Source organism: uncultured Bifidobacterium sp. (assembly GCF_949292005.1).
Taxonomy (GTDB): domain Bacteria; phylum Actinomycetota; class Actinomycetes; order Actinomycetales; family Bifidobacteriaceae; genus Bifidobacterium.
This window is the reverse complement of sequence record NZ_CASEXV010000051.1, coordinates 1-42,392: the sequence shown is the minus strand read 5'-3', so window position 1 is coordinate 42,392 and position 42,392 is coordinate 1. Positions and strand designations below refer to the sequence as shown.

Here is a 42,392-nt window from a genome sequence, read left to right as displayed (position 1 = left end):
TTCTTCGAGAAGAAGAACACGCTTCCCACGGCCATGATCCTCACTCGTCAGGGTGTGCCCACTCTCGCCGAGACCGCACAGAAGGCGCGTGAGGGTGTTCGCAAGGGTGCCTATGTGCTTGTCGACACCGAGGGAACCCCGGATGTCATCCTCATGGCCACCGGCTCCGAGGTTCAGTGGGCTGTCGAGGCCGCGAAGACCCTGTCCGCTGACGGAGTGAAGGCCCGTGTGGTCTCCATGCCGTCGATGGAGTGGTTTGAGGAGCAGGACGCCGAGTACAAGGACGAGATTCTTCCACGTTCGGTCAAGGCGCGTGTCTCGGTCGAGGCCGGTCTGGCGATGCCGTGGTACAAGTACCTTGGAGATTACGGCAAGGCCGTGTCCATCGAGCAGTACGGACTTCAGGGGGATGGCGCGCAGAACATGATTGATCTGGGCATCACAGCCGAGCATGTCGTCGAGGCGGCCAAGGCCTCCATCGAGGACGTCAAGGCGAACTGAGTCTTTCATCGCCGGGCGCGGCCGGAACCATGGCGCGCGCCCGGCATCATGAAGTGTTCCATATCCATGGATCTATAAGGAGAAACAGCAACAATGACAGCAGCAACGCAGCGCACGAGCGATTCCGGAGTCTCCATCTGGCTTGACGATCTGTCCCGCACGCGCATCGAGTCCGGCTCGCTTCAGGATCTCATCGCCAACAAGAACGTCGTTGGTGTCACCACCAACCCCTCGATCTTCCAGAAGGCGCTCAGCCAGGTTGGACCCTACGACGCGCAGCTCAAGGAGCTCGGCAAGGTCGATGTCGAGACCGCCGTCCGCGAGCTCACCACAACCGATGTTCGCAACGCCACCGACATCTTCCGCGAGGTCGCCGAGAAAAGCGACTTCGTGGACGGTCGCGTGTCTATCGAGGTCGATCCCCGTCTCGCCCACGATACCGAGGGCACCAAGAAGCAGGCTGTGGAGCTGTGGGAAAAGGTCGATCGTCCCAACGCCATGATTAAGATTCCGGCGACTCTTGAGGGTCTGCCCGCGATTACCGCTACCCTGTCTAAGGGCATTTCGGTGAACGTCACCCTGATTTTCTCCCTTGAGCGCTATGAGCAGGTCATGGATGCCTTCATCGAGGGAATCGCCCAGGCCGACGTCAATGGCCACGATCTCAAGCACATTGGATCCGTCGCGTCCTTCTTCGTGTCCCGTGTGGACACCGCCGTCGACAAGCTTCTCGAGGCGAACGGCTCCGACGAGGCCAAGGCCCTCGAAGGCAAGGCCGCCGTCGCTAATGCGCGTCTGGCGTATGAGCTCTTCGAGAAGAAGTTCGCATCCGATCCGCGCTGGGCCGCGCTCGAGGCCAAGGGCGCCAAGAAGCAGCGTCCGCTGTGGGCCTCCACCGGCACCAAGAACGCCGCCTACTCCGACTGCAAGTATGTGGACGAACTCGTCGCGCCCTTCGTCGTGAACACGATGCCCGAGAAGACGCTGAACGCTCTGGCCGATCACGGTGACGGTGCTCCGTCCATCAAGGGAACCTACGAGGAGAGCAAAGCCGTCATGGACAAGCTCACCGAGCTGGGAATCAGCATCAAGGATGTCACCGACAAGCTTGAAGCCGATGGCGTCGCAGCGTTCATCAAGTCCTGGGATTCGGTGCTTTCCGATACTCAGGCCGGAATCGACCGTGTGAACGGCTGATTTGCTGAGGGAACGGTTTATGGCAACTGATGCGATGTGCCATAAACCGTTCCCTTGTCGAATTTTCGTAAGGGTTGCCGAGAGTCTATAGAAGCGATACCGAAGCGATACAAGAGTTTCGTGAATATCCTTACGGATTGTGGGGGTGGCCACACCGCGTAAAGCGGTCAGCGGCCATCCCCACATCGTTTATGCGCATCGCCTATGTCGTGCGCGGGTCTTTCCGCCAAGTCCACGCTCTCAGATCCACATTTACTGGGTCCGCGGAGGCGGCTATGGAATGAAGGTGTTCATCCACCATGCGACACCATCGTCGTTGTTGGATGGACACACCTCATCGGCCACGGTCAGCACCTGCGGTGCGGCATTGGCCACGGCCACGCCCCATCCCGAAGCACGAAGCATGGCGATATCTATCAGATCGTCGCCGAATGTGGCGGTTCTGTCGATGCCGACAGAAAAATGCCGGCACAACGTGTGAAGGGAGTCGGCCTTGTTCGCGCGCGGCTCCATCAGCATCCACATGGTTCCTTCGGAGATGCCTATTGAGAAGTCGTCTGGTATCAGCCTGCGAAGTCTGGAGGCATGCTCAGGCAGTGGGAAGATGATGATTTTGTCGGCCATGCCTTCAGGAACATCGGTGAAATCCGTGTAACGAAAGACCTGTGTCTTCCAATACACCGAGACGTCAAAGTTCGTGTAGCGCACATCATTCATCACCAGACCAATGCGAAGTCCGGGAATCTCATGGAGAAGCATGCGACATACTTCGCATCCACGCGAGGAGGGGAAACCAACGGTGATGATGTGCCCATCCTGAGGTGATAGACCCGAGATCAGCATGGCGCTGTCCGACAAGGACGGATTGAGGTCGATCAGGGCGCCATTGAGATACACGCAGGCATCAGGACGAAGTGCCTCCATCAAGGAATACCCCGTGCTGACGGGACGGGCGGTGGACACTGCGAACAACACTCCCCGATCCCTCATGCGGCGCACGGCGTCGATGGACTCCTGCGTGATGAAACGTTCCTCAAAAGTGGGAGCATCATGAAGAAGCGTGCCGTCAAGATCGGCGACCACCATAAGTGGCGGATCCTGACGGCACGCCATGGACGTTCCGGGAGCGTACACGCCTCCGGAGGCTGACACGTGTGGCACGTCTACAGAGTGATCAGATCAGATTGAATTTGGTCATAAGGCCCAGCGCGATGATAATCGACACCCAGATGAGGGCGATGATCACCGTCCAACGGTTCAGATTCTTCTCCGCGACGCCTGACGTTCCCGCGTTCTGGGTCAAACCGCCACCGAACATATCGGACAGGCCGCCGCCCTTCCCCCGGTGCATAAGAATCAAAAGCGTGAGCAGGATGCTGGCCAGAACAAGGATAATCTGCAGAACAAGCTTGACGACTTCGATAGGGGACACGGATAACCTCCAACTAGATGTATGTGATAAGAATAGCGCACGATACGGTACAAATCTCAGTGGCGACCCAAACGACGAACGAATTTCTCCGTTATACGCGCGATTGATGCGAACTCGTCGACGTCCAGAGACGCTCCCCCGACAAGAAAGCCGTCGATGTCGGGCTGTTCGATGAGCTGGGCGGCGTTTCTCGACGTGACGGAACCACCATACAGAATTCGAACCGCGGCGGACACAGAATCATCAAAGGCCGACCGGATGTTCTCGCGCATGGCTCCTGCCGCCTCCTGCGCGGATTCCGGAGTTGCGACCATGCCGGTGCCGATGGCCCAGACGGGTTCATAGGCGATGAGGATATTGGAGGTCTGTTCGTCGGACAGGTCGCGCGTCACGTCGGTGACCTGTCCGACGGCGAAGTCGAGTGCTATCCCCTGCCGACGCTCCTCGAAGCTTTCGCCCACGCACAGTATGGGGTGCATGCCCGCGGCCAGAACGGCCCGGACCTGATCGACGATATTCGCGTCGTCCTCGGGATGGTATTTCCTGCGTTCGGAGTGTCCGACGATCACATACTCGCAGCCGAGGCGGGCCAGCATGTCGGCGGACACGTCGCCCGTGAATGCGCCCTGTGTCGTTACCGACACGGATTGCGCCCCGTAGCTCAGCGGAAGATGGTCGGCCTCGACGAGAACCTGCACGCTGCGCAGGGATGTGAACGAAGGCATGATTGAGATCTCGCAGCGATGACTGTCAAAATGCGAGTCGCGCAGTGTCCAGGCGAGCTTCTGGATGAAATAGGTGGCCTCCAGATGGTCGAAGTTCATCTTCCAGTTGCCGGCTACCAAAGGCAGACGTTCCGGCGGCATCGTTCCCCCCATCGTCATCCTTCATCCGTCGATCCGCAATCCCCGCCACGGTGCTGATGGGCGGTTCCGGCGATAGCGTCGGTGTCCACAGCGGTGATGGAATGGGAGGACACGCAATCCACGGCAAATAGCCGGAATCCCGTGTCCTCGCGTGTTTGGCTCTTTGTGGGAATCAGTTCAGGACCTCAAGCCCGGGAAGGGCCTTGCCCTCAAGGAACTCCAAGGACGCTCCGCCACCTGTGGAGATGTGCGAGAAGCCATCCTCTGGGAATCCGAGATTGCGGACGGCCGAGGCGGAGTCACCACCGCCGACGATGGTGAAGGCACCCTTGGCGGTGGCGTCAACGAGCGCCTGGGCCACGGCACGCGTACCATCGGCGAACTGCGGCACTTCGAACACGCCCATGGGACCGTTCCAGACAACCGTCTTCGAGTCCACTATCGCATCGTGGAAGGCGGCGGCAGATTTGGGCCCGATGTCAAGACCCATCCTGTCGGCGGGAATGGCGTCCGCGGGGACAACCTGGGGGTCGATGGGGGTGTCGCCCGCCGGGAAGCCGGCGTTGACAACGATGTCCGTCGGCAGGATGAGCTCGACGCCCTTCTCCTTGGCCGTCTCGATGTAGCCCTTGACCTTCTCCAGCTGATCCTCCTCCAGCAGGGACGTGCCAACCCCGTATCCCTTGGCTTTCAGGAAGGTGAAGACCATGCCGCCGCCTATCACCAGACGGTTCGCTTTGCCCAGCAGGTTCTCGATCACTCCGAGCTTGTCCGACACCTTCGATCCTCCGAGGACGACGGTGAGTGGGCGATCGGGATCCACGGTCGCGTGAGAGAGCGCCTTGACCTCCTTCTCCACGAGAAGACCGGCGGCTGAAGGAAGGTCCGCAGCGACATCGTAGTTGGAGCCCTGCGCGCGGTGAACCACGCCGAAGCCGTCCGACACGAAGACATCACCCAAAGCCGCAATCTTCTTCGCGTACGCGGCGCGCTCCTGCGGATCCTTGCTTGTCTCCTCCGGGTTGAAGCGCACATTCTGCAGAAGAACGACGTCTCCATCGGCCATGTTCGCGACCTTCGCCTGCGCGTCTTCGCCGTAGGTGTCGGCTGCGAGGGGAACCGTCACTCCCAGAAGCTCGCCGAGCCGCGTGGCCACGGGCGCGAGGGAGAGCTCGGGAACGACCTTGCCCTTGGGGCGGCCCAGATGGGCCATAAGAATCACCTTGGCGCCATCGGCGCGCAGGGCCTTGATGGTGGGCAGAGCGGCCTTTATGCGGCCATCGTCCGTGATGGTCTCGCCATCAAGCGGAACGTTGAAATCAGCGCGGACAAGGACGCGCTTCCCCTTGAGATCTCCAAGATCCTTGAGTGTCTTCATGACTATCCTTTCCTAACCACGGTCCGTCGTGGTGATCCGGCCGCGGGAAGAGTATGGCGTAAAACACACCACTAGTAACGATACAGGAATCAGTGAACATCTGGGGTCCGGGAAACCGGTTCCGACGTTCAGTCCCTGCCTTGGCTTTTCGCCATTTTGTCTGCGAGTTGAAGCAGCCTTCTAATCCGACCGGCGATCGCGTCCTTTGTGATCGGTGGGTTGGCGCGCCGCCCCAGCTCCTCGAGACTCGCCTCCGGATGATCGAGACGCAGCTGCCCCGCTGCCCGGAGATTGTCGGGAACATCGTCTCCAAGCACTTCGAAGGCGCGGTGGACCTTCGCAATGGCCTCGGCTGCCGCCTTGGCGCTCCGGCGCATATTCGCATCGTCGAAGTTCGCAAGACGGTTGGTCTTGACGCGTGGCTCGCTGTCGGAGCGTTTTCCTGTCCATTCCCGGGCCGACTTGTGCGCTCCCATCAAATTGAGCATGCGTTCGATGGCATCGGCGTCCCGCATGGTGACGCGTTCAGAGCTACGCACCTTGCGCGCCTTCGCGGTTGTGATGCCTAGACGCCTTGCCGCTTCCTCCAAGGCCAGAGCGGCCTCGTGAGAAGGGCAGACAACCTCGAGGAAGCCCGTCTCCCCTGGTTCTGAGATGAATCCGCGTGCGAGGAAGGCGCCTCTCCACGCGGCCTTGACCTGAGCGATGTTTCCCGTCACGATCTCGGGAGGCAGACCTTTGACCACATGCATTCGCCTGTCAAGAAGACCCGCCTGAAGCGCAAGGGCCGTCGCTCCGCGTTCGACGAGAACATCGTAGCGACGAACATGTCCCATGGGTGTCGGTCGCAGGGTCTGGGTGATGACGGCCTGACGATGGAAGTGGGTCGAGATGGTCCGCTGAAGCCATCGCGACGCGTCCATGGAATCAAGCTGGGCCCGAATCACCGCCTGATTGTTGACGGGCCTGAGCCCTCCGCCGAACCGCATCATCGTGGCCGCCTGGGCCATGATGGCCACGGGAAGGTCGTTGTCTATCGCGGCGAGTTCGCTTTTGACATCATCCAGTAGTGCCAAGAGCACCCTCCTGTTTCCCATACTTCCTTGAATTGGATGACCGGGTGTTCCCGTTCATGCCACGGCATTCTGTGATACCGAACGTTGTGGACAACTCCATCGTCGATGCCCGCCAGCGTGACGCTCCGATAGTCTAATCGTGTCCGCGCCGACGCAACTCCCGTGCGGACACCGTGACCGAGAGGCCATGCGACCGCAGTCGCCGCGCGAGATCCTCGCTCATCGCGACGGAACGGTGCTGACCACCCGTGCAGCCCACCGCTATCGTCACGAAATGCTTGTCCTCCCGGGCGTAGCCTTCGATCGCGACCATGATACTGCGCTCGAAGGAGTCCAGGAAGTCCCCCGCACCCTCGCTTGCAAGCACGTAGTCGCGAACAGGAGCGTCCCTCCCCGTTAGATCTCGCAGTTCGGGAATCCAGAAGGGGTTGGGAAGGAAGCGGACATCCGCGACGAAATCGGCGTCAAGGGGAATGCCGTATTTGAATCCGAAGCTGAAGATGTGGACAGTCACGGTCGACGGCCCTGATCCCAGAAGCGCCTCGTAGAGTTTGGTCGACAATTGGTGGATGCTCAGCGAGGATGTGTCGATCACAGTGTTGGCGTGCTCCTTCAGGCTGGTGAGTAGCTCGCGTTCCTCGCGTATGCCGTCGATGAGTCTGTTTCCATGTTGGAGGGGATGCGGTCGACGGACGGATTCATACCGCTTGATAAGAACCGAATCGGAGGCGTCCAGGAACAGTATGCGCGTTTTGACGTCCAAATCATCGAGATGACTCAACACGGCGGACAGATCGTTGAAGTAGCTTCGAGACCTCACGTCGATGACAGCCGCGAGACGATGAACCTTGGAACCCGAGGACGTCATCATATCGACCAGTGGGATGAGAAGCTTGGGGGGAAGATTGTCGACGACGTACCAGCCCATATCCTCGATGCAGTCCGCCGCGCGCGACCTCCCAGCGCCGCTCATTCCCGTGATGAGAAGAACCTCGAAACCCTCATGATCCGTCTCCTTCGGGGTCGGCGCCGCGGTTGGGCCTCCGACGTGCGGGGATTCGAGACCTTCATGACCGGTGCCGGCACCGGTGACGGAATCATTGTCCATGCTCATGTCCTCATCCTCTTCTGATTCAGATCATCGCCGTCTTCGTGATCGTCTTTGGTGTGGCTGTTCTTCGCGGACAGCGCCGTGGTCAGAGCATCGTCCATCACGTGGCTCAAAGCTTCGATGTCGCACCCATCGACGACGTTTTTGCCCGCATCCGTCGATCCGACCATGAGGAGGACCTGCGCGACCGCCTGGCGCAACAGCATCCGATCACCGGATATCGGATTTCCCCCGCATTCGGACCACGCGCGTAACAGATCGCTGGGCATCGGATCGTAGACGACATCGAGCAGGGATCCGGTGACCCGTGGATTCGCGTCGCGCAGCCGTCCCGCGAGTGTGTCGGCGGCATGCGCGGGAAGGGTGCTGACGACGATATCCGAATCCGACAGTCGGTCGACAAGAGCATTGGTGGCACCCAATGGCATCTCGCGCAGGGAGCGAATCGCCGGAAGTGATGACGCGAGATCCGACATGGCGGTGTTGCGTCCCGGATGCCGTGCAGCCACGATGACATCGCCCTCGTCGGTCAGCTCGGATGCGGCCGCCAACGCCGACATCGCGGTGTTCCCGTTGCCGATGATCGTGACGGTGGACGGTTGTGGGAATGACGTGGCTCCGGAGTCCGTATGGCGGATGGGAAGCGATTGCCGAATCCCCTCCACATCCGTGTTGTACAGGGAGATCGAGCCATCATGTGCATCAAGGACCGCGGTGTTCGCGACCCTTAGACGAGCGGACCATTCGTCACGGCACAGGCCCTTCGCCAGTGCGGCTTTCTTCAAGGGCATCGTGAGACTGAGCCCGACCCAAGAGGAATCCAATGACCGCAGGAAATTGGGGAACCCATCCTCTTCGACGTCGATTCGGGTGTATTCCCAATCGTCAAGCCCCAAGGCTGCATAGGCGGCATTGTGGAGCACGGGCGAGAGCGAATGGGATATGGGATGCCCCAGCACGGCGCACCTATGCTTGATTGCCGTCATAGGTCCTCCTTCGTCTGCACCATCGTAGAACGCGGCATGGTCGATTCCGAGGGGTCGCGCGGGATTCCTCGCGAGATGTTCTGACGGGCGTCGGCAGCATGGCTCAATGCGTCGTGGATGCTCTGGGCGCGCGACCGGCCGATGCCTTTGACCGCTGTCAGCTCGTCGACGGAGGCCGCACGGATGGCTTTCACCGAGCCAAAGGCCCTCAGGAGACGGCGTTGCATGGCGGGGCCGATTCCGTCGATGCCGTCCAGGGCTGACCGCAGGGAGCCCTTTCTGCGGATGGACCGGTGGTAGGTGATGGCGAAGCGGTGTGATTCGTCACGAAGTCGTTGAAGCAGATACAGTCCCTGCGACTGGCGTGGAAGAATCACCGGGTAGTCGTCGTCGGGAAGCCAGACCTCTTCAAGTCTTTTGGACAGTCCGCAGACGGCCACATCATCCACGCCACGGTCCCGTATGGCCCTGAGCGCAGCGCGCGCCTGCCCCCGGGCTCCATCCACCACGACCAGATTGGGTTTGTACGCGAAACGGTGGCGCTCCGATCCCGCCACGCCGTCCTCGCTCTCTCCGGTGTCTCCGGCTATGTTTCCATGACGGAAGCGACGTGACAGCGTCTCGTAGAGCGCGTCGAGATCGTCAAGCCGTCCCTGGCCGTCCGGGCCATGTATCTCGAAACGTCGATAGAGGGAGGGTTTGGCCATTCCGTCCTCGAAAACGACCATGGACGCCACCTGATACGATCCGTCGATGGTGTTCGAGATGTCGTAGCATTCGATGCGCAAAGGCGCCCTGTCGAGTCCGAGCGCGGCGGCGACCTCGTTCATCGCCTCGGTCCTGGCCTCCAGATCCCCGATTCTGTTGAGCTTGCTTCTCTGAAGAGCTTGCCGGGCATTGTCGGTGGCGCGGTCCATAAGGCTTTTCTTGTCGCCTCTGCTGGCGACTCGCACCGTGACCGCCCCATGGCGCAGGTCGGAAAGCCAGGATTCGACTTCCGCCGACCGTGCGGGCTCGATGGGCACGATGACCTCGCGCGGAATCGGCGCAATCGGAGCCATCAGGTCCGCGCGTCCCGTCAGCCCCTGGAAAAGGTTGCGCTCCCGGGTGGCGCGCGCCCGGTCCATTCCATCGATGGCGGTGAGCCGTTGTGTGGGACCCACGGCATCGCGTTCCTCGGTGACGGCTATCGAGGGGGCGGCATTCGTTTCCGCCGCTTCACCTGTTTCCGCGGTTTCCACCGGATCGGAGCTGATGTCGCTGTAGATCTGCCACAGCATGTCGTGCATGAGCTCCTCGTCGGTGACATCCTCCACGCGCTCGACGCTCCAGTTGCGCTCCCCGCGGATTGTCCCGGCCCTGACAAAGAACGTGTGGACGGAGGCCTCCAACTCGTCGGAGGCGAAGCCAAAGACATCGGCGTCGACGGTGCTGTCGAAGGCTACGGCGTTCTTCTCGATCACGGTTTTGAGCATGCCTATCTCGTCACGCAGCCTCGCCGCGCGCTCAAAATCGAGTTCGTCGCTCGCCTGCCGCATATCGTCGGAAAGCCGGCTGAGATATCGACGGCTGAGATTGCCGTTGAGCACTCCAACCAGCGTGGAAACCATCTCGCGATGCTCGTCCAGGCTGATGGCGGAGACGCAGGGTGCCGAGCATTTTCCGATGGATGCCAGCAGACAGGGGCGCCCCGAGGCCTTGGCGCGGCGGAAAACCGAGTCGGAGCACGTACGGACCGGATACGTTTTCAGTAGGGCGTCAAGGCTGTGACGAAGCTCCCACACTTTGGCGTAGGGGCCGAAAAATCGCGTGTCACGCCTTTTGCGGCTCCGCGTGATCCACACGCGTGGAACCGGATCTCCCACAGAGACAGCGAGATACGGATACGTTTTGTCGTCGCGGAAGACCACGTTGAACCGTGGATCGAACTCCTTGATCCACGTGTATTCGAGCGTCAGGGCCTCGAGTTCCGTCCCGACGACGGTCCATTCGAGAGAGCGGGCCGTGAGGACCATCGTCTGCGTCCGGGGATGCATCTGCGCCAACGGCTGGAAATAGTTCGTCAGACGCTGCCGCAGGCTTTTCGCCTTGCCGACGTATATGACCCGCCCCTCGCCGTCACGCCACTTGTACACTCCTGGCGACGTCGGGATGTCGCTGGTTTTGGGACGGAAAAGATCCCGGGAGTCGCCGAGAAGAGGCGCCCCGTTGATGTTTGTCCCCGTCCGCCGCCAAACGTCGTCGGAGCGGGTCGCACCGTCTGCCGTCATGCCCGCGTCTTCCGCTTTCGTCTCCCGTTCCCTCCGGTGGAGGACTTGAGCAGCGGGCGGAGGAATCTTCCCGTCCAGCTCTGTTCGCATGTGGCGACATCCTCGGGAGCTCCCTCAGTGACCACGGTTCCGCCGCCGTCCCCGCCCTCGGGTCCCAGATCGATCAGCCAGTCGGCCGATTTGACCACGTCGAGGTTGTGCTCGATGACGATGACAGTATTCCCCTTGTCGACAAGGCCCTCAAGAACCAGAAGCAGTTTGCGGACATCCTCGAAATGCAGTCCTGTGGTGGGCTCGTCCAGGATGTACACGGTTTTCCCGGTGGATCGTCGCTGGAGCTCGGTGGCGAGTTTGACGCGCTGCGACTCCCCTCCCGACAATGTGGGTGCGGGCTGCCCCAGTCGGATATAGCCCAGCCCCACTTTGACCAGGGTGTCAAGGTAGCGCGATATCGATGGATATGACGCGAAGAATCGGGCGGCCTCCTCAATGGGCATGTCGAGGATGTCGGAGACCGTCTTCCCGTTGTAGGTCACCTCGAGGGTCTCGCGGTTGTAGCGCTTTCCATGACATGCCTCGCATTCCACATACACATCCGGAAGGAAGTTCATCTCGATTTTTATGGTGCCATCGCCATGGCAGCTTTCGCAGCGGCCTCCCTTGACGTTGAAGGAGAACCGTCCGGGACCGTAGCCGCGCACCTGGGCCTCGGGGGTTTTGGCGAAAAGCGTCCGGATCTTGTCCCAGACGCCGGTGTATGTGGCTGGGTTGGAGCGTGGAGTGCGCCCGATGGGGTTCTGGTCGACGTGGATGACCTTGTCGCACTGATCGACGCCCTCGACCCTTGTGTGTTTGCCGGGAACGATGCGGGCCCCGTTGAGTCTGTCGGCGAGAACGGGATAGAGGATCGAATTGACGAGAGTGGACTTTCCCGATCCTGAGACCCCGGTCACACAGGTGAGGACTCCGAGGGGGAAGTCCACGGTGATGTCCTGCAGATTGTTTTCTCGCGCACCCACGACCCGCAGGCGGGGATGCGTCTTGGCCACGCGGCGTCTGCGCGGCACCTCGATGGACCGTCTTCCGGCGAGATAGTCGCCGGTCACCGACCGCGAGGCCTGCGCTATCCATCTCGGGGGTCCCGAATAGACGACCTCTCCCCCATGCTCCCCCGCACCGGGACCGATATCGACCAGCCAATCCGCCTTTTCGATCGTCTCCTGGTCATGCTCCACGACGATCAGCGTGTTCCCTAGGTCACGGAGCCGGTGAAGCGTGGCGATCAGCCTCTCGTTGTCACGTTGATGGAGTCCTATGGACGGCTCGTCGAGAACGTACATGACCCCGACCAAACCCGATCCGATCTGCGTGGCGAGACGAATCCGCTGCGCCTCCCCTCCGGACAAGGTCTTCGCGGCACGGGACAGCGTCAGATAGCTCAGTCCCACATCGTTCAGGAAGCCCAGGCGGGCGCGTATCTCCTTCAGCACCTCGCCGGCTATCGTCGCGGCGGAGCCTTCGAGATGGAGCCCCCGCACCCATGCCAGGCTACTCTGCACCGGCATGTCGCAGACGTCGGCGATGGACGCGTCGCCCACGGTGACGGCGAGCACTTCGGGGCGGAGGCGTTTGCCTCCGCATGCCTGGCACGGGACCTCACGCATGTAGGATTCGTAGTACTGCTTCATCTGGTCGGAGTCCGTCTCGTCGTGCCGGCGCATCAGAGTGCGGACGACGCCTTCGAATCCCGTGGAATACTCGCGCAGCCGGCCCCAGCGGTTGCGGTAGGAGACTTTGATGGTGAAGTCGTGTCCGTACATGATCGCTCCACGCACGTCCTCGGGAAGGTCCTGCCACGGTGTGTCCAGATCGAAGTCCATATCGGCGGCGAGTCCTTCGAGGACGTGCCGGTAGTACTCGCCTGTGCCCTTGCCGATTCCCCACGGTTCGATCGCTCCCTCGTTCAGGGTCTTCGACAAATCGGGAATGACCAGTTCGGGGTCGATCTCGAGTTTGTAGCCGATTCCCGTGCATTCGGGGCAGGAGCCATAGGGCGCGTTGAAGGAGAAGGTGCGGGGTTCGATCTCGTCCAGTTCAAGAGGGTGTCCCTGCGGGCAGGAGCGGTGTTCGGAGAAAGGCCGTCGGCGCGCCGTGTCATGGATGTCGAGGTCGACGAGATCTGCGACCATCAGCCCATTCGACAGTCGCAGGGCCGTCTCGACCGAGTCAGTGAGACGTTGGCGTATTCCCGGGCGTATGACGAGTCTGTCGACGACGACGTCGATGGTGTGTTTGCGTTGCTTGACCAGAGTGATGTCGTCCGACAGTTCCCGCATCGTTCCGTCAATGACGGCGCGCGCGTAGCCGTCGCCGCGGAGCTGTTCGAGAAGATCAGAGAACTCACCCTTGCGACCACGGACAACGGGGGCGAGTATCTGGAAGCGTGTGCCCTCCGCCATGGACAGAAGCTCGTCGACCATCTGTTCAGGGCTCTGCGCCGCGATCGGCGATCCACACACCGGGCAATGGGGCGTTCCAACGCGCGCGAAAAGGAGGCGGAGATAATCGTAGACCTCGGTGATTGTGCCCACCGTAGACCGCGGATTCCTGTTCGTCGTCTTCTGATCGATGGAGACGGCAGGGCTCAAGCCCTCGATGAGGTCGACGGCCGGTTTGTCCATCTGCCCAAGGAACTGTCGCGCGTATGCGCTCAGGGATTCCACGTAGCGACGTTGGCCCTCGGCGAAAAGCGTGTCGAAGGCCAGGGAGGATTTCCCGGATCCCGACAGCCCGGTGAACACCACCATCCGATTTCGCGGGATCGTGAGGTCCACGTTTTTGAGATTATGCTCGCGTGCTCCCTGAACAATGATTTTCCGGTCATGGTCCATGTCCGATAGGTCGGCGATCAAAGTGCCGTCGCCCTTATGGAACACCACGTCCCCATCCGCCATGGTGGTCGCGCTGTCGTTGGCGTCGGTCCGGTTCCGCGGTCCGGATCCGGATGCCTCGTGGTTCCTTGCCCCATTGTTCTGTGACCCATTATGTGGGGCCGTTGCTGTGGTCATAAAGATGCCTGTCGTTCCTTCCGGATTCCCTGAGCGTTCCGTGTGCTCCCAGAGTATCGCACCATGCGCATCTTTCGAACACCTGTTCGATGTCGGTAAATCGATGTCGATTGAGGGGGGCCGCTATGATGGTCCGTTGGCCCGCCGATCGCGGGCATGGAGAGTGGACGAGGAATGAGGTTGCGCGCATGGCTATCGAGGGTAAGGGACTGGAGATCCGCATCGGAGCGCGGACGCTTCTGCATCCCACGGACTTCCATGTGTCGGCCGGAGACAAGATAGGCCTTGTGGGACGCAACGGAGCGGGCAAGACCACGCTCACCCGCGTCATCACCGGGGATCTCCTTCCCTCCGGTGGATCTGTCCGTGTATCCGGGAAGCTGGGATACCTGCCCCAGGACACGCATGCCTCCGATCCCACGCAGACCGCTCTTGACCGCATGATGAGCGCCCGCGACATCTCGTCCATCATCACGCGCATCCGCAAGGCGGAGACGGGTATGTCCGACCCCGACCCGGACGTCATGACGAAGGCCATGAACCGATACGACAAGGCCATGCAGGATTTCGAGAAGGCCGGAGGATACGCCGCTCAGTCGGAAGCCATAGCGATGTCCACAAGTCTGGGATTGCCGCAGGACGTCATGCAACGCTCTCTGGGAACGCTGTCGGGTGGGCAGCGCAGGCGCGTGGAGCTTGCCAGGATTCTGTTCTCCGATGCCGACACCTTGATTCTGGATGAGCCCACCAACCATTTGGACGCCGACTCGATCGAATGGCTCAGAGGCTATCTCAAACGGTTTTCGGGAGGGTTTCTCGTGATCTCCCATTCGACGGAGCTTCTCGACGAGGTGGTCAACAAGGTCTGGCATCTTGACGCCCAGCTGGGACGGATCGACATATATTCGCTGGGGTGGAAGGCGTATCTTCACCAGCGCGTCGTGGACGAGGAACGTCGTCGACGGGAGCGCGAGGTCGCGGAGAAGAAGGCCGACAGGCTCATGAAGCAGGGCATACGGCTCCATGCGAAGGCGACGAAGGCCGTGGCGGCCCAGAACATGATGCGCCGTGCGCAGCGTCTTCTTGAGGGGACGAGCGAGGCCGAGCGCGGCGAGAAGGTAGCCGACATTCGTTTCCCCGAACCGGCCCCATGCGGAAGGACACCCATCATGGCCACCGACCTGTCGAAGGCGTATGGGTCGACCATTGTGTTCGCGGGAATCAACCTCGCGATCGACAAGGGATCGCGCGTGGTGATTCTGGGAGAGAACGGCGCGGGCAAGACGACCACCCTGCGGATCCTCGCGGGTGAGGAGCATGCGGACACCGGCGATGTCGTGTATGGGCACGGCTGCAAAATCGGTTATTTCGCGCAGGAGCATGACACCTTGGACCTTGACGCGACCGTGTTGGAGAATCTCGTCCATGTGGCTCCCGACCTTGACGACACGCACGCGAGGTCGATACTCGGCAGCTTCCTGTTCTCCGGGGATGACGCGCTCAAGCCGGCCGGCGTGCTGTCCGGTGGGGAGAAGACGCGTCTCGCGCTCGCCACACTGGTGACGTCCCGGGCCAATGTGCTTCTTCTTGACGAGCCGACGAACAATCTCGACCCGGCGTCACGTGACGAGATCCTCAAGGCCATCTCCCGCTACGAGGGCGCCATAGTTCTGGTCACCCATGACGAGGGCGCCGTCCAGGCGCTCGATCCCGAGCGTGTCCTCCTGATGCCGGATGGTGATGAGGATCTGTGGAACGACGGGTACCTCGATCTGGTCGCCGAAGAATAGTCGCGTGATTGCGCGTGGCTCCCTCCTCCCCCGCGCGAGGGCCATACGATGGCCCGGGGTTTGCCTCACGGCCGATCATCGATGACAATCGATGTGATGCGCGTCCGTGCGATGCGCGTGGTCAACGGCTGAATCCGGGAGGGCATGCTATGGCGGACTGTTTGGATGACGACGATCTTCTCGGTTTCTCGAAAATCGAAAAGCCTTCTCCCGACGATGCCAGAACAAGGACTTTGCGCACCACGGCCTTCACATCGGCCGAGATACTCGACTCCCGTCGGCCGCTTCTGTATGGATCTCTGAATCTGGTGCGGAAGTCGGCGGCCGCCCTCGCGCGTGTCTGCGCCGGGGAGCTCGATTGCCGTGGGGTGTCCGTGGCCGGCGCCTCCATCATCGTTCTTGTGGGGGCGGGGGACAATGCCGACGTGGCTCTTCACGCGGGATCCATACTCGCCCGTGCCGGAGCCCATATTACGGCCATGATGATGTCGCCGTCCGCCCACGATGGTGCCATTCGGACGCTTCTTCGTTCCGGAGGACAGACATTGGAGGTGGACCCTCGGTGCAATCTTTCCATGATTGGGAACAAGGTGCGCATCGATGGCGCGAGACGACGGCTTGAGATCGCGGGGGATATTGTGGGCCACTCCGATATGGTCGTCGATGCGACGGCCGATATCGCCGCCTCGTCGCCCTCCGTGGAGGATCTGTCTCGAGTGGTGATCCAACTTGTGGAGAAGGCCCGGAATGGTGACGGACACGGGGCCGGGGCTGTTCCCGTGGTCATCTCCGTGGATGTTCCGGCTGGCGTCGATGCGGACACAGGCACAGTCTCCGGCGATTCCATCGCTTCCGACGTAACGGTCCCCATCGCCGGCATCACGCCATGTCTTCTGTTGCCTCCCGCATGCCATAGACGTGGAAGGCTTGTGCTTCTGGATATTGGGATGGATCCTTCCCGATGCCATCCTGTCGTGCAGCGAATGGATGGATGGAGCGCCTCGCGGATTCTCGCGGTTCCCGGTCCAAACGACATGAAGTATTCACGAGGCGTGGTGGGGCTGATAACGGGATCGCAGCGCTATCCGGGTGCGGCCGCGTTGTCGGTGTCCGCCGCCGCGCGTTCGGGATCGGGAATGGTGCGTTACCGAGGTCCGCGGCGGGCCGAGGATCTTGTCCTTCGCTCCACGCCCGAGGTCGTTCTTGGCTCGGGCCATGTGCAGGCGTGGGCGGTTGGATGCGGTGTCGATCCCGAGGATCATGACGACGAGTCCACCACGGCCGTACGCGTGCTTCTGGAGGGGTATGACGGCGTTACGGAGCGTACCTCGTCAACACCGCCGCTCTGCGCCGATGCCGGAGCCATAGCGCTTCTCCCCGCTCATGTGGTTCCACAGACGATCATCACCCCTCATGCGGGTGAGCTGTCAGCTCTTCTGACGCGTCTGGGACATGTGAGAAGCGTGGATGACATCGCGTCGGACCCGTGGTCGAACGCCCGCCTTGCGCATTCGATCACGGGAGCGACTGTTCTGCTCAAAGGCTCCATGACGATTGTGGTCGGAGGCGACCGTGACCATCCGCGCACAATCGTCTCCGGCAACGGTCCGGCATGGCTGTCGACGGCGGGATCCGGTGATGTTTTGGCGGGGATTATCGGATCGTTGCTTGCCCAGACATATGCGCGACTCGATGGTGAGCGGGCCCGCGGGATGACCGGATCCATGGATGCCGGGGAACGGACAGGTGCGGAGGGGCGGGCGAAGGATTGGGGGTGGCTTGTCGATGTGGTGGCCGCCGCCGCCTGGATCCATGGTTTTGCCGGACGGCTCGCCAGCGGATGTGGCATCAGCGCGGACGCCGATCCTCAGGTCATAGCGGCGTCCAAGCCCGAGACCGCCTCGGACGACGTCTACCAGCGCATAGCAGCCGATGCTGTTCGTCCTCGTCCGGCCGGACACCCTCTTGTCGCATCCGACATCGTGGGGCGGATTGAGCGTGTGATGGCGTTTCTGCTTGAGACACGGGATGCCGGCCCGAAGCGCCGCGTGCGGCGATAGACTCGGGGATGGCGTCGCGTCAGGCACGCGCCAACCGCGGTCACCCATCCATGGAGGTTTTCCACATGCCAGAACGCACGAGTTCGATCCCCCTCTCCGTCGAATCACGGTCACCTGCGGAGCCTTCGACGCCGACCGACGTGATATTCGATTTCTGTGGGGTCCTTCTTGACTGGCGCTGCGACGCGTGTCTGAGGGGGCATTGGCCCGATTCTTTGGTTGAGCGCATCTGCGCAGACGACGACCCCTACGGATTTTTCGAATATGAGGCACGGATGGACCAAGGCCAGCCGTACACGCGTGCTCTCGCCGATTACGCCATCGAGTACGGAGGCGACATGGCAAAGGTGTTCGACTACTACATCGCCCATTACGCCGATTCCCTGACTCGCATCGTACCGGGCATGGAGACGCTTCTGCGGGATTTGATCCACGCGGGCGTCGGAGTATGGGGCCTGACGAACTGGGCCAGTGAGACCTTCCCCGTCGCCTTCGAGAAGTTCCCCGTTCTGGAGACGCTTCTTCAGGGCACGGTGGTGTCCGGTCGGGAGCATGTGTTCAAACCCCATCGGAGCATCTACGACCTGACCGTGAATCGTTTCGGCCTGGCCCGGGAGAGGTGTCTGTTCTTCGACGACACCGTGAGGAACGTCGAAGGCGCCCGCGCGGCGGGATTGATGGCGCGTGTGTTCACCGACTCCGACTCCGCCCGGCTGGACCTTCGCGGTCTGGGTGTGGACGTGTGATCCCCCGTGGACGATGGGCCGCAGGTATCGTGCGCATGGCCTAGTCTTCTTCTTATGACACTGCTGCAGCTCAAGTACATCGTGAAGATCGTGGAATGCGGTTCCATGAACGAGGCCTCGCACGAGTTGTATATCTCCCAGCCGGCGCTGAGCTCATCCGTCAAGGAATTGGAGAACGAGCTGGGAATCGAGATATTCACGCGGTCCTCGCAGGGAATCACGCTTACCGTCGACGGAGCCGAGTTCATGACCTACGCCCGCCAGGTCCTCGACCAGGCGTCGCTTCTCGAGGACCGCTACAAGAGCTCACGGCCACGCAAGCAGCTCTGTGGAGTGTCCACGCAGCACTACATGTTCGCAGTGGAGGCGTTCGTCGAGATGATCAACTCCACCCATTCGGACGAGTACGAGTTCACCATCCGCGAGACCCGGACGCGGGACATCATCACCGATGTGGCGTCGATGCAGTCGGAGATCGGCATCATCTACCTGTCGGATTTCAACCGGGATGTCATCGGCAAGCTTCTGCGCGAGAAGCATCTTGAGTTCCACCCGTTGTTCAGAGCCGGGCTGCACGTCTTCATCTCCCGGGACAACCCCCTTGCGGGACGTCGCAAGGTGACGATGGAGGATCTTCGGCCGTATCCGTTCATCAAGTACGAGCAGGGCGAGCGTGGGAGCTTCTACTTCGCGGAGGAGGCCGTCTGGCCTGAGTACTCCCCCAAACAGATCAACGTCACCGACCGGGCCACGATCCTCAACTTCATCATCGGATTGAACGGCTACACGGTGTGCACGGGGATCGACAACGGCGATCTCAACAACGAGAAGATCGTCACCGTTCCCCTCGAATCCGATGAGACGATGCTCGTCGGGTGGATCAGCCACCAGCGCTCGCGTTTGTCGTCATCGGCACAGATGTATCTGGAGAAGCTTCGTGAGGTTCTGGTGGCGCACGGCTACGAGGTCATCGAGTAGGCGGGCTCTTCGAATACGTGGTCGAGTAGGTGCCCGCATCATGCTGTGACGCGGGCAGGACCAGTGACCTTCCCGATCAGATCACCCTTGTGATGCGCCGTAACGGGCGAGATAGTCGTGAGCTTCTCCGGCAAGACGCTCGTCAAGGACGGGATTGCCCTCCCCATCGAGCAGGCTTGACGCGGCATCGAACACCTCACGTATGGTCACAATGGGAAGAACGGGGAACCCGAATTCCCTTTCGACCGAGCGCACCGCGGATACGCCGGAATCGTCGACGCGCTCCATGCGATCGACGGAAAGAACAAGGCCGACTATCTCCACGTCGGCCGCGCCGCGCAGTTTGGGAACGACCTCGCGCATGGCGGTTCCTGCGGTCATGACGTCGTCGACGAGAAGAATCCTCATGCCATCGTGCAATGGCATTCCCACGAAGATCCCGCCGTCGCCGTGGTCCTTGCGCTCCTTGCGGTCAAAGGTGTACCCCACACCCGGAAGATTGGCGGTCAGCGCCATCGCCGTCGAGATGGCCAGAGGGATTCCCTTGTACGCCGGGCCGAAAATCGTGTCGATGCCTCCCGGCAGCTCCCCCGAGCCGATGGCGGACAGCACACGCTCGGCGTAGAACCCGCCAAGCCGCGAGACGAGATTCCCGGTGTCGAATGCTCCGGCGTTGATGAAATAGGGTGAGCGCCGACCGGATTTCAACCTGAAGTCACCAAATTTCAGTGCTCCGGCGTTGATGAGGAAGCGGGTGAACCGCGTGTGGATCGATTCGGATTTCGTGCCCATGCCGCTTATGTCCTTCATGCTCATCTCCATGTTCCTCCATTAGCCAGTCGACGGGCCAGCTCGGGTCTGGTGTCGAGAAGATCGTCAAGCTCCCGTGCCACGCGCAACGGTGCCGTGGGATCGTACAATGCCGCTGCGCCGACCTCCACCGCGTTCGCTCCGGCATACATGTATTCCAGTGCCCGCTCGCCTGAATCGATGCCGCCGATGCCGATGATCGGGATGTGTGGAAGAGCCTGACGCACCCGCCATACGAAACCCAGTGCGATCGGGAAGATGCATGGTCCCGATACACCGCCCGTACGGTTGGCGAGAATGGGTTCGCCCGTGCGTATATCGATGCGCATTCCGACGAGCGTGTTGATCAGGCTCAGGGCGTCGGCGCCGGATTCCACCGCCGCCTTGGCTATGGGGACGATGTCCGTCACGTTCGGGGAGAGCTTGACAGTCATGGGCTTGTCGGTGAGTCCGCGCAGACGGTCGATCAGACGGCCCAGGGCCACAGGGTCGCTTCCCACGCTCATGCCGCCATGGTTGACGTTCGGACAGCTGACGTTGATCTCCAGCATATCCGCGGGAGAATCGGCCAGTTTCGCGACGACCTCCGCGTAATCGTCGTCACTGTGCCCTGCGACGTTGGTGACGACCGTGGCCCCCAGATCCTTGAGCTTGGGAAGCTCGTCGACCAGATAGTGGTCGACCCCCGGATTCTGCAGTCCGACCGCGTTAACTGTTCCAGCGGGGGTTTCGGCCGTGCGTGGCGAGGGGTTGCCCTCCCAGGGAACCGGCGAGACTCCCTTGGTGCTGATGGCGCCCATCTGGCTCACGTCGTAGAACCATCGGCAGGCAGCCAGTTGGAATGTTCCCGAGGCAGTGCCCACCGGATTCTTCCATCGGACTCCGGCCACGACCGTGGAATGACGCCATTCATGCGCTTCGAGTACATCCATCATCAGGCCTGCTCCCCCCATCCCAGCTTCTCGGCGGTGAAGACGGGGCCATCCGAACAGACCTTGAGTCTTCCTTCGACCGTGTCCACGGCGCACACCACGCAGGTGCCATATCCGCATCCCATTCTGGATTCCAGACTGAACTGGGTGGCGATGCCGCGTGGGCGCGCCCAGTTAGCGACGGCGCGCATCATCGGTGTGGGGCCGCACGACAGGATGACAGTGGGCAGCCCAACGTCATCGAGCGAATCCTCCAACCGGTCCAGAAGGGTGATCACGTTGCCCTCCGCGTTGGTGATGCTTTCCGTCCTGGTGACGAACGGCGCCACAAGATCATCGGCGAACCGCTCGTCGCGGTATCCGAAAACCGAGGTGACCGCCACATCGTCCCGCTGGCTCAGATGCTGGGCCGCGTAGACCAGAGGAGGCACGCCAAGACCTCCCCCGACGAGAACATAGTGGGCGCTGGCGCGTAGATCATACGGCCTGCCCAACGGTCCCATCACGTCGACGCCATCGCCGGCGCTCAGATGGGAGAACTCCTCGGTCCCCTCCCCAACGACGGCGTAGACGACGGATACCTCGTCCCCCGACGTTGAACACACCCCGAGAGGGCGCGGCATCAATCGTGTCGAGTTCGCTGAATACAGCGTCACGAACTGCGCGGGACGGGCGTGTCCGGCGATGTAGGCGTCCCGGAAGGTTAACCGATACACCCCTGAGGTGAGCCTGTCCGATGCAATGACATCCGCGTTGCGTCGTCCAGGGAACCGGCCCGCCTTGGTGGCGTGGGTGATGACGGTTTGTGATCCGTCGACGGTGCGTGTCATGTGGTTGCGGTCCTCCCTGGTTGATTGTGTTCGTGCGTGTCCGATGATATGCGGGTCGTGTGTCCGTTCGTGCGAAGCCCGATCCGCGTCATGCCGCGAGCGCCGACGTGATGTCATCCCTCATGGCAATGGCGGCCTTGCGGGCCGACCGGGACACGACATCAAGGATCTCCTCCACTCCCATGGTCGGGTCGATGGCATCGTCGCGACGCCAGGCTCCGATGATTCCGCGGGAGGAGTTGACGATGGCCCCCGATCCGTGCGAGTCGAACATCGGAACGATGTCGGCGGAGGTTCCTCCCTGGGCGCCGTAGCCGGGAACGAGGAAGAAGGTGTGCGGCATACGTCCTCGCAGGCCTGCCGCCTCCTTGGCTTGGGTGGCTCCGACCACCGCGCCCAGCCGTGAGTATCCGTGGGCTCCGATTGTACCCTCCCCCCATTGCTCGGTCAGGTCGGCCACATGCTCGTAGACGTGCAGACCATCATCAAGAAGGCATTCCTGGACCTCATCGCTGGAGGGGTTCGAGGTGCGGACGAGGACGAAGGCGTCCTTGTCGTGGTCACGTGCGGCCGACACGAAGGGGAGGATTCCGTCGGATCCCAGATATGGGTTGACGGTCACCGCGTCCTCATGCCAGAGGTCCCTGTTCCCGTTGCGATCCCCCGAGTCCAGTCCCGACAGATGCGCGGCGTAGGAGACCGCGGTCGACCCGATGTCTCCGCGCTTGATGTCGCCGATGACGTACAGCCCCCGTGACGCGGCGTACTCGCATGTCACGGTGTAGGCGTCCATACCCGCCGGTCCCAGAGCCTCGTACATCGCGATCTGCGGCTTGACCGCGGCTACGATTCCCACCACCGCGTCGATGATCGATCTGTTGAATTCCATGTAGGCCACGGCCAGGCGCTCGGCCGGAAGATCGGCGGCGTCGATCTCCTGAGCGACTTCCGGTTCGAGCGCGTCGACGAGGGAGGGTGGGACAACCTGAGGAGTGGGGTCCAGTCCCACCACGCTGGGGTTGCCCACGGCTTCAATCGCATCGATAAGACGATCCATATCCTTCGCTTGTCCTCTCCTTGTGGGGGGTATGTGTCGTTCGTGGGTTTGTGCGTCGCAGGATTCGGGGTGGCCGTCCGATGAGCCTCCGTCAGCCGCCCAGGAGGCCGGTGGTGAGGCTCACCAGACGCGATCCGATGACCGTCCCCACGGCCCTGCCGGTGACGATCCATCCGTCGAAGGGGGTGTTCCTTGCCTGGGATTGGAAGTCGGCTGCGCATATGGTCCAGGACCGTGATGTATCGAGTATGACGAGGTCCGCATCCTCGGGATGCTCAACCAGGGAAAGGTCGAGCGTGCGACGCTCCGAGCAGGCGCTTGATGTGTTGAGGAGCGCCGCCACGTCCGTGGAGACATGTCCCATCAGACGGTTGGGGGCCAAGGACATCAGTTCGATCAGTCGCCGGTCGTCGATGTATCCTGAGTCGACGAGGATCCGGTGGCAGACGCCATAGGCCGTCTCCAATCCGATCACCCCGTTGGGAGCGTCGACCATGCCAAGATCCTTCTGGGCGGTGGTGTGGGGAGCGTGGTCGGTGGCTATCATGTCGACGGTCCCGTCCGCAACCGCGGTGACGGCGGCCTGCCTGTCCGCGGCTGACCGCAACGGAGGATTCATCTTCGCCAGCGGTCCATAGGACTCCACGTCCTCGTCGCACAGTGCGAGATAGTGCGGGGCGGTCTCGCAGGTGATGGGAACGCCATCGGCCTTGGCTTTGCGTATCAGGTCGAAGGATCGTGCCGTGCTGACGTGCTGAAGATGAATGTGGGCGCCGGTTCGGCGGGCGGCCGCGATGTCGCGTTCGATTATCGTCGTCTCGGTCTCCGGCGGTATTCCGGGAAGACCCAGCCGATGTGAGACCGCGCCGTCGGTCATAACGCCCGACTTGTGGCGTTCGCAGTGATCAGAGATGGGGATTCCGGCCGCCACGGCGTTGTTCATGGTGGCGTCAAGAACCGCATCCGACACGGCTGTCCCGTCGTCGCTGATGGCTCGTATGGGATGGCGTGGGGCGTCCGCCACTGGGGATGGGTCACGGGGCGGGGGCGTGAGGAAACGCGACCAGTCGGCCAGACGAGTGGGCTTCAGACCCTCGCGGCGCATGGACGCGCACACGCACAGGTCATAGCGCACGGGAAGGGGATGATGGGTGGTCTCGTATGTTTCGAGGTAGTCGAGAACCGTGCCGTCGCCGTAGGGAAGGACCCCGTCGGCCGCGGGAATCGTGTTGGGCATGATCAGAACCCTTGTGTATCCGCCGGCGGCGGCGGCGCGGGCTCCTGTATCCATGGTCTCCTTATCGGTCTGTCCCGGATCGCGGAAGTGCACGTGGGGATCGGCCAGACCGGGGGCCACCGTCAGCGCGGAGGCGTCGATGACATGTCCCGCATCCTTGGACGAACCGGATAACGCCGCGAAATCCAGCATTCCCCGGTCGGTGTCGACTCCAGGAACCATAAGGTCGATGCGCTCGGAGGTGTCCCACACGCGGATGTTCTCGAAGGTGATGGCCATCGTCAGAGTTTTGCCTCCTCATCGCAGTAGTCGCAGCGGTATTCCTGCCGCTCCGAGTGGACCAGATGGAACCTTTGGTGGATTCCCGGCTCGGCGGTTGTCACGCAGCGCGGATTGACGCAGGTGATGACGTCGACGACATGCTCGGGCGGCTTCGGCTTCGATTTGCGGACGATTCTTCCACCTCGGACGATGTCGACGGTGGCCTGCCGCGCCACGAATCCGAGCACCTCCAGATTGACGTCGGCGTCGTCCTCGATTTTGATGATGTCCTTGCTGCCGAAACGATGGCTGGACGCGTTCATGATGAGGGCCAGCCGCGTCGTGGCCGGATTGATCTGAAGGTACCGCAGAACCGTGAGTGCGGTTCCGGCGGGGACGTGGTCGATGATCACGCCATCCTGGATGCTGGTGACCTCCATCAGATCGCCGCCTTTCCTGATTGTGCACACGCTGGACCGGAAGGAGGGCCGGATCGTGTGGGTTCATAGCCCTCAAGCTCATCCCCCACAACCATGCTTTCGAGCGCCATGCGCACCAGCATGCCGTTGCGCACCTGCTCGAAGTAGGCGGCGCGTGGATCGTCGTCGACCTCCACCGCGATCTCGTTGACTCGTGGGAGAGGGTGGAGCACGGCCATATCGGGTTTCGATAGAGACAGCTTTGATTCGTCAAGGATGTAGGTGTCGCGCAGGCGCAGATAATCGTCCTCGTTGAAGAAACGCTCCTTCTGCACCCTTGTCATATAGAGAACGTCGAGATCGCCGATGACCTCGGACAGGTCCCTTGTTTCGGTGTATGAGCATGACGGCGTCGAATCGATGCGGTCCAGGACATACTGTGGCGTGGTGAGCTCCTCGGGACTGATCAGGACGAAATGGACGTCGCCGAAACGGCATAGCGTCTCGATCAGGGAATGGACGGTACGCCCGAACGTCAGATCTCCGCACAGACCGACCGTGAGATGGGTGATCCGTCCGAATCGGGACCGCAATGTCGCCAGATCCGCCAGAGTCTGCGTGGGATGCATGTGCCCGCCGTCTCCCGCGTTGATGACCGGCACGCGCGATGCCTGGGCCGCGACCAGGGCGGCACCCTCCTTGGGGTGCCGGATCGCCACGACGTCGGCGTAGTTGGAGACGGTTTTGAGGGTGTCGCTGATGGACTCGCCCTTGGTGACCGAGGCCAGCTGCGCTCCCGCGAAGCCGATGACCTTGCCTCCCAGCCGCAGCATCGCGGTTTCGAAGCTCAGACGGGTCCGGGTGCTGGGTTCATAGAACAGGGTGGCCAGAACCCGTCCATCGCATGTGTGGGACACCTCTCGTCGGTGATGGTCTATGTATGCGGCCCGATCAAGGATGTCGAGGATGTTGGTGGTGGACATGTCGTCGAGCGTGACGACGCTCATCCCCTCCAAGGAGCCTGGGGAATCCTGTGGGGAATCCTGCGCGGGACACGCGGAATCGTTCGTCTGACGGGGGCATGCTCCAGTGATTTCAGCGGACATTGCGCACCTTTCCAGATAAGGTGGCCGTTGCGTTGCGACCTAGCCAACCCTAGGCCGATATGCTGACAAAAGCCATGGAATCATCGCTGAGTCGACAGCCATAGTCCCAGCACCGACATGGTCAAGCACAAGGGCACGCTGACGGCGGAGATCAGGGTGAACTGCCTGAGTCGTGGCCGATGCAGTGCTCTGTCGCAGATGTCCACCCAAAGAAGATTCGCCAGGGAACCCACGTAGGTGAGGTTGGGGCCGATGTTCACGCCGATGAGAACGGCCATCACCGCGGGTGCTCCGAAGGTCGAGGCGGCCGGAATGAGAAGCATCGCCGCCGGAAGATTGTTGATGACGTTCGCGAGGATCGCAGCTCCGAAGGCCGTCGCCAGAAGCGCCGGAAGTGATTGCGATCCATGGACGAGCGCGGAGGCCAGCATCGCGCCGCCGTGGCTGCGAAGAACCTCGATCGACATGCCCAAAGACAGTACGAACAGAAGGAAAGGGACGTTCGACGCGTGCCACCACAGGCGGGACTCCTCCCGGACGCCCGTCCGCGACCGTGCGACGCGTGTGGTCGACAGGATGATGCAGGCGGCGAGCGCGACCCACAGCGGCTCCACGCCCACCGTGCCGCAGATGAAGAATCCCGCGAGCGCCATGCCCACCACGACGACGGCTGTCGTCGGCGCGGCGTCCGATGGGGTCATGTCCGCCTCCACCACCGTGGTCCGGACACGGACGGCGGTGCTTCCTGGGTGGCTCCGGGCCGTCTGATGGTCGCGCAGGACTGGGGCGGAGCGCAGATCCGTTCGGAACGCCACCCTCAACACTACGTATTCCGTCAGCACGCCCATGATCCATGGCAGGGCGGAAAGTCCCATGAACTGGGAGAAGGTCAATCCCGACAGGCCAAAGGCGAGAAGGTTGGTCAGGTTGGACACTGGAAGCAATAGGGATGCGGAATTCGCAAGATGCCCGGTCGCATAGAGATACGGCTCGGGTGGAATGTCACTGTCGACGGCGGCGGACAGCACCACGGGCGTGAGAAGGAGCACGGTCGCGTCAAGGCTCATAATGGCCGTCACGGTCGAGGCGAACACCACGACCCAGACGAACAGCATGCGCGGCGATCCCTTCGCCAGAACCCTCATTCGCTCGCCGACATATCGAAACAACCCCTCATTGGCGCAGAGGCGTGCGAGGATCAGGGAAAACGCGAGGAAGCACACCGTCGGCGCCAGAGTTTCCAGAGACGCGCGAGCCGTCGTCACATCCGCCGCTCCGGAGAGTGCGAGGGCCACGCATGAGGAGATGGCGACCGCCATTTTGACGGTGGCGGAGCGAAGAGCGATTGAGGAGAGTACTAGAAGAACAAGAACCGTCAGAGCGAGCGCCCCTTGCCACGACATAGAGCCTCTTCCTCGTGTGTTTCGCGATTGTCGTCATGCTGCGCGTCCATAGGGGCGCCACCCATAAGGATATGCCGGGCGCTTAGCGGATTCCGGCGCACCTCCATCGCGTGTTGAGGGTCGAATGCGGATGGCCGGCCAGGACGGAGACGTGGCTGTGCTGAATCGTCAGAGATCTCGGTCGCTCGGCGCATGCTTCCACGCACGTTTCGCGCGGCCGATGGCGGATCGGCATATCCGACGCAGGGAGGATGGACGCTGGCGTGATCGCGGAAGCAGCGGACAGCCTGCGCAGACCAGCGAATGTGGATCCGGCGAGCACGACCCCAATGAGCATGGAGATGCGGATGGGCGGTTGCCTGACAGCCGTCCGGTGGCAATGGCATGGCGCTCGACCATGCGCACGAAATCGGCCGGCAGGGTCAATGCCCGTGCGCAGGCGTCGATGGCCACGCCGGCGGAAAGCATGCCGATGATCGTTTCGACCACGGCGCCCCCGTCATGACTGTTGTCCCCGGACGTCCTGCGGAATCCATGATCGGATTGTCCGGTGCCATCCTCCCGTGGCTTCGTCATAACACAAGCCTGAGAATCTGGAAGGCCGCCACGGCGAGGATATACGCGACCACCAGTCCAAGGGCGACTGTGGAGGCCATGACCTTTGTTCCGTACTGCCGTCTCAACTCGGCCACGGTTGCCAGACACGGCGTGTAGGCGAGAACGAAGAGAAGGAACGCAACGGCGGCCGCACGACCATGCCCATTGGAGGAGCGATCGAAGGATTCGCGTATCGACGTGCCCAGTGCTCCGGACCCCTCATCGGCTTCACTGGCGGAGTCGCTGGTCGCGATGTTGTATGACTGCGACATCGACCCCACCACAACCTCCTTGGCCACGAATCCAGTCAGAAGCGCGGCCGACGCATGCCAGTCGTCGAATCCGGCGGGAGCGAACACCGGCGCCACGGTATCGGCGACCACACCGTAGACGGACTCATGCACGTCGTCGACATCGGCGAAGGACCCTGCGCTCGCGGTGGCGGGGATCCCCTGCAGAATCCACATGGCCACGATCACCGTGACGATGATTCCGCTGGCTCCGCGGATGAACCCCCACAGCCGCGTGAGCACAAGCCGGATCGTCGCCACGGCCTTGGGTATCTGGTATGGCGGGAGGCTCATGGTGAAGGGTTCGGGACGCAGACCGTGGAAGACCGTGTGCCGCAGGAGTATCCCCACGCCCAGAATGAGGAGGATCGACGCCACGTACATGAGGAATATGACCAGTCCGGCGTATTGGCGGAAGAACGCGTATGCAAGGACCATATACACCGAGAGCCGTGCCGAGCATGATGTGAAGGGGATGAGCATCCCCACCAGAACGCGTTGGCGTGAATCTGTGAGCGACCTCGTCGCGGCCAGCGCCGGAAGATTGCAACCGAATCCCACGACAATGGGAAGGAACGCCTTGCCATCAAGTCCCAGGGCCCGCATCGCCCTGTCCATGACGAAGGCCGCCCTGGCCAGATATCCCGAATCCTCGAGCATGGACAGAAGCAGGAACATGATGCCCATGGGCGGTATGAACGTGGCCACCGAGATGATGCCGTCAAGCACGCCGTCGACGATCAGAGAGTGGGGCCATCCGTTGAGCGCGGCCTCCCCTCCCCACGAGAACATCGTGTCGACCGCGGTCGTCAGCCAAGATCTGAGGGTGACGTCGATCCAATCCTGCAAAGGCCCCGCGAGTGTCGTCGTGGCCTGGAAGACGGCATACATGGCGGCGAGGAAGACAGGGATGCCGAGCCATGGACTGAGTAGAAGGGAGTCGATGCGGTCGGAGACGGTGGCGCGTGTCGGAGAGGAGATGTCAATCGATTTGAGGACCTTCGCCACCCATTCGAAACGCCGGTCCGCGCCATCCCGAACCCAGACGTCGAGATCCTGGTCATTCGATGGAACGGAAGCGCGCGGCTCCACGCCCGAGACTGATGGCCGACCATCGGTTATGACGTGCTCCATGGCATCCTCGAGGGCAGTAAGCCCCTGCCCCGTCCTCCCGTCGACCTCCACAACGTCGATGCCGTCCAGTGCCTTCGACAGAGCATGCGGGTCGATCTCGGTGGACTGGCGTCGCGCGAGGTCGTTCATGGTGAGCGCCACCACGACGGGTCTCCCCAATTCGAGAAGCATGGCGAGAAGATACAGCGAACGTGAGATGTTCGTCGCATCGAGAACCGCGACAATCAGATCGGGCATGGGTTGTCCCCGATGTCCCAGAACCGCCTCGGAGGCCACACGCTCATCCGGGGAGAGTGGAAGTAACGAATAGGTTCCCGGGGTGTCGATGATGTTCCAGCAGTGCCTGTTGCGGTGGAGTGTTCCGTATTCAAGGAGCACGGTGGTTCCCGGCGCGTTCATGACGCGGGTGCGCATGCCGAGCATGGAATTGAACAACGACGATTTCCCGACGTTGGGATTGCCGACGAAGACAACGCGCATGGCCTTGTCGTCAACACGGTCCGCGGCGCCGGAAATCTCCGGAGTGGGATTGGTTCCCAGTGTCTTCGAATCTCGGTTGTCGGAGTTATCGTCGATGGCCGATGGGAAAACGTCGGTCCCGGGGGCCGCACCCGTTGTTGTCGCGGACCGTCCGCCATCAGGGGACGATGTTGGGGCGCAGTAGGGGCATTTCCTGGGCATGGCACGCCTTTCCGCAGTCATCTGGCCGTAGCAGCCGGACGGAGGTCATTGAATTGATGGGTCATTGAATCGCGTATGTCATCGGTTCGGTCGACGACGGTCATCGCTTTCCGGAGGCCGAGCGGACGACGATTGATGTGGCCGTGGCGGAGTCGACCGCGATCCTTTCGGTCCCCCGCGCCACCAGACGCCCACCGAAGGCGCAGCGCTGGGCGACGCGCACATGCAGGCCCTCCCTGAGGCCGAGCTCCGAGAGACGGAAGCGATGGACGTCGTCCAGTTTCACCGAGTCGATCACCACGTCCATGCCGACCGGACATGACCGGAGCGTCTCCGTCGTCCGAGGGTCGGTCAATGAGATATTCATCATAGTCAACCATTATGGGGACGCGACTTCAAGGAAATCAAGACTTGTTTTTTACACGTTCTGTGGATAGAATAAGTGTTTCTTTCAATAATCGCTTTTGTGTCAATGGTTCCCGCATGCGAGTTCCGGATACGGGCCGACCGTCATCTGGCGACGATTCGTGTATGTGTCCTATGCCGGCCCGGGACATCGGCCCGGGGATATCGGCCCGGGGATATCGACGGACTACGGAATACCCTCGCTCCTTAGCGATGTCCCACCGTTCTCACGCGATGTCCCGCTCCATGCGACGTCCTCTGTGCCTGTGGGATTGTGCCTCCATGCGCGATTGTGTCTCTATGAGATGTCCACCGCTCCATAGAAAAGCCGTCTGGCCACCTCGCGGCAACGTCTCATAGCCGACATCACATCGTTGTCGAATTGTTGACCATGATGAGGCGGGTATCCCATACATGAGGCCACTCCGGCGAGGGAATAGCGGTCGTCGGGAAGAACATCGGCCTGTGATGTCCTTCCCGTCCAGAGATAGTTCGCGTTTCTGGCGGCGGTGCACAAGCGCCATGAGTTCCGCAGAATCGTTCCGTCGCCCTCTCCGATCAGCCCGAGCGACACGAGGGCGTCCAGCGCGGTCATCGTCGATCCGGTCCGTAAGGCGGGTTCGTGGCCGGCATGGCGAAGCTGAAGAAGCTGCACCGTCCACTCGACGTCGGACAATCCCCCCAGACCCAGTTTGAGATGACGGTCGCGGCGAACTCCGCGGGGCAGCCTCTCCCCCTCCATGCGTGCCTTGAGACGTCGAATCTCCGCGACGTTTTCCTCATCCGGTGGCACTGCGGGAAACCTCAGCGGATCCGCGACACGTGAGAGGAAATCCGCGGAGAGATCCCTATCCCCGGCCGTGTGACGGGCCCTGATCAACGCCTGATGCTCCCACACGCTTGACCATGACGAATAGTATTCGGCGCAGGACTCTAAGGATCGCACTAGTGGGCCGTTACGACCTTCGGGACGGAGCGACAGGTCGAGCGAGATCGCCGGTTCGGTCGTCATCGGACCTTGGAGGATGGTTCGAAGACGGTCCACCACGCCCCTGGCGTATTCCGACGCGTCGGAATCCGAAGCCCCTGGTTCCGGACGGTAGATGATGATCGCGTCGGCATCCGAGCTGAAATTCAGTTCCCGGCCGCCGTATCTTCCCATGCCGATGACGCTGACTGATGCGGGTCTGCGCTCCGACGATCCGGCGACATCTGAGCAGGACCATGACAGGGCCGCGTCGATGAGGGAATCCGTCACTTCGGTCAACGCCGTCAGACAATCCTCGTCGCTCATCACATGGCTGATCCAGGCGAGGCCGATGCGCTCGATCTCTCGTCTGCGCATCATGCGCAGCGACATGGCCACGTCGGCCAGATCATCAGGTGATCGATCGACCGCGGCCCGGCATTGCACGTCAAGGCTTCCGCGCGACCGTGGCGTCAAAAGCGCGTCATCGCCCAGCCAGGTGATGGATTCGGCCGATTTGTTGAGCGCGTCTCCCAGAAAGCGTGAATCGGCGAGGATGTGGCATAGACGTTGCGCCGCCGAGGGCGAGTCCCTGAGGAACCCCAGATACTCGCGGTCCGATCCAAAATGCTCCTCAAGACGCCGCCAGTTGAGAAGGCCCATATCCGGATTCTGGCCCTGACCAAGCCATTCAAGAACGGCCGGAAGCAGGATGCGGTTGATCTTGGCTGCGCGCGACAGGCCAGCGGTAAGGGCGTCCATATGTCTTATGGCGGCTGAGGGATCCTCGAATCCAATGGATCTGAGACGATCATGGACCGCGGCATCGTTAAGGGAGAAGGCGTCGCTGTCGCGTTGCGCGGTGATCGGCAGCATCGGGCGGTAGTAGATCTCCATGTGGAGGTGGCGCACCTCGCGTCTGGTCCGGTCGAAACGCTCAAGAAGCTCCTCTGGTCGGAGGGAGAATGCCCTTGACAGACGTCTCAGCTCGTCATTGTGGTCGAGCAGATCGGTCGTCACCTCGCGTTTGCGGTCCAGACCGCCGCGGTTGCCCTGTCCGAGGTCGGGGAAAAGATGCGTGCGTTTGAGGGACCACATCTGCTGACGATGTTCGAGGACGCGTTCGAATCTGTAGTCGTCGGCCAATTCCCGGGCCTGCTTCCTGGATACGTATCCGCCTTCGGAGAGCACGCGCAGCGCGTGCAGGGTGCCGGCCACGCGCAAGCCGTCATCGGTCCGGCCGTGGACGAGCTGCAGCATCTGAACCGTGAACTCCACGTCCCGCAGTCCGCCGCATCCCAGTTTGATCTCACGGTCTCTCAGATCCTCGGGGATAAGCGACTCCACGCGGCGGCGCATCTCCTGACAGTCGTTGACGAAGTTTCTCCGGGTGGAGGCGGACCAGACCAAAGGCCTTGTGCCATCCACATAATCCCTTCCAAGGTCGCGGTCGCCGGCCACACACCGCGCCTTGAGAAGCGCCTGGAACTCCCAGCTCTCCGCCCAGCGTCGGTAGTAGTCGAGGTGCGAGTCGAGGCGGCGGACCAGAGGCCCGTCCTTCCCCTCGGGACGCAAAGCGGTGTCGATCTGCCATAGCGTCGGCTCATCCACTCCGGGGATCACGGACTGGCACACGCGTTGCAATGTGAGCGCCATCCTCGCCCCGACGCGGAGCGCCTTCTGGACGTCGGTGGTGCCGTCCGCCGGCTCGACCACATAGATGAGGTCGACGTCAGACACGTAGTTGAGCTCCTGAGCTCCCAGTTTTCCCATGCCGATAACCGCGAACCGGCACATGGACGAGTCCGCGGTGCTCCCCCGGGCGATCGCCAGCGCCGCGTCGAGAGTGGCGTCGGCCAGATCCGACAGGGCCGCGCTGATCATTGGCTGGACATCCATTGGATCGGCGGCCAGAAGGTCCCATGCCATGATGGCCGCGAGACGGCGATGGTATTCCCGCCGTAGATTCCGGGCGGCCGTCGTGAGATCCAGACCCGACACGGCGTATCCCGATGAGGAATCGGCTCCGACGGCGGTCATGAGATTCCGTGTCACCGCATCCGCGACCAGCCGGCCCGAATGACTACCATCGTGGGACACGTTCAGCACGGACAGCACGAGATCCGGACGGTTCCTCATCATCATCGCCATGGTGGAGCTCGCTCCCAGAACGCGGAGGAGTCCGTCAAACTCCTGCGAGGTCAAAGGCGCGGTACGTCCGACATCCCTTAGCGATTCCATGACGTCGGTAACGTTCCGCAACGCCATGTCGGGATCGCATGTGGCTGTGAGGATCCTGATGAGCTCGGTCGGATCGATATCGGGTCCGCTCTCCGAGCATAGGGCGCGGACGACGTCCCCGACATCCCCTGGATGGCGGATTCCGGCTCTGAGAAGATCCCTGACGCCGATGGGTGCGGTCGAACGGTCTGACATGATTACAATCTAGCGCGTGCGGGCGCTCCCGTTGCCGGACCGGTCATTCGACGGAGAAAAGGGAGGAGACGTTCCTCCATATCCGACGCGTCGTGGCCGGCCTGTTCATGGTGTATAGATGGACGCCATCAACGCCGTTGGCCACGAGGTCGGCGATCTGCTCGGAGGCATAGACTATCCCCGCGCTTCTGAGAGAATCCGGATCGTCCCCCCACTTGCGCAGCAGAGCCTCCACGCGCGCAGGGATGTGCGATCCTCCGCGTCGGGCCATGCCGCGAACGGACTTCTCGCTGATAATGGGCATGATTCCGGCGTGCACGGGAACGTCGATGCCGTGCGCCCGGCAGACATCCATGAAATGGTAGAAGTCGTCGTTGTCGTAGAACAGCTGGGTGATCAGCCTGCTCACCCCGGACTCCACCTTGATGGCCAGATTCGACACGTCCTCCTCCAGGGACGCGCAATCCGCGTGGCACTCCGGATAGCAGGCGCCCATAAGAATCATGTCGGGTCGGAGCCCGTGGATGTACGCGGCGAGATCGCTCGCATGGGGGAACACACCGGTGGGTTCGAGCCCGTCGACCGGATCCCCGCGAAGCGCGAGCACCGACTTGACCCCGGCCCTGTCGAAGGCGCGGAGAGTCTCCTCGACGCTGGACTCGTCGGCGTACAGGGATGTCAGATGGGCGACGACCGGAATGTGGTATTCCCCCGCCACCGTCGCGGCGATGCGTGCGGTCGCAGACCTGTCGGCCTGCGACCCGTGGCCATACGTCACGGAGATGAAATCAGGACTCAGACCCTCCAGTCCATCCAACGTGTCGTAGATGGTGGTGACGGGCCCGGTGCGTCGCGGAGGAAAGACCTCAAGCGAGAAACGTGGATTGTGCATCAACGCCCCAGTTCGGACCGCACGATCCTCGCGGCCTCGACCATGTTCTCCAGACTGGACCATGTCTCGTCCTCGCCACGGGTTTTGAGGCCGCAGTCCGGATTGATCCACACCTTCTCGGCGTCGATCTTCTCGAGAATCTCGCGGATCCGAGTGACAAGCTCATCGACTCCGGGAATCCGAGGTGAGTGGATGTCGTAGACCCCTGGTCCCACCTCCGTCTCGAAATGGGCGTCATGAATAGCGTCAAGCACGACAAGATCGCCGCGGGACGCCTCGAAGGAGATCACGTCCGCGTCCATATCGTCGATGTCGCGGATGATGTCGTTGAACTCCGAATAGCACATATGGGTGTGGATCTGGGTGGTGGGACGAACGCCCGAATGCACCAGTCGGAAGGCGGGAATGGCCCAGTCCAGATACTCCCGGTGCCAGTCGCTGCGCCGAAGAGGAAGCTTCTCCCTCAAGGCGGCCTCATCGATCTGAATCACGCGTATGCCGGCCTTCTCGAGATCAAGCACCTCGTCGCGGATCGCAAGCGCGAGCTGCCTGGTCTGAACCTCATGCGACACGTCCTCGCGTGGCCATGACCAGTTGAGTATGGTCACCGGCCCGGTGAGCATGCCCTTGACGATCTTGGATGTGCGGCTTTGCGCGTATGAGCTCCACCTGACGGTGATGGGACGAGCGCGGGACACATCGGACCAGACGATGGGGGGCTTCACGCACCGTGTCCCGTAGGACTGGACCCAGGCGTTGCGGGTGAAGAGGAATCCATTGAGATTCTGGCCGAAGTATTCGACCATGTCGTTGCGTTCGAACTCGCCGTGGACGAGAACGTCCAGACCAATCGACTCCTGACGCGCGATCACGTCGTCGATCTTGTTCTGGATGAAGGTGTCGTATGTCTTCTGGTCGATCTCGCCCTTGCGCAGCTTCGCCCTCTCCGAGCGCACCTCGCGCGTCTGTGGGAACGAGCCGATCGTGGTCGTGGGCAGAAGGGGAAGGCCAAGCTCCTCGCGCTGGACCCGTTGGCGTTCCGCGCGAGCGGGATGACGGACGAGATCCTCCGGAGTGAGCGAGTCGATGCGTTTCGCGACATCCGGGTCGGCAGACACCCTGCTGCCATCGAAAAGCGACCGATTCGCCGACATCTCCCTCGAGGTCTCGCGCCCGGCTTTGTCGAGGTCTGCGATCCGGGAAATCTCATTAAGCTCTTCGATCTTCTCCTGGGCGAAGGCGAAATGCTTGAGAACATCCTGCCCCAGAGCGTCCTCGCCTTCCGTGGTGTAGGGGACATGGAGAAGCGAGCATGCCGTGGATATGGCGACATTCGGCGTGATCGAGCGCAGCTCGTCAACGATTTCAAGGCTGTCGGCGTAGTTATTGCGCCAGATGTTGCGCCCATTGACCAATCCGGCAACAAGCGTCGTGGATTCGGGCACCCCATACCGGCGCACGGCCTCGAGGGTCCCGCGACGGCCTTCGACCAGATCAAGGCCGATCCCGTCGAATCCCATAAGGGTGAGTCTTTCGTAGATGTCTGCGACATGACCGAAGTACGTGTTGAGAAGAACCTTCACGCCGCCGCGTCCCGCCGCGAGGATCGGCGCGTACAGCGAAGTGAACAGCGATTCGTCCCCCGGCTCCTTGTCCATCGACAGATAGGGCTCGTCGATCTGGACCCACGACGCGCCAAGTTCGGAGAACTGGGTGAGGATGGTTGCGTAGACTGCCGATACCGCGTTGATCAATCCACGGTCGATGTCCAGCTCCTCCGCGCGGGGATCGCGTGCGAGCTTGAGGAAGGTGTAGGGACCGATGAGAACGGGCTTCGTGTCGATCCCCGCGGACCGTGCCTCGAGAAACTCGTCGAAGGGCTTGGTGGACGCAAGCCGTATGTCCGTCGCCTCGTCGATCTCCGGGACGATGTAGTGGTAGTTCGTGGTGAACCACTTCTTCATCGGGAGCGCGGTGACATCGCCGCGTTCGCCCTGATAGCCACGTCCGATGGCGAACAGGGCGTCCTCGGGATTCTCGAAGGATAGGGAACGATAGCGTTGCGGCACGGCGTTAAGCATGATCGCGGTGTCGAGCATCTGATCGTAGTAGCTGAAATCGTTGCTGGGGATGAGGTCGATTCCCTGGTCGGCCTGCAGCTTCCAATGGCGCCGGCGAAGATCGGACGCCGTCTTTCGGATCTCATCCAGCGACCGGTCGCCTCGCCAATATCCCTCGATCGCCTTCTTGAGCTCGCGGTCACGGCCCACGCGCGGGAATCCGGATACGGAAGTAAGCAATGGCATGGCACGTCCTTTGATGTAGTCGTTATGGTGAGGTGACCGTTATACAGGGTAGCAACAATGGTTATGCAGAGTTATTAGATGCATTGTGGTGTCGTTATAACGTTAGTTTATAGCGAGCCGGGGAAAGTCTTCAGTGCTTGCGCATGACGGGAGATGATGGTCCGTCCGGCGCGAATCGTCATCGCAGATCCTTGGGCCTTACCACTCCCTCCAGCCGCGCGGATCGCACCTGCCACCGGCTGTAAGGCTCATCAGCGGTGAGGATGGCCGCACTGCCGACCGGCATCCCCAGCCCCACGAGGGAAAGCGCGCCGGCATCGGAATCGGATGACGACAGCCATTGCGCCGCGACGGAAACCGTCGGTTCGTGCGTCAGGACAAGAAGAACGTGGGTGTCGTCGGACGTCTGCCGGAGCTCTTCGAACACAGCCTGAACCCCGCCATCATAGAGGCTTTTCCGGTAGTCGACCTTGGGATGGTCTCCAAGAACCGCGAGCATGCGGTCCAACGTCTGCCGGGCGCGCGCCGCACCTGAGCACGCTATGCGGTCGGGCACCAGATCCGCGGCGACCAGTCCTTTCGCCATTCGCTTCGCCTGTTTGAGGCCCTTGTCGGTGAGCGGACGGTCGATGTCAGGCAGATCGACCCCGGATTCTGCCTTGGCGTGACGCATCAGGATTAGCACATGAGCCTTCCGCGACCAACGTTTGGCCAATACCGACATGTCAGCGCCCATCTCCGTCTCCTTCATGCTCATCCTTCGGTTTCGCGTTTCCGTGGTCGCAGCCGTCGATGTCGCGGCGGGACTCGGATGCAAGATATGAGGTCTGCCGGTCGAGGTCGCGCAGAACCTTGCGGAGCTTACGGTCTGATATGTCCCTGAGCTCCAGCTCCTCCAGCTCCCTGCGACGCTCCTGAGGCGTGAGGGAGTCGATGTCGCGACACGTGTCCTTCGCGGCCCTCTCGTGGCGTCTCGGCGGAACAACTCCAGGAGACATGGCTCGGGACACGATGAGGAAGCCCGTGTGTCCGATCATCTCATGCTCGGGACGCACGGCCAGGCCATCCGCCTTCCACCCGCGGGCCAAGGTCTCGCCGATCTCCGGCTCCGTCCAGTGGTCGGATCCCCGGAGGGCCTCGGCCATCCTCGACATCTGAGATGTGGTGGTCACATACGCCACCAGAATTCCGCCTGAGGCCATGATCCTCCAGATCTGGTCAAGACGGTTCCACGGGTCCAGCATGTCAAGCACGACACGGTCGATGCGGTGCTCGGGCATGGACAATGCGGCCGAATCGCAGTCGTCCACACGAAGATCCCACCACGACGGCTGGTAGCCGAGGAAAAGAGACACGTTGGCCCGGGCGACTTTTGCGAAATCAGGCCGGACCTCCACGCTCACCAGGGACCCCGAGGGGCCCACGGCCTGCACAAGCGCCAGACTCATCGCTCCGGAGCCCACACCGGATTCAAGCACACTCATGCCGGGGCGGATGTCCCCCACCGCGAGAACCTGCGCGATGTCCTTGGGGTACATGATCTGCGCGCCTCTGGGCATGGACAGGATGTAGTCGATCGCCCGTGGCCTCATGACCATGTAGGGCCAGCCTCCGATGTCGCGCGCCCCCTTCCAGGGTTTCGAAGGCGATCCATCGGCCTCCCCGGACTGCCCAGACTCCCGTGCGGTGCGGACGCGCGACCCGCTCACCGATGTCACAACTCCCCCCGGCTCGATGCCGATGATGTCGTCATGGCGGATGAAGCCGTGGTCAGTCTGCGTCACTGCGCCACGGACAAGCTGCTCGGTGTAGCGCCGTCCGCGCCGATCTGTGAGCTGCACCTTCTCGCCAGGTCTCAGAGGACCACGGGACGTCTGGATATGCATGCTCTCCTCATCGCTCATGTGCGTAGGCCGCCCATCGTCCGTGCGTGTGGGTGACGGTCAGCGGAAGCCCGAAGACCTGCGATAGCCTCTGCGATGTCAGCCCATGTTCGAGATCACCGGCATACACAATCGTTCCCGGAGTGGGGTCGCCGCTGGTATACCCGTTCTTCACGTCTTCCGTCCCATCGTTCCCGATTCGGCCCATAATGGCGATGTTGTCGAATCCGGCGGGAATCTCCTCAAGACGGTGCGTCACCAGGACAACCGCACGGGAACCGCCCTCCTTACCTATCTGGGAGAGGGCTTGAAGGGCGATCTCCCGTCCTCCGAGGTCAAGTCCTGTCGTCGGCTCGTCCAATATGAGAAGATCCGGATCGGCCATAAGCGACCGGCACACCAGGACGCGCGTGCGTTCTCCTTCGGAAAGCCGGTACATGCGCTTCCCCTCGACATAGGGGATGGCGAAGCGGCGCAGCAGAGCACGGGCCTTCGACACATCCCCAGATGTGAACGTCTCGCGCCATCGTCCGGTGGTTGCGGTCAACGCCGTGAGGACGACGTCCAATGGATCCTCGTCGGGAGGGAAGGCGCGCGACAGCTCCGCGGAACTCAGCCCGATCCGATTGCGGTATGAGAACACGTCGACCTTGCCCAGTCTGTTTCCAAGAATCGTGACCGTTCCCTCGGTCGGATGCCCTCGGGTGCTCATCATCCGCACCAGCGTGGATTTCCCGATTCCGTTGGGACCGAAAAGAATCCACTTCTCCCCTTGTTGGACGGTGAGGTTGACGTCCGAAATCAGGGTGCGTCCCTGGCGTCTTAGATTCACATCCCGTATTTCCAGCGCCGGAGTGGTCGGATTCATCTCACACGGCCGTCCCGTTGTCGTCAAGCCGCGGATTCGAGGACGGATCGCGGGAGATGAAGAACAGGGACATGACTCCCAGAGCGAATGCCACCGACACGACGATGATCAGCCACAGCGGATGAGAGGGAAGCCACATGGCCACAAGGAAGGCGATCGCGGAAAGCGCTATAAGCGCCCAGCAGGCCACGCGAATCCACCATCGGAACGAGTGGCGGGATGAGCCCGTCGCATGGCTATGGTCCGAGCCGTCGTCCGTCGATCCGGATGGCGTCCATGGCTCGCCGGATTCCTCCGTCAGACGTCGGGACCGTTCCTGCAGGTCGTATTCGTTCATCGTTCGCGATGACCGAGCCACGACCGGCCTCGACGCGGGCGCGGATCTGCCACGGCGCTCCTGGCGGGCGCGGGCCCGCCTTTCCTCACGATTGGACATAACCCTCCTCCTTCATTGGATGAGACCATACTAGGCGTCGCCGCTAGGGACGGCGTCACCGACGCGGAAGCATCATCGGGCGCTGGGTGGTGGTGATGGGTGAGGGCAGCTCGGTACCGCCGGTCAGATAGCGGTCCACCGCCGCCGCGCAGCTTCGTCCCTCGGAGATGGCCCACACGACCAGACTCTGACCCCGTCCCGCGTCGCCGCAGGCGAAAACACCATCCTGCGAGGTGGCGAAGGCCGTGTCGCGTGAGATGTTGCCGCGGCCGTCAAGTTCGACCGGAAGTTGGTCGAGAAGGGTGGATGTGTCGGGGTGGAGGAATCCCACGGAGATGAGGACGAGATCGGCGGGAATGACCCGTTCCGTTCCTGCCTGCCTGGTGAATGGCCCGTTCTCTCCCGGTGCCACATTGACGATTTTCAATCCCGTCACATGGCCGTCGCGATCCGCGATGAATCCCTCGGTCGTCGCGGAGTCCTCCACGGTCACACGGTCGTCATCCTCATCGCCGTCCACGAATTTCAGGGAGTCCGTGTCGTAGACGTATGTGCCGCCCTCCTCCATCGAGGAGGTCTTCTGGTAGGTGCGGGCATAAGTGGGCCACGGCTGGTTGTCCGGCCTCGAATCGGGCTCCTTCGACATGATCTGCAGCACGGTGACGTCCTTCGCCCCCTGTCGCAGCGACGTTCCCAAGCAGTCGGACCCCGTGTCGCCTCCGCCGATGACGACCACATGCTTGTCCTTCGCGGTGATGTTCTTCTCGGGCTTGACGCCGTATATGCGCCTTGTCGCGTCCGGCAGGAAGTCCATCGCGAAATGGATGCCGTCAAGTTCGCGTCCCGGAATCGACATGTCACGCGGAACGGTCGATCCGATGGCCACGACGACGGCATCGTACCGGTCGCGGAGCTCCTCCCAGCCGAGATCTTTTCCTATCTCCACGCCGGTGACGAAACGCGTGCCCTCCGCCCCCATCTGTTCGACCCGCTTGTCGAGCAGATGCTTGTCAAGCTTGAAATTGGGAATTCCATAGCGCATCAGACCGCCGATGGCATCGGACCGCTCATAGACGACCACCGTGTGTCCGGCGCGTGTGAGTTGCTGGGCGCAGGCCATACCGGACGGGCCGGATCCAACGACGGCCACGGTCATGTCGGTTAACCGTTCGGGAGCCATCGGCGTGACAAGATCGAGATCCCAAGCCTGATCGATGATGGTCAGCTCATCAAGCTTGATCATGGTCGGAGGCTGGTGTATTCCCAAAACGCAGGCCTGCTCACATGGAGCGGGGCATATACGCCCCGTGACCTCGGGGAAGTTGTTCGTCATCGACAGGCGGTGGTATGCGTCCTCCCATTTGCCTTGGCGGACGAGATCGTTGAACTCCGGAATGATGTTCCCCAAAGGGCATCCCGTCATGCAGAACGGCGTCCCGCAATCCATGCAGCGTGCCGCCTGCTCCGTCGTCCATGGCTGGAGGCCGTCCTCCGCGTGAACATCGAACCAGTCCCTGATGCGCTCCTCGACGGGACGCTCGGCCAGTTCACGGCGTGTGCGGACCTTTAGAAATCCTCGTGGGTCGCCCATGTCAGTGCGCTCCTTCCATGACCTGCTCGTAGACGTTCTCCCACGCCCCAGGGGCGTTAAAGTCCACATGGTTCTTCTCCGCGACGACCATCGCCTGCGACATCGCGAGATAGGCCCGTGGCGCGATGGACGTGAATCTCAGCGCGGAGGCATGCCAATCCTCAAGGAGATCCGCGGCGAAACGCGAGCCGGTCTCCTGCCGATGGCGCTCGACCAGCGACCGGACCAGCTCCGATTCCTCGTCATCCAGTGGCTGGAGGCGAAGGGAATCCGTTTTCAGGGCACCAGGGTTGATCTTATTGATGTCGAGATCGAGAACGAAGGCTCGACCTCCGGAGAATCCGGCTCCGAAGTTTCTTCCGGTGCCGCCAAGCACAACAACCGTTCCGCCG

At 61.9% G+C, this 42,392-nt stretch carries 34 protein-coding genes and 1 pseudogene; 6 read left to right on the top strand and 29 right to left on the bottom strand.

The annotated features are described in order from the left end of the window. Together Q1X90_RS03740 and tal are read left to right on the top strand one after the other, a co-directional pair. On the top strand, nucleotides 1-501 hold a 501-nt coding region (locus Q1X90_RS03740), incomplete at its 5' end, for a transketolase C-terminal domain-containing protein (protein ID WP_300766660.1). A gap of 93 nt (nucleotides 502-594) precedes the next feature. After that, nucleotides 595-1,698, top strand: coding sequence for a transaldolase (gene tal / locus Q1X90_RS03735; RefSeq protein WP_300766658.1), 1,104 nt, complete (start codon nucleotides 595-597; stop codon nucleotides 1,696-1,698). Nucleotides 1,699-1,971: 273 nt separating this feature from the next. Here tal and Q1X90_RS03730 read toward each other — a convergent pair whose 3' ends face one another. From Q1X90_RS03730 to uvrA, 9 genes and pseudogenes are all read right to left on the bottom strand, one after another. After that, nucleotides 1,972-2,811 carry an HAD family hydrolase gene (locus Q1X90_RS03730; RefSeq protein WP_300766674.1) on the bottom strand — a complete coding sequence of 280 codons (840 nt, stop codon included), beginning with the start codon at nucleotides 2,809-2,811 and terminating at the stop codon, nucleotides 1,972-1,974. 61 nt (nucleotides 2,812-2,872) lie between these two features. Continuing rightward, nucleotides 2,873-3,121 (bottom strand): preprotein translocase subunit SecG, encoded by a 249-nt coding sequence (secG, locus tag Q1X90_RS03725; protein ID WP_300766672.1) that lies wholly within the window; start codon nucleotides 3,119-3,121, stop codon nucleotides 2,873-2,875. A 65-nt stretch (nucleotides 3,122-3,186) separates the two neighbouring features. After that, on the bottom strand, nucleotides 3,187-3,996 hold the full coding sequence (gene tpiA, locus Q1X90_RS03720) for a triose-phosphate isomerase (RefSeq protein WP_300766670.1): 810 nt from the start codon (nucleotides 3,994-3,996) through the stop codon (nucleotides 3,187-3,189). Between the two features lie 172 nt (nucleotides 3,997-4,168). Then, the gene (locus tag Q1X90_RS03715) at nucleotides 4,169-5,374 is read right to left on the bottom strand and encodes a phosphoglycerate kinase (protein ID WP_300766656.1); all 1,206 of its coding nucleotides are present in this window, start codon (nucleotides 5,372-5,374) and stop codon (nucleotides 4,169-4,171) included. A gap of 128 nt (nucleotides 5,375-5,502) precedes the next feature. Continuing rightward, nucleotides 5,503-6,450, bottom strand: a complete 948-nt coding sequence (gene whiA, locus Q1X90_RS03710; RefSeq protein WP_300766653.1) for a DNA-binding protein WhiA — start codon at nucleotides 6,448-6,450, stop codon at nucleotides 5,503-5,505. A 133-nt stretch (nucleotides 6,451-6,583) separates the two neighbouring features. Next, nucleotides 6,584-7,453, bottom strand: a pseudogene (gene rapZ, locus Q1X90_RS03705) (RNase adapter RapZ); the annotation flags it as partial. A gap of 107 nt (nucleotides 7,454-7,560) precedes the next feature. After that, nucleotides 7,561-8,547, bottom strand: coding sequence for a shikimate dehydrogenase (locus Q1X90_RS03700; RefSeq protein ID WP_300766649.1), 987 nt, complete (start codon nucleotides 8,545-8,547; stop codon nucleotides 7,561-7,563). Continuing rightward, the gene (uvrC, locus tag Q1X90_RS03695; RefSeq protein WP_300766647.1) at nucleotides 8,544-10,817 is read right to left on the bottom strand and encodes an excinuclease ABC subunit UvrC; all 2,274 of its coding nucleotides are present in this window, start codon (nucleotides 10,815-10,817) and stop codon (nucleotides 8,544-8,546) included. Before uvrC ends, Q1X90_RS03700 begins: the two co-directional genes overlap by 4 nt. Then, nucleotides 10,814-13,771 (bottom strand): excinuclease ABC subunit UvrA, encoded by a 2,958-nt coding sequence (uvrA, locus tag Q1X90_RS03690; RefSeq protein ID WP_300766668.1) that lies wholly within the window; start codon nucleotides 13,769-13,771, stop codon nucleotides 10,814-10,816. The genes uvrC and uvrA overlap by 4 nt, the downstream gene beginning before the upstream one ends. Nucleotides 13,772-14,073: 302 nt before the next feature. On the opposite strand from uvrA, the gene Q1X90_RS03685 reads away from it, so the two are divergent. The 4 genes from Q1X90_RS03685 (at nucleotide 14,074) to Q1X90_RS03670 (ending at nucleotide 19,459) form a co-directional block, all read left to right on the top strand. Continuing rightward, on the top strand, nucleotides 14,074-15,675 hold the full coding sequence (locus Q1X90_RS03685; protein ID WP_300766645.1) for an ABC-F family ATP-binding cassette domain-containing protein: 1,602 nt from the start codon (nucleotides 14,074-14,076) through the stop codon (nucleotides 15,673-15,675). A gap of 149 nt (nucleotides 15,676-15,824) precedes the next feature. After that, nucleotides 15,825-17,735, top strand: a complete 1,911-nt coding sequence (locus tag Q1X90_RS03680; protein ID WP_300766643.1) for a bifunctional ADP-dependent NAD(P)H-hydrate dehydratase/NAD(P)H-hydrate epimerase — start codon at nucleotides 15,825-15,827, stop codon at nucleotides 17,733-17,735. A 65-nt stretch (nucleotides 17,736-17,800) separates the two neighbouring features. Continuing rightward, complete coding sequence (locus Q1X90_RS03675) at nucleotides 17,801-18,481, top strand: HAD family phosphatase (protein WP_300766642.1); 681 nt, start codon at nucleotides 17,801-17,803, stop codon at nucleotides 18,479-18,481. 54 nt (nucleotides 18,482-18,535) lie between these two features. Beyond that, nucleotides 18,536-19,459, top strand: coding sequence for a LysR family transcriptional regulator (locus Q1X90_RS03670; protein ID WP_300766640.1), 924 nt, complete (start codon nucleotides 18,536-18,538; stop codon nucleotides 19,457-19,459). 81 nt (nucleotides 19,460-19,540) lie between these two features. On the opposite strand, the gene pyrE is transcribed toward Q1X90_RS03670, so the two are convergent. The 20 genes from pyrE to Q1X90_RS03570 form a co-directional block, all read right to left on the bottom strand. After that, on the bottom strand, nucleotides 19,541-20,275 hold the full coding sequence (gene pyrE / locus Q1X90_RS03665) for an orotate phosphoribosyltransferase (protein ID WP_300766638.1): 735 nt from the start codon (nucleotides 20,273-20,275) through the stop codon (nucleotides 19,541-19,543). Beyond that, nucleotides 20,272-21,204 (bottom strand): dihydroorotate dehydrogenase, encoded by a 933-nt coding sequence (locus Q1X90_RS03660; protein ID WP_300766636.1) that lies wholly within the window; start codon nucleotides 21,202-21,204, stop codon nucleotides 20,272-20,274. Before Q1X90_RS03660 ends, pyrE begins: the two co-directional genes overlap by 4 nt. Next, nucleotides 21,204-22,031 carry a dihydroorotate dehydrogenase electron transfer subunit gene (locus Q1X90_RS03655; protein ID WP_300766634.1) on the bottom strand — a complete coding sequence of 276 codons (828 nt, stop codon included), beginning with the start codon at nucleotides 22,029-22,031 and terminating at the stop codon, nucleotides 21,204-21,206. Before Q1X90_RS03655 ends, Q1X90_RS03660 begins: the two co-directional genes overlap by 1 nt. An 88-nt stretch (nucleotides 22,032-22,119) precedes the next feature. Then, nucleotides 22,120-23,088, bottom strand: coding sequence for an orotidine-5'-phosphate decarboxylase (pyrF, locus tag Q1X90_RS03650; RefSeq protein WP_300766632.1), 969 nt, complete (start codon nucleotides 23,086-23,088; stop codon nucleotides 22,120-22,122). Between the two features lie 91 nt (nucleotides 23,089-23,179). Beyond that, the gene (locus Q1X90_RS03645) at nucleotides 23,180-24,604 is read right to left on the bottom strand and encodes a dihydroorotase (RefSeq protein WP_300766630.1); all 1,425 of its coding nucleotides are present in this window, start codon (nucleotides 24,602-24,604) and stop codon (nucleotides 23,180-23,182) included. Between the two features lie 2 nt (nucleotides 24,605-24,606). After that, the gene (locus Q1X90_RS03640) at nucleotides 24,607-25,026 is read right to left on the bottom strand and encodes an aspartate carbamoyltransferase regulatory subunit (protein WP_300766628.1); all 420 of its coding nucleotides are present in this window, start codon (nucleotides 25,024-25,026) and stop codon (nucleotides 24,607-24,609) included. Further along, the gene (gene pyrB / locus Q1X90_RS03635; protein ID WP_300766666.1) at nucleotides 25,026-26,021 is read right to left on the bottom strand and encodes an aspartate carbamoyltransferase; all 996 of its coding nucleotides are present in this window, start codon (nucleotides 26,019-26,021) and stop codon (nucleotides 25,026-25,028) included. Before pyrB ends, Q1X90_RS03640 begins: the two co-directional genes overlap by 1 nt. 170 nt (nucleotides 26,022-26,191) lie before the next feature. Beyond that, nucleotides 26,192-27,514 (bottom strand): SLC13 family permease, encoded by a 1,323-nt coding sequence (locus Q1X90_RS03630; protein ID WP_300766626.1) that lies wholly within the window; start codon nucleotides 27,512-27,514, stop codon nucleotides 26,192-26,194. 168 nt (nucleotides 27,515-27,682) lie between these two features. Further along, the gene (locus Q1X90_RS03625) at nucleotides 27,683-28,090 is read right to left on the bottom strand and encodes a hypothetical protein (RefSeq protein WP_300766624.1); all 408 of its coding nucleotides are present in this window, start codon (nucleotides 28,088-28,090) and stop codon (nucleotides 27,683-27,685) included. Further along, nucleotides 28,087-30,015, bottom strand: coding sequence for a ferrous iron transport protein B (gene feoB / locus Q1X90_RS03620; RefSeq protein WP_300766664.1), 1,929 nt, complete (start codon nucleotides 30,013-30,015; stop codon nucleotides 28,087-28,089). The genes Q1X90_RS03625 and feoB overlap by 4 nt, the downstream gene beginning before the upstream one ends. Before the next feature lie 301 nt (nucleotides 30,016-30,316). Beyond that, complete coding sequence (locus Q1X90_RS03615; protein ID WP_300766622.1) at nucleotides 30,317-30,586, bottom strand: FeoA family protein; 270 nt, start codon at nucleotides 30,584-30,586, stop codon at nucleotides 30,317-30,319. Between the two features lie 333 nt (nucleotides 30,587-30,919). Next, nucleotides 30,920-34,024: a bifunctional [glutamine synthetase] adenylyltransferase/[glutamine synthetase]-adenylyl-L-tyrosine phosphorylase gene (locus Q1X90_RS03610; protein WP_300766620.1), complete on the bottom strand. Its 3,105-nt coding sequence runs from the start codon at nucleotides 34,022-34,024 to the stop codon at nucleotides 30,920-30,922. 43 nt (nucleotides 34,025-34,067) lie between these two features. Further along, nucleotides 34,068-34,916: a methylenetetrahydrofolate reductase gene (locus Q1X90_RS03605; RefSeq protein ID WP_300766618.1), complete on the bottom strand. Its 849-nt coding sequence runs from the start codon at nucleotides 34,914-34,916 to the stop codon at nucleotides 34,068-34,070. After that, nucleotides 34,916-37,222, bottom strand: a complete 2,307-nt coding sequence (metE, locus tag Q1X90_RS03600) for a 5-methyltetrahydropteroyltriglutamate--homocysteine S-methyltransferase (RefSeq protein ID WP_300766616.1) — start codon at nucleotides 37,220-37,222, stop codon at nucleotides 34,916-34,918. The genes Q1X90_RS03605 and metE overlap by 1 nt, the downstream gene beginning before the upstream one ends. A gap of 178 nt (nucleotides 37,223-37,400) precedes the next feature. Beyond that, nucleotides 37,401-37,958 carry a histidine phosphatase family protein gene (locus tag Q1X90_RS03595; RefSeq protein ID WP_300766662.1) on the bottom strand — a complete coding sequence of 186 codons (558 nt, stop codon included), beginning with the start codon at nucleotides 37,956-37,958 and terminating at the stop codon, nucleotides 37,401-37,403. Beyond that, nucleotides 37,948-39,126 (bottom strand): tRNA (adenine-N1)-methyltransferase, encoded by a 1,179-nt coding sequence (locus Q1X90_RS03590; protein ID WP_300766614.1) that lies wholly within the window; start codon nucleotides 39,124-39,126, stop codon nucleotides 37,948-37,950. Before Q1X90_RS03590 ends, Q1X90_RS03595 begins: the two co-directional genes overlap by 11 nt. Beyond that, entirely contained in the window at nucleotides 39,116-39,973 is an 858-nt protein-coding gene (locus Q1X90_RS03585) for an ATP-binding cassette domain-containing protein (protein WP_300766611.1), read from the bottom strand. Before Q1X90_RS03585 ends, Q1X90_RS03590 begins: the two co-directional genes overlap by 11 nt. Nucleotide 39,974: 1 nt before the next feature. After that, nucleotides 39,975-40,409, bottom strand: coding sequence for a tripartite tricarboxylate transporter TctB family protein (locus Q1X90_RS03580; RefSeq protein WP_300766609.1), 435 nt, complete (start codon nucleotides 40,407-40,409; stop codon nucleotides 39,975-39,977). Between the two features lie 55 nt (nucleotides 40,410-40,464). Then, nucleotides 40,465-42,000: a glutamate synthase subunit beta gene (locus Q1X90_RS03575; protein WP_300766607.1), complete on the bottom strand. Its 1,536-nt coding sequence runs from the start codon at nucleotides 41,998-42,000 to the stop codon at nucleotides 40,465-40,467. 1 nt (nucleotide 42,001) lies between these two features. Then, nucleotides 42,002-42,392 (bottom strand): hypothetical protein (locus Q1X90_RS03570; RefSeq protein ID WP_300766606.1); only part of this gene is annotated, 391 nt, incomplete at its 5' end.

Bases quoted from the DNA above. Each gene is read 5' to 3' on its own strand.
- tal (WP_300766658.1), top strand. From the start codon at position 595: ATGACAGCAGCAACGCAGCGCACGAGCGATTCCGGAGTCTCCATCTGG.
- Q1X90_RS03730 (WP_300766674.1), bottom strand. From the start codon at position 2,811: ATGGCGTGCCGTCAGGATCCGCCACTTATGGTGGTCGCCGATCTTGAC.
- tpiA (WP_300766670.1), bottom strand. From the start codon at position 3,996: ATGCCGCCGGAACGTCTGCCTTTGGTAGCCGGCAACTGGAAGATGAAC.
- Q1X90_RS03715 (WP_300766656.1), bottom strand. From the start codon at position 5,374: ATGAAGACACTCAAGGATCTTGGAGATCTCAAGGGGAAGCGCGTCCTT.
- Q1X90_RS03700 (WP_300766649.1), bottom strand. From the start codon at position 8,547: ATGACGGCAATCAAGCATAGGTGCGCCGTGCTGGGGCATCCCATATCC.
- uvrC (WP_300766647.1), bottom strand. From the start codon at position 10,817: ATGACGGCAGACGGTGCGACCCGCTCCGACGACGTTTGGCGGCGGACG.
- uvrA (WP_300766668.1), bottom strand. From the start codon at position 13,771: ATGGCGGATGGGGACGTGGTGTTCCATAAGGGCGACGGCACTTTGATC.
- Q1X90_RS03685 (WP_300766645.1), top strand. From the start codon at position 14,074: ATGGCTATCGAGGGTAAGGGACTGGAGATCCGCATCGGAGCGCGGACG.
- Q1X90_RS03680 (WP_300766643.1), top strand. From the start codon at position 15,825: ATGGCGGACTGTTTGGATGACGACGATCTTCTCGGTTTCTCGAAAATC.
- Q1X90_RS03675 (WP_300766642.1), top strand. From the start codon at position 17,801: ATGCCAGAACGCACGAGTTCGATCCCCCTCTCCGTCGAATCACGGTCA.
- Q1X90_RS03670 (WP_300766640.1), top strand. From the start codon at position 18,536: ATGACACTGCTGCAGCTCAAGTACATCGTGAAGATCGTGGAATGCGGT.
- pyrE (WP_300766638.1), bottom strand. From the start codon at position 20,275: ATGAGCATGAAGGACATAAGCGGCATGGGCACGAAATCCGAATCGATC.
- Q1X90_RS03660 (WP_300766636.1), bottom strand. From the start codon at position 21,204: ATGATGGATGTACTCGAAGCGCATGAATGGCGTCATTCCACGGTCGTG.
- Q1X90_RS03655 (WP_300766634.1), bottom strand. From the start codon at position 22,031: ATGACACGCACCGTCGACGGATCACAAACCGTCATCACCCACGCCACC.
- pyrF (WP_300766632.1), bottom strand. From the start codon at position 23,088: ATGGATCGTCTTATCGATGCGATTGAAGCCGTGGGCAACCCCAGCGTG.
- Q1X90_RS03645 (WP_300766630.1), bottom strand. From the start codon at position 24,604: ATGGCCATCACCTTCGAGAACATCCGCGTGTGGGACACCTCCGAGCGC.
- Q1X90_RS03640 (WP_300766628.1), bottom strand. From the start codon at position 25,026: ATGGAGGTCACCAGCATCCAGGATGGCGTGATCATCGACCACGTCCCC.
- Q1X90_RS03630 (WP_300766626.1), bottom strand. From the start codon at position 27,514: ATGTCGTGGCAAGGGGCGCTCGCTCTGACGGTTCTTGTTCTTCTAGTA.
- Q1X90_RS03625 (WP_300766624.1), bottom strand. From the start codon at position 28,090: ATGACGAAGCCACGGGAGGATGGCACCGGACAATCCGATCATGGATTC.
- feoB (WP_300766664.1), bottom strand. From the start codon at position 30,015: ATGCGCGTTGTCTTCGTCGGCAATCCCAACGTCGGGAAATCGTCGTTG.
- Q1X90_RS03615 (WP_300766622.1), bottom strand. From the start codon at position 30,586: ATGATGAATATCTCATTGACCGACCCTCGGACGACGGAGACGCTCCGG.
- Q1X90_RS03610 (WP_300766620.1), bottom strand. From the start codon at position 34,024: ATGTCAGACCGTTCGACCGCACCCATCGGCGTCAGGGATCTTCTCAGA.
- Q1X90_RS03605 (WP_300766618.1), bottom strand. From the start codon at position 34,916: ATGCACAATCCACGTTTCTCGCTTGAGGTCTTTCCTCCGCGACGCACC.
- metE (WP_300766616.1), bottom strand. From the start codon at position 37,222: ATGCCATTGCTTACTTCCGTATCCGGATTCCCGCGCGTGGGCCGTGAC.
- Q1X90_RS03595 (WP_300766662.1), bottom strand. From the start codon at position 37,958: ATGGGCGCTGACATGTCGGTATTGGCCAAACGTTGGTCGCGGAAGGCT.
- Q1X90_RS03590 (WP_300766614.1), bottom strand. From the start codon at position 39,126: ATGAGCGATGAGGAGAGCATGCATATCCAGACGTCCCGTGGTCCTCTG.
- Q1X90_RS03585 (WP_300766611.1), bottom strand. From the start codon at position 39,973: ATGAATCCGACCACTCCGGCGCTGGAAATACGGGATGTGAATCTAAGA.
- Q1X90_RS03580 (WP_300766609.1), bottom strand. From the start codon at position 40,409: ATGTCCAATCGTGAGGAAAGGCGGGCCCGCGCCCGCCAGGAGCGCCGT.
- Q1X90_RS03575 (WP_300766607.1), bottom strand. From the start codon at position 42,000: ATGGGCGACCCACGAGGATTTCTAAAGGTCCGCACACGCCGTGAACTG.